The organism is Collinsella sp. OM07-12, from assembly GCF_003438275.1.
Classification (GTDB): Bacteria; Actinomycetota; Coriobacteriia; order Coriobacteriales; family Coriobacteriaceae; genus Collinsella.
The window spans coordinates 1-56,107 of record NZ_QSTQ01000014.1 but is presented as its reverse complement, the minus strand read 5'-3'; the positions used below and the strand labels follow the sequence as shown (position 1 = coordinate 56,107).

Below are 56,107 nucleotides of genomic sequence, written 5' to 3'. Positions count from 1 at the left end.
GCCGGTAAAGGCGTCGAGCGAACGCTCAAAAGCCTTCATAAGCGTAATGTCAAAGTTGATGCCCAAAATGCCGACGGGCTTGCCCTCGTCGTTGCGGATAAAGATCGTCGACGATTTGAGCAGCTTGCCATCGGTGGTTTTGGTGAGGTATGGCTCGCGGTCGTGCACGTCGGTGGTGCCCTCGTGCATGGACTCAAACACGATATGGCTGGGGCCGTCACCCAGTTTGCGCCCGCTGACGTGGCCGTTTTCGATCACTACGATGGAGTGGTCCACGTCCTCGGTTTCCAGATCGTGGACGACGACTTCGCAGTTGGGGCCAAATTGGAGCGCCAGACCGTGTGCAAGGCGCTTGTAGAACTCAATCTGTGCGGGGGTCATGGGTGCCTTCCTAAAAATTAGTTTGGGCTCACTGTGCCATAAACCCCACTTGTTCGCAAATAACGAAAGCGTCGCTGCGTTATAAGACCGCCAACATCTCAGGCGCCTCTTGCGAGCACGGCAAGGTCAACGCCGCCCGTTGGTTCCAGGCCTAAAGCCGGGTTGAGGTAAACCATGTAAAGGGGGCACTCTGCCAACCGGTGGGGTGCCCCCTTTTTGCATCGTGGGCGTGCGGGATAAGCGCTTTTAAGGCCAACGGCGGCGTCGCGCCCGTGCGTCTTGCCCTAAACGGTGAACCCGCCTCGCCGGTGCTGTTCCCTGCGAGCCTCTTTCCCGACCTTATGGGGCTTAAGGGCAAGGATGGCGGATCGTCGCTGCTTAGCGGTCGAACCGCTTTTGCTCTGCTCAAACCGTACATGGTCACGCAGATTGACGGCTGCTTGCGCGGCCTTTTGGCCGACGGCGTTCAGGCGACCGAGGGCTTTAAGTGCGCCGACGTCGACCCGCGCGGCGATGCCAGCTATATCAACCATATTTCGGACAAGGCGACGTTGGTCGGCGGCGGCAAAATCGAGCTCTTTGCGCTGGACGAGGCTCGCGAGCTGCTGGCCGGGGGTAAATCGCGTCTGGTCCGCTACACCATGGGCGGCGAGAACTCCGATACCGGCATGATCTGCGGCGGAGCCATCTGCCTGTGCTATCTGCACCTGGACGCGACCCAGACGCCGTTGTTCCAGTCGGTTGCCGACGTCTTGGCGTATCGACGTATCGGCGACTTCGTCATCGACTTTGAACCGTTTATCGCGAGCGCGCTCGAGGGCGATGTGGCCGAGTGCCATGGCGAGGAATCGCGCCACACCATTGTGGGCTGCCCCAGGCTTTCGCTGGTGGAGGAGGGGAGTAAGGTCACCTACACCAACGCGGCCTCCGAGATTCCCGCGGCGCACATCGAGACGCTCTGCCCCGAGGAGATCGCCATCTCCATCGCCGCCGAGATGATCCACCTGCGCCGCACCAAGCTCGTCCCCCGCAAGCGCTAATCGCATCCCAGGGGTAGCTAATTTGGGACGGGGCTTTTTTAGCTACCTTGTCGCAGGGTAGCTAAAAAGGCCCCGTCCCAAATTAGCTACCCTGGCACATGCGGGTCATATTTGTGCGGGGGAGTTGTGGAGTTGTGCAGGCAGACGAGGTTTTTCTGGTAATACGCTCCCGATGCGCGTATAGTACCGATTGTTTTGTCGGCTCCTGCTGCGTCGAGTCCAAACCGCGAAATGCCATGAGCGGCGCGGATGCAGCCAGGAGGCACGAGGACAACCCATCGTGGCCACGCCCCGTGCTTAAAACCCCAAGAAGGAGTGAACAATGGCAGAAGAGAAGTATGTGCCGCGTCTGAAGACCAAGTACAACAACGAGGTCAAGCAGCAGCTTCAGGACAAGTTCCAGTACGAGAACGTCATGATGATCCCCAAGTTTGAGAAGATCGTCGTGAACATGGGTGTCGGCGAGGCCGCTACCGATTCCAAGGCCATCGACGGTGCCGTGCGCGACCTGCGCGCCATCACCGGCCAGCAGCCGATGATTACCCGTGCCCGCAAGTCCATCGCTACCTTCCGCCTGCGCGCTGGTATGCCGATCGGCTGCAAGGTTACCCTGCGTGGCGACCGTATGTGGGAGTTCTTCGATCGTCTGACCTCCGTCGCGATCCCCCGTATCCGCGACTTCCGCGGCATCTCCGCCAAGAGCTTCGACGGCCGTGGTAACTTCTCCATGGGCGTCACCGAGCAGCTCATCTTCCCCGAGATCGACTTCGACTCCGTCGATCACCAGCGTGGTATGGACATCACTTTCGTGACCACCGCCAACACCGATGAGGAAGCCAAGGCCCTTCTGGACGCCTTCGGTTTCCCGTTCAAGAAATAGGTTCACCTGCCCTATAAGCGCCGTTCCCACAAGGGGGCGGCGCTTGGGGCGAACAATACTCTATGTGAGGAGGATATAAGTGGCTAAGACATCGATGATCGTCAAGTGCAATCGCAAGCAGAAGTTCTCTACTCGTGAGTACACGCGCTGCCAGCGCTGCGGCCGTCCGCACTCTGTGTACCGCAAGTTCGGCCTGTGCCGTGTCTGCTTCCGCGAGCTTGCACTCAAGGGCGAGCTTCCCGGCGTTAAGAAGGCCAGCTGGTAAGTCACTACCAGCGTTTCAAGCATCAGTTTGGAACAGGGAAAACGCGCTAGTTAGGCTTTGCCGTTAAGGGCGGCGAAGAACCAAGAGCACGTGTTCATCAAGAACGAAGGAGAATCTGTATGAACCTTACAGACCCGATCGCAGATATGCTTACGCGCATCCGTAACGCTAACTCTGTGAACAAGGCCACGGTCTCCATGCCGAGCAGCAAGAAGCTCGTCGAGATCGCTCGTGTTCTGCACGAGGAGGGCTACATCGAGGGCTACGATGTCGAGGACACCGTTCCCCAGAAGACTCTGCACATCACGCTTAAGTATGGTCCCAAGAAGGCTAAGGTCATCAACGGCATCCGCCGCATTTCCAAGCCGGGCCTGCGTAAGTACACCGGCGTTGCCGACATGCCCCGCGTCCGCGGTGGCCTTGGTACCGCCATTATTTCCACCAGCCATGGCGTCATGACCGACCGCGATGCTCGCAAGCACAACGTCGGCGGCGAGATCATCGCTTACGTCTGGTAATTCGCTCGGTAGGTAGAAGGAAAGGAGATCACCGTGTCTCGTATCGGTAATAAGCCTGTCCAGATTCCCGCCGGAGTCGAAGTGGCAGTCAACGGCAACAACGTTGTCGTCAAGGGCCCCAAGGGCCAGCTCGAGCTCGATGTCTTTGAGAAGCTCGCTATCAACGTCGAGGACAACGTCCTCACCGTTTCCCGTCCCGACGACGAGCGTGAGACCCGTGCCCGCCACGGCCTCACCCGCGCGCTCATCCACAACATGGTTGTTGGCGTTTCCGAGGGCTTCGAGAAGAAGCTCGAGCTCGCCGGCGTCGGTTACCGCGTGCAGCAGAAGGGCAAGAACCTCGAGTTCTCCCTGGGCTTCTCGCACCCCGTGATCGTCGAGGCTCCCGAGGGCATCACCTTCGAGGTTCCCGACAACACCCACGTGAACGTCAAGGGTATCAACAAGCAGCAGGTCGGTCAGATCGCCGCTGAGATCCGCGGCCATCGTCCTCCCGAGCCTTACAAGGGCAAGGGTATCCACTACGTTGGCGAGCACATCCGCCGCAAGCTGGGTAAGGCCGCCAAGTAGTCGTAACCGACTCACTCGCATAAGACCAGCACCCCGTCAGGTGCTGGCAAGATCAACCTTTTTAGGAGTTTACGTATGAACAAGCATAAGGCGAAGCTGGAAGGCCTCAAGCGTCGTCAGCGTCGTGTTCGCGGCAAGGTCTCGGGTACCGCCGAGCGTCCGCGTCTTCGCGTGACCCGTACTAACGCCAACATCTATGCCCAGATCATCGACGACAGCAAGGGCTCCAGCCTGACGCTCGTCTCTGCCTCGACCCTCGAGGCCGAGTTCAAGGGCACCCACACCTCGAACAAGGAGGCTGCGGAGAAGGTCGGTCAGCTCGTTGGCAAGCGCGCCATCGAGGCCGGCATCACCAAGGTCGCCTTCGATCGCGGTGGCCGTATCTACCATGGCCGCGTCAAGGCCCTCGCCGACGGTGCTCGTGCCGCCGGTCTCGAGTTCTAGGAGGTATGTAGCACATGGCTCGTAATCAGAAGCAGCAGCGCGAGGCCTCCGAGTTCGAGGAGCGCGTCGTTTACATCAACCGCGTGTCGAAGACCGTCAAGGGTGGTCGTCGCATGAGCCTCGTCGCTCTCGTCGTCGTTGGCGACGGCAAGGGCAACGTCGGCGTTGGCATGGGCAAGTCCGCTGAGGTGCCCCTGGCCATCTCCAAGGCGTCTCTCGATGCCAAGAAGAACATGTTCCACGTGCCGGTGACCGAGCAGGGCACCATCCCGCACGAGGTTCTCGGCCACTTTGGTGCCGGCCGCATCATCATCAAGCCCGCTGTCGAGGGTACCGGCGTTATCGCCGGCGGCGCTGTGCGTCCCCTCTTCGAGCTTGCTGGCATCAAGAACGTCCTGTCCAAGTCCCTCGGTACCGACAACGGCCTCAACATCATCAAGGCTGCCGTCGAGGGCCTCAAGGAGCTCTCCAGCCCTGAGGACGTCGCGGCTCGCCGTGGCCTGACGGTCTCCGAGATGTTCGTCGGTAAGGAGAACTAAGCATGGCTGACACCATCAAGATCAAGCAGGTCCGCAGCACCAACGGTTGCAAGCAGGACCAGGTCCGTACTGTCCGTGCCCTCGGTCTCCACAGGATCCGCGAGGTTCGCGAGATTGCTGACAACGAGTCCGTCCGCGGCATGATCTTCAAGGTCAAGCACCTTGTCGAGATTGTAGAGGAGTAGCAAATGCAGCTTCACGATCTTACTCCCGCGCCCGGTTCCACCAAGAACCGCAAGCGCGTCGGCCGTGGCAATTCTTCGGGTCACGGCACCACTTCTGGCCGCGGTCAGAAGGGCCAGGGTTCCCGCTCTGGCGGCACCAAGGGTGCCGGCTTCGAGGGTGGCCAGACTCCGCTGGCTATGCGCCTGCCCAAGCTTCCGGGCTTCCGCAACCCCCGTCGTATCGAGTACACCGCTGTTAACGTTGAGCGTCTCGAGCGTAAGTTCGAGGACGGCGCTGTGATCGACGGTGCCGCTCTTAAGGCCGCTCGCATCACTAAGAGCGAGTTCGAGCCCGTCAAGGTGCTCGGCAATGGTGAGCTCACCAAGAAGTTCACGGTCAAGGTCGACAAGGTCAGCGCTTCTGCGCAGGCCAAGATCGAGGCCGCTGGCGGAAAGGTCGAGCTGCCGTGCTAAATGGTCTTAAGAATGCTTTCCGCATCAAAGAATTGCGTGAAAAGATTCTTTTTACCATAGCTATGCTCGTCGTGTACCGCATTGGTGCGCACGTTCCTGTGCCCGGCATTCCCTTCCAGGGGATGCTGGGCCTTTTCTCGACCGATAACAATTCGGTCGCCGCAGGTGCTATGGCCCTCCTGAATCTTTTCTCTGGCGGCGCGTTGAGCTATGTGTCGGTGTTCTCCCTGGGCATCATGCCTTACATCACCAGCTCGATCATCCTCCAGATGCTCCAGGCCGTTGTGCCTTCCCTGCATGAGCTTGCCCGCGAGGGCGAGGTCGGTCAGACCAAGATTACGCAGTATTCGCGTTACCTCACCCTGGCTCTGGCAATCCTCAACTCCGTGGGTTACCTCTTCCTCTTTAAGAGCTTCGGCATCAGCTTTACTGGCGCCGGCGCTCCCGAGATCATCTTCGACCTCATGATCGTCGGCACGCTCACCGCGGGCGCCATGCTGATCATGTGGATTGGTGAGCTCATCACCCAGCGCGGTATCGGCAATGGCATGTCGCTGATCATCTTTGCGAACATCATGGCCGGTCTGCCGCAGGCGATCTTCTCCAGCACCGAGGGCAATGCCGGTGGCATCATCACCATGGTGATCATCTGCGCCATCATCTTGCTGGTTATCCCGCTGATTGTTTTCCTTGAGCGCGGCCAGCGCCGCATTCCGGTCTCCTACGCTAAGCGCGTTGTGGGTCGTCGCATGATGGGTGGCCAGACCACCTACCTGCCCATCAAGGTCAACACCGCGGGCGTCGTGCCGATCATCTTCGCTTCGGCGCTGCTGTACTTCCCGGCTCAGATTGCCGTGTTCTTCCCCGGCATCGGCTGGATTCAGGCAGTTGCCTCTGCGCTTTCGACCGGTTGGCTCAACTGGGTGCTTAATGTTGTCCTCATCGTGTTCTTCGCATACTTCTACACCTCCATGGTGTTCAACCCCGATGACACGGCAGACAGCCTTAAGAAGCAGGGCGGCTTTATTCCGGGCGTGCGTCCGGGTAGAGCTACCGCGGCCTACATCAAGAACGCGCTCAACAAGATCACGCTTCCCAGCGCTGTCTTTTTGGCGCTCATCGCCATCGTGCCTTCGATCATCTTCTCTTTCACGGGTAACCAGCTGATCCAGGCATTTGGCGGCACGTCCATCCTCATCATGGTCGGCGTCGTGCTCGACACGGTCGATAAGCTCGAAGGCCAGATCAAGATGTATGATTACGATGGATTCTTTAAATAGGCTAGAGGAGGATTGCTCATGAACCTCGTATTGCTCGGAGCTCCGGGTGCCGGTAAGGGCACCGTCGCACAGGAGCTCGTCGCCGAGTTTGGCGTCGCTCACATTTCCACGGGCGACCTACTGCGTGCTGCCGTCAAGGGCGGCACCGAGCTTGGTATTCAGGCTAAGAAGTACATGGACGCTGGCGAGCTCGTTCCCGACCAGCTCGTGATCGATCTTGTCAAGGAGCGTCTTGCCGCCGATGATGCCCAGCAGGGTTTCATCCTCGACGGCTTCCCGCGCAACACCGCCCAGGCCGTGACGCTCGATTCCGAGCTCTCCGCGATGGGTCGCGAGATCGACTGCGCCCTTCTGGTCGACGTGGCCCCCGAGGTCATTATCGATCGTCTGTCTTCGCGTCGCACCTGCCGCGCCTGCGGTTACACCGGCACCGCTGCCGATGCTACCTGCCCCAAGTGCGCCGGCGAGATGTATCAGCGCGACGACGACAAGCCCGAGACCATCAAGAACCGTCTCGACGTCTACGAGAAGTCCACGAGCCCGCTCGTCGACTACTATCGTGGCCAGGGTCTGCTCAAGTCGGTCAACGGTGACCAGGCTCGCGAGACCGTGTACGGGGATGTCAAAGAGGCCCTCGGTCTATGATCAAGATTAAGTCTGCAACGCAAATCGAGCAGATGAAGAAGGCAGGAGCGCTATCTAAGATGGCGCTCCGCCACGTTGGAGCCATGGTGCGCCCCGGCGTTTCGACTTTTGAGCTCGATCAGCTCGCGGAGCAGATTATCCGCATGCATGGCGGCACCCCTGCCTTTAAGGGATACGGCGGGTTCCCGGGGACTATTTGCGCATCGATCAACGATGCTGTGGTCCACGGTATTCCCAACCCCGACATGATCCTGCGCGATGGCGATATCATCTCCATCGATACGGGAGCCGTTGTCGACGGTTGGGTTGGCGATAACGCTTGGACGTTTTTCGTCGGCACCCCTACGCCTGAGGCCAAGGCCCTGTGCGAGGTTACGCGCGATTGCCTTAAGGCTGCCATCGAGCAGGCTGTTCCCGGTAACCATATCGGCGACGTCGGTTATGCCGTTCAGTCCCTCGCTGAGTCTCACGGTTACGGCGTGCTTCGCGACTATGTGGGCCATGGCATTGGCCGTGTGATGCACGAGGACCCCAACGTTCCTAACTATGGAAAGAAGGGGAGGGGCGTGCGCCTCCAGACCGGCATGGTCATTGCCATTGAGCCGATGGTTACGATGGGTTCCAACCATGTGAGCTCGGGCTCCGACGGTTGGATTGTTACGACCAACGATCACCTGCCCGCCGCGCACTACGAGAACACCGTCGCCATTACCAATGACGGTCCGGTGATTCTCACCACGGACGCGCAAGGTGCTTGGTGCTCCCTGCAGGGCGGAGAAATGTAAAAGTCGCCGCCCCCTGATGCCCAACCTCGCCTTTCAATTTCGAAGGCATGACCCCAAGGTCTATTCCTTCTCATTTCAAGACGATCTTGGGCATCAGGGAACGGCTTTGTTTTACATTTCAAATGTAACAAGTTCCACGTAGTTGTGGAGCCATTACGAAGATATTACGATGCGTGCATACGTATTGTAGAATACTCAATCGCTGTCGTTTTCTAGAGAAAGATGATTGCTTGTGAAGAAGGAAGACGCAATTGAGCTCGAGGGTACGGTAAAGGAACCGCTGCCCAACGCCATGTTTAAGGTCGAGCTCGAGAACGGTCATTCGGTTCTGTGCAACATTTCTGGCAAGATCCGAATGAATTACATCCGTATTCTCCCCGGTGACAGGGTTGTCGTGGAGCTTTCCCCGTACGACCTGACCCGCGGCCGCATCACCTATCGCTACAAATAGCGGCACGCATACACGCACTCCATTTCCGACTGCAGGCTTAGCTCAACCTACGGTCGGATTGTGTGTGAAGACCAGCCATAGTTTTAAACGCCTGCGGCTGGGCGAGTAGATAGTAGGGAAGTAGTTTGAGCGCTACCGAAAGGAAGAACGATGAAGGTACGTCCTTCGGTCAAGAAGATGTGCGATAAGTGCAAAATCATTAGGCGCCATGGCAAGGTCCTCGTCATTTGCGAGAACCCCCGTCATAAGCAGCGTCAGGGTTAAGAGAGGAGACTACGTTGGCCCGTATTAATGGTGTCGACCTCCCGCGTGAGAAGCGCGTTGAGATCGGTTTGACCTACATTTACGGCATCGGCCGCACCACTGCGACGAAGATTTGCGTCGAGTGCAACGTTAACGTGGATACGCGCGTTAAGGACCTCACCGAAGATGAGGTTAACGCCATCCGTGATTATATCGACAAGAACCAGATCATGGTTGAGGGCGACCTCCGCCGTGAGCGCAACCAGAACGTCAAGCGCCTTATGGACATCGGCTGCAACCGCGGCCTTCGTCACCGCAAGGGCCTCCCGGTCCGCGGCCAGCGCACCCACACTAACGCTCGTACCCGCAAGGGCCCGAAGCGTCAGATCGGTGCTAAGAAGAAGAAATAAGGAGCGCTAGATAGATGGCTACTGCTAAGAAGAACGTTCGCGCTGCCCGTCTGAAGCGCGCGGACCGTAAGAACATTTCCGTGGGCCAGGCTCACATTCGTTCTACGTTCAACAACACGATCGTTTCGATCACCGATCCCCAGGGCAACGTCATTTCCTGGAAGTCGGCTGGCCAGGTGGGCTTCAAGGGCTCCCGTAAGTCCACGCCGTTCGCTGCCCAGATGGCTGCCGAGGCTGCTGCCAAGCAGGCCATGGAGCACGGTATGAAGAAGGTTTCCGTCTTCGTCAAGGGCCCCGGCTCCGGTCGTGAGACCGCCATCCGCTCCCTCCAGGCTGCTGGCCTCGAGGTCTCGAGCATCCAGGACAAGACCCCCATTCCGCACAACGGCTGCCGCCCCAAGAAGCGTCGCCGCGTGTAACTGAAAGGATCGTATCAATATGGCAATCGACAGGACTCCTGTTCTTAAGCGCTGCCGTCAGCTCGGGATCGATCCCGCTGAGCTCGGTTACAGCAGCAAGAAGGAATCTATCCGTCAGCCCAAGCGCCGTCGCAAGGAATCTGAGTACGGCATGCAGCTGCGCGAGAAGCAGAAGGTCAAGTTCATCTATGGCGTTCTGGAGAAGCAGTTCCACGGCTACTTCAACAAGGCCCGTAAGATGAACGGCGTCACCGGTGAGAACCTCATGATTATCCTTGAGTCTCGCCTCGACAACGTCGTCTTCCGTCTTGGCTTCGCCCGCACCCGCAAAGAGGCTCGTCAGTCCGTCCGTCACGGTCACTTCACCGTGAACGGCAAGCGCGTGGACATCCCGTCCTACCGCGTCAAGGCCGGCGACGTCGTCGCTGTCGGCGAGAAGTTCCGTGACCTCCTCCCCATCAAGGAGGCCCTGATTTCCTCCGAGCGCTTTGAGGTCCCTGGCTGGCTCGAGGTCGATATCGAGAAGCTGTCTGGTAACGTGCTCGCTCTGCCGACGCGTGAGCAGATCAGCGGTGATATCAACGAGCAGCTCATCGTCGAGCTCTACTCTAAGTAGTCCATCCGGGCTGCTGAGGCTGGAGGTAATACATGTCAGAATTCATTAGGCCTCAGGTTCAGGTCGAAGAGATCAACGAGACGTCTGCTCGTGTCTCCGTCGAGCCGCTCGAGCGTGGCTACGGCGATACGCTGGGTAACTCCCTTCGTCGCGTTCTTCTGTCCTCGCTCGAGGGTGCCGCCGTCGAGGCTATTCAGATCGATGGTGCGCAGCACGAGTTCATGACCATCCCTAACATGGTCGAGGATGTCACCGACATCGTCCTGAATGTCAAGGGTCTTGTCTTCAGGGCTCTCGGCACGACCGACGAGGCGACCGCCACCATCTCGGTTGACGGCCCCTGCGAGGTCACCGGTGCGGACTTCTTTATTCCGTCCGAGTTTGAGCTGGTCAACCCCGAGCAGCACATTGCTACGCTCACCGAGGGTGGCCATCTCACCATGAGCATGCGCATCGGCTATGGCCGCGGCTATGTCTCTGGCGAGGCTAACCAGCGCGACAACGATCCCATCGGTGTGATCCACGTCGACTCGCTGTACTCGCCGGTTTCCCGTTGCGCCAAGCTCGTTGAGGCTTGCCGTGTCGGTCAGCACACCGACTACGACCGCCTTGTCCTCGAGATCGAGACCAACGGTTCCATCGCCCCGCGCGACGCCGTGGTCCAGGCTGCCAATATCATCAACCAGCATATGGCCGCCTTTATGAACCTTGCCGAGACCCCCGAGGTCGAGGAGGAGGCTTCGATCTTCGCTCCCGAGGTCACCAACGACAACGCCGAGCTGGACAAGCAGATCGAGGATCTGGACCTTTCCGTCCGTTCCTACAACTGCCTTAAGCGCGCCAGCATTCACTCGGTCCGTCAGCTCGTTGAGTTCTCGGAGAACGATCTGCTCAACATCCGTAACTTCGGTGTTAAGTCGATCGAGGAAGTGAAGGACAAGCTTGAGTCCATGGGCCTGAGCCTGAAGGCTTAATGCTTCGCATATTTGAGGAGAAACTAGACCATGCGTCACAACGTTAAGAAGGGCCTGAAGCTCGGCACCGATGCGAGCCACACCAAGGCCATGAAGAAGAGCCTTGCTAAGGCCCTCTTCGAGAACGACCGCATCAAGACCACCGAGACCCGCGCTAAGGCGCTGCGTTCGGTCGTCGACCCGATCATCACTTGGGCCAAGAAGGGCGACCTGCACTCTCGTCGTCTGGCTATCGCCAAGCTCGGCGATAAGCAGCTCGTTGCCGAGATCTTCGACAAGGCTGCTCAGGGCATGTGGCAGGACCGCAACGGCGGTTACACCCGCATCATGAAGCTCGGTAACCGCAAGGGCGACAATGCTCCCATCGTTATCATGGAGCTCGTCACCGAGCCTTGCACGCCTAAGGCCAAGAAGGCTGCTCCGGCCCCCAAGAAGGCCGCTGCTCCCAAGAAGGTCGAGGCTGTCGAGGAGACCGCTGCCGAGGAGGCTCCTGCTGAGGAGACCGCTGAGTAGACATTCCGTCTGCATAGGCTATATTCGAGGGGTACGTTCGCGTACCCCTCTTTTTTTGTCGCGATACCGTTGCTTGTTTGTTGGGAGCGCCCATGACTGCGCCGTCTGATTTCAATTCGATTCTCGAGCTTGACGCCACCCTTGTATTCCGCGTCGCCTATGACGGCTCGTCGTATAGCGGCTTTGCCGAGCAGCCGGGACAGACGACGGTTGCGGGTGAGCTGCGTCGAGCCATCGAGACGCTGCTTCGCCGCCCGATCGATCTGACATGCGCGGGGCGTACCGATGCCGGCGTGCATGCCGTGGCTCAGTACATCAGCGTGCCCGTAACGGACGCTGAGCTCGCGTGCACGCGCCGTAGGTGGCTGCGGGCTATGGATGCCCTGCTGCCCAAAGATATCGCCATAAACGAGGTCTACAAGGCCCGTAAAGGCTTTTCTGCACGTTTTGACGCGCGTTCCCGTACGTATACGTACCGTATTGCCGATCGAGATGCGCGCCCCGTGCTGTCCCGCGGTGCCGTGTGGTGGCATCGCTATCCCTTGGATGTTGAGGCAATGTCTGCTGCCTGCCCCGCACTGCTGGGCGAGCAGGACTTTAAAAGCTTTTGCAAGGTTGCCTCGGCCGTTGGCAAGCCCACGCATCGCTGCGTGATGCGTGCCGAGTTTGGCCATGAGGTTGCGTTTGGCGAGGACATCCTGACGTTCACCATCGAGGGCAATGCGTTTCTGCATTCGATGGTCCGTACGATCGTGGGCACGCTTGCCGAGATTGGTGTGCATCGCCATGAACCTGGGTGGATGCGTGAGGTCATCGATGCTTGCGACCGTACCGCTGCGGGCCCCACGGCTCCTGCCTGCGGCCTTACGTTTATGGGCGTGGATTACGATCCCGCCGAGCTTGTCGTGATCGACTAGGGGAGGGTTCGACGCGTCGTGCGTCGACACCTGTCATCTGTGGGCTGCGCGTGTGCAACATCTGTTCTTGGCGTGCAATACAACCGGTGTCTCATTGCTTTTATTGCCGGGGTGTACCATGAACGACAGTTTGATTCACTGCTGTCGAGAGGACGGATAACTTGGTTCGACGTGGCTCGCATCCGCGACTTTCGGTGATCCTTGTGGTAGAAGGTTCGCCCAGCTATGCGATGCGTGCGCTCGAGAGTATCCAGAACCAAGACCTCTATGATTTGCAGATTGTCGTTGTCTGCCGCGATGCTGCGCCCGGTGTACGCCATTCGCTTCAAGTTGCTGCCGACAGGGACATCCATATTGATTTGATTGACGTCGAGGACGCTAAGCGCGGCGCTTGTCTTCGTGCCGGTTTTGATGCCTCGCGCGGCTCTCAAATCATCGCCATGAACGCCGATGAGTGGTTTGCTCCGCACGCCCTTTCCAAGATGGTCGATATCGCGTGCGATACTGCGGCAGACATAGTCTTCCCCACGGTGTCGCTCGACCGCTATGATGCACATCGAGAGCGCCATTCGCGCGTCTTGGATGCTACTCATATTTCCATTGATAGCGAATCTTCGATGGTGGCCGGGCTGCCTCAGTTGATTTTAGGCGGCTTGGTTGCTCAAGTCTCTGGCGTGATGTACACCCGTCCGCTGTTTGAAGCATGCCTTTTGTGCGATAAGACGTTTCGCACTGTTGGGTTTATGGCGTGTGCGCTCTCGCAGGCACAGCACGTCTCCGGATGCGGCGACGCTTGTTTCCACGCGGCGGCGCCTAAGCTTACAGATGCCTTTGATCCCACCATGTATGCCAAGGTATCCGATGACACCCGAGCGCTCGACGAGCTTGCGGACTCACTCTCGGAAGCAGATAGCGGTGGTTGGCTCATGCTGGCAAGCCAGAAGTTCTACTTTGCCGGACTGGTCGCCTGCATCGAGAATTTGTGTCTGAGCCCGCATGGGGTGTCATCAATTGAACGCTCCGCCCGTATGCGTGATATGCTTGAGGCACCCCGAACTCGTCAGATGGTTGCGGCGCTTAAGGATGACCACCGCGGACTCGGTTTGTTGTTTGGGCCAATTGCAAGCGCGAAGCCTACGCGTTGCGTGATGTATACGCATTTGGCTGCTTTTCTTAACCGAACTGGTGCCAAAACTGCCTAGGGGCGCTCATTTCGAAACAAACTTGCATGGAATTGTTTCGAAATGCGTTCTTATACACAAAAGCTTTCAAATAGCGTTAAACTATTCAATCATTGATTGATTGTCTCCGCCATCTTTTGGAGCGAGGGTTTGTATGGCTAAAAAACGCAATGGGCGCCAGGATGCCATTAGAGATATTGTGCGCAATAAGGACGTCCGCACGCAGCGCGTGCTGGTCGATGAGCTCCGCGCTATGGGCTTTGATTGCACGCAGGCGACTGTCTCTCGCGATATTGCCGATATGGGGCTGCGTAAGCTCCCTGAGGGCATCTATGTTCTGGCAGAGGACCTGCACCTGCAGCGTATGGTTTCCGAGCTCGTAACGGGCGTTCTGCGCACCGATAATCTGGTTATGATCAAGGCTCAGCCTGGCACGGCTTCCGGCATCGCCGCCGCCGTTGATGCGGCAGAGTTGCCCGATGTGCTTGGCTCGCTTGCCGGCAACGATACGATTTTGGTTATTGCCCAGACGGCCGAGGACGGCGAGCGTCTCGAGGCGCTGATCAATAAGCTGAGCAATTCTCGCAAGTAGGCGTGCGGGTCGTGCGCTTGGCCCTGCGTGCGCTGACATAGTGGCTTGTAAGGGGTATCGACGTTGGTCGGTACCCCCTTTTTTGTTTGCAGGCATAAAGACCGCCCACCAGGTCGCTTTAAACTAAAAGGCCCCTGAGCAGTTTAATAAGCTGCTCGGGGGCCTTGTTGCTTATGGCCGGATGATTTCTAGCCGACCGTATCGTCAGGCGTGGGCGAGGGGTCGGGAGTGGGCGTAGGCGAGGGGTCGGGAGTGGGCGTAGGCGTAGGCGTGCCGCCATCGCCGCCGGTCGAACCACCAGTGGAGCCGCCCGTCGAGCCACCGGTCGTACCGGTGCCGCCGGTGGTGTCGCCGCCTGTGGTCTCGGTGGTCGTGGTCGTTGTGGTCGTCGTGGTGGTGGTTTCCTCTTCGTCCTTGTCTTCGTCCTCGTCGCTTTCCGTCTTCTTGGTGTTGTTGGTGCCGTAGAACTTCCAGACGTTATTGTTCTTGTACGTGGGGGCCGTTCCGGTCGGGAACTCCTCGCGCTCGGTTCCGGCCAAAACAGTGTTCATGAACTTCTTAAAGACGGGCAGGTTGGTGCTGTCGCCCAGCAGGTCCGTACCGTACTTTTGGATGGGAATCTCGCCTGCGGAATAACCGGTCCACAGGGCGCATGCCAGTTGCGGCGTGTAGCCGCAGAACCACAGGTTGGTGGTGTTGTCAGTGGTACCTGTCTTGCCGGCATAGGGCTGGTTGACGCTCAGCGCGCCGGCGGCACCCGTGCCACTGCCCTGCATGACGCCGGATAGAACGTCGGTAACCGCGGCAGCCTCGCCTTCGGTGAGCACCTGCGTGGGATTGTCGGTGTGCTGGTACAGAACCGAGCCGGTACGCGAGTCGATCTCGGTGATGGCGATCGGCTGGCGATAATGGCCGCCGTTGGCAAAAGTGGCGTAGGCCGATGCCATCTCGAGCGGCGAGATGGACCCGGTGCCGAGCGTCATGACGGGAACGTCCTCGATATTGTCCTTGGCGGGATCGATGCCGAGCTTTTTGACGAGCGACATGATCTTGTTGTTGCCGATGGCTTCTGCCACCTGAATGTAGCCGGTGTTGGATGAGTATGCCGTTGCCTGCTTAAGCGTGATGTTGCCATGGCTCTGGTTGGCATAGTTTTGCACCTTGGTCGTAGTGCCCTTGGCTGTAAGAGGCGAGTTGCAGTTGAGGGTGACGTTGGGGTTCATACCGTTTTGGATGGCAGTTGCCAGCGTAAAGGCCTTAAACGTGGAGCCCACGGGGCGCTTTGCCGTAGCGTGGTTCACGTGATTCTCGTCGGCGTTGTAGTCGTAGCCGCCCACCATGCACTTGATGTAGCCGGTCTTGGGGTCTACGACGACCATGCCCATGTCCAGGCCGTCGAGCGAAAGCGTGTCGAGCTGCTCGCGGACGGCATTCTCTGCCACCTGCTGCATCGTGGGGTCGATGGTGGTCTTGACGGTCAGGCCGCCCTTAAAGAGCACGTCGGTCGAGAACTCCTGCTCCAGCAGCTGCTTAACATAGGCGACAAAGTAGGGCTGCGAGTATATGTCGACGCCGCTGCCCGAAATCTCGGTCACGTTGAGGGTGATGGGCTCGGCCTGTGCGGCATCGTGCTCCTCCTGCGTGATGTGGCCCAGGCGCAACATGTTGTCAAGGACCTTGTTGCGACGGGACAGCGCCAGGTCGGGGTTGACCGTGGGGTCGTACTGCGAGGGCGAGTTGGGAAGGCCGATGAGCAGCGCGGCCTCGCTGAGGGTGAGGTCGGCGGCGCTCTTGGACAGATAGGTCTCGGCTGCGGCCTCGATGCCGTAGGCGCCGTGGCCGTAATAGATGGTGTTGAGGTACATCATGAGGATCTCGTCTTTGGAGTACATGTCCTCCATCTTTACGGCGATGTAGGCCTCGCGCACCTTACGCTCGATGGTCGAGTCGAACTGCTCCTCCTGCAGGATGGTGTTGCGCACCAGCTGCTGGGTGATAGTTGAGGCGCCTTCGTGCCCGCCGCCGAGGGTTGCCACCGCAGCACGCGCGATACCCCACAGGTCGATACCGCCGTGCTCGTAGAAGCGCTCGTCCTCGACGTCAACGGTGCCCTGCAGCACGTAGGGGGAGACCTCGTCCTTGGTGATGGACTTGCGGTTTTGCGTGTAGAAGCTCGCGATCTTGTTGCCGTTGCAGTCGACGATCTCGGTGGGCTCGCTCACCAGATACGCGTTGGCGTCGGTGTAGTCGGGCAGATCGGACAGCCAGCGGTTGACGTTGCCGACCATGCCGATGCCAAATGCCACGCCCGCGATAAGCAGAAAGCCCAAAAACGAGAGCAGGATTATGGGCAGGGCATGCGTCTTTGAACGGCTGCGTCCCTGTCGTTGGCGAGGACCCATATATTGACCTCCAGGTATGTCGTGCCGGACGGTGGATGTGCCGTCGGGGCAGGATGGACATAAGTTATTACACGATAAACCAAACGGGGCGCGCGAGGCCTCGTGTATGCTGGAAGACGGCATTTTTCAGAGTGAATGCATACCTTGGTAAGGAGTTTGCCGATGGCGATTCGGACGATGGGGCCGAGCGGACAATACGAGACTGGATTGGATGGTGCCGGTGCGGCGCTGCCCGAGCTGCTGGCGCCGGCGGGCGGACTCGACCAGATGCTTGCGGCCATCGCCGCGGGCGCCGATGCCATCTATGCGGGGTTGGGCGACTTTAACGCCCGTGTGAGCGCCCATGGCTTTACGGATGACGAGTTTGCGCGCGGTTGTGCCGTGGCGCATGCCCATGGCGTGCGTGTGTACGTGACGCTCAACGTGTTCGTGTTTGACGATGAGTTGTCCGACGCGGTGGCGTTGGGAGCTCATGCACTGGAGCTGGGCGCCGATGCCCTGATTGTTGCCGATGCCGGATTGGCGTGCGCGCTGCGTGCGGAGATTCCTGGCGTCGAGATTCACCTGTCCACGCAGGCGGGCGTTCATAGCGAAGGCGCCGTGCGGCTTGCCGCCGATGAGCTGGGGGTCGAGCGCGTGACGACAGCACGCGAGCTGACGGTCGACGAGATTGCCTCCTTGTGCGGTACGGGCGTGCCTATCGAGGTGTTCTGCCACGGGGCCATCTGCATTGGCTACTCGGGTGCTTGTGAGTTCTCAGCCCTGAGACGCGGGCGCTCGGCGATGCGCGGGGACTGCACACAGCCGTGCCGCCTGGCGTACGACCTAGTGGACGAGGCGGGGGAGAGCGTCGTCGCCGTTGAGGGGGACCGTCTGCTGTGTCCGCGTGATTACCTGGGCATTGCGCACCTGCCCGAGCTTGTTGCCGCCGGCGTGGCGTCGCTCAAGATCGAGGGTCGCATGAAGAATCCCGACTATGTCTTTAACGTGGTGAGGGCGTGGCGTCACGCGCTCGATATGCTGCGCGACGGCACGTGGGATGCCAATGCGGTGCCGGCGCTTGAACGAGAGCTGGGAAGGTCGTTTAACCGTGGGTTTACCGATGCGTACCTGCGAGGGCGTTCGGGCGCCGAGCTTATGAGCTTTGAGCGTGCAATCAACCAGGGCGTGCGCGTGGGGCGCTTGGTCGCTGTGGGCCACGAAGAGGTGGCCGTTGAGCTCGACGCCGCCGTGGCGGCGGGTGACACGCTCGAGATTCGGTTCTATCCGGGTGTCGACGCGCGTCCCGATGTGCCCAAGCGCTGGCCGCAGGTGCCCTGCCCGGTGAGTGCCGCGGCGGGGGAACGCGTTGTCGTGCATTGCAAGCGTAAGGTGGACACGGGCTGCGAGGTGTACCTGATTCGCAGCGCCGGCGTGTTGGATCAGACGGCGGCGGTGTTGGAGCGCATGCGGGCCGAGGCAGATGCGATTGCGCCCGTTGCGCGTGCCGTTGAGGTACTGCCCTTTGAGGACGTTGCGGTGGATGGCGGTGCGTCGACGGAGTTGGTGGAGTGCGCGGTTCCCGCTCGCATGGTTTTTGCTTGGCAGCTGATGGATGCCGACCCGCGCGGAGAACTCGATTTGTCCGACGCCGTTGTGGTGCTCGACGAGGTGTGCCGCACGGGTGACGCTGACCGGACCCGCTCACTGATGCAGCGTGCCGGGCGCGTCGTCTGCCGCAACCTGGGGCAGGTGGTGATCGCTCGCGAGCTGGGCGTGACGTTTGACGTGGCGGCGCCGGTGTTCTGTGCGAACCGGACTACGCTTGCCTGGCTACGTGGGCTCGGCGCGGGTCGGGTGTACTTGCCGGCCGAGTTGCTCGGCAATGATGCGGAGCGTATTGCCGAACTGACGGCCGAACTTGGTGTTCTGGGCCCCGTCGATGCCGACCACACCGAGCTCATGGTGTGCGAGCACTGCCTGCTGACCGCCGAGGGGGCTTGCGCCACCGATGCGGCGCAAGCCGGGGCATGTTGTCACGATTGCATGCGTCGTCGGCAGGCGCGCTATCTGGTTGAGCGGGATGGCACGCGTTTGCCAGTTGCCATCGATGCACGCGGCAGGACGAGGATTTTCCTGACATAGGTGCCGCGTCGCGCCGTTTTGGTTATCATAAGTGAGTTTATGAACTTCCAGCACCGCCGTATCCGGTGAGGGTGCTATAGCAAAAGGAGGATACCCAATGCTGTCTGTTGACGAGCAAATGCGTATCATCACCTCGGGCGCTGCGAAGATCGTCCCCGAGGCCGACCTTCGCAAGAAGCTTGAGAAGGGCGAGCCCCTCAACATCAAGCTCGGCGTCGACCCCACCAGCCCCGATCTGCACCTGGGCCATGCCGTGCCGCTGCGCAAGATGCGCCAGTTCCAGGACCTGGGCCACAACGTCACCCTTATCATCGGCAACGGCACCGCGCTGATCGGCGACCCCTCGGGCAAGAACTCCACGCGTCCGCAGCTTTCGCAGGAGCAGATCGAGGCCAACGCCGAGACCTATGTGAGCCAGGCCATGAAGATCCTGGACCCCGAGAAGACCACCATCGTGCACAACGGCGATTGGATCCTTTCGATGGATCTGGCCGGCCTGCTGCAGGTGTGCTCCAAGTTTACCGTCGCCCGCATCCTTGAGCGCGACGACTTTACCAAGCGCTACCAGTCCCAGACGCCGATCGCCCTGCACGAGTTCCTGTACCCCGTGATGCAGGCCTTCGACTCCGTTCAGATTAAGGCCGACGTGGAGATGGGCGGCACCGACCAGCTCTTTAACCTGCTCGCCGGCCGCGAGCTTATGGAGAAGATGGGCATGGAGCCGCAGATCGCGCTTACCATGCCGCTGCTCGAGGGCACCGACGGCGTGCGCAAGATGTCCAAGTCCTATGGCAACTACATCGGCCTGACCGATGCTCCCAAGGATATGTTCGGCAAGACCATGTCCATCCCCGACGAGATGATTGGCAAGTACTATCGTCTGGCCAGTTCGCTCACCCCGGCCGAGGTCGACAAGATCGATGCTGCTCTGGCCGATGGCTCTGCCGACCCCTACGAGCTCAAGCGCGCACTTGGCCGCGACCTGTGCGACACCTACCACGGCGCCGGTGCCGGCGACGAGGCTCAGGCCGAGTTCGACCGCGTGTTCAAGGAGGGGCAGCTTGCCGACTTCCCCGAGAAGCACGTTGAGCTGACCGTCAACGACGAGGGCCAGATCTACCTCGCTGGCCTGCTCAAGGACCTGGGCCTTTCGGCCAGCGCCGGCCAGGCCCGCCGCGATATCGACGGCGGCGGCGTCAAGATCAACGGCGAGGCCGTGGCTCCCAAGAGCTACAACATCGACCCCAGCGCCCTCAAGCTGGGCGACACCCTCTCCGTAGGCAAGCGCAAAGGATTTAAGTTGGTCTAACGAGTAAGTTAACCTCACAGAATGAGAGTGGATAATCTTCCGTTTTTGGCCTGTTTGTGGGCTCAAAGTGGGAGATTATCCACTCTCGTCATTTGCAGGGGGTGTATTGCTGTCCCATCGTTTGGGCATACAATGGCTATTGGTTTGCTGCGGTGAAGGTCTGTCCGCCCTGCAGCTTTTTTCTACGGTTAAAGGAGTATGTATGTCCGTTGAGGTCATGAGGTCTGTGATCGACGCTGCCGAGGGTCGCGTGCCCGTCGACACGCTGTTTACCAATGCGCAGATTGTCGACGTATATGGCCAGCGCGTGGCACCCGGTAGCGTTGCCGTCAAGGATGGCGTAATCGTCGGCGTGCTCTACGACGGTCGCGACGATGCCGCCGGCACCTACGAGGCGACCGAGGTTATCGACTGCCAGGGCCGCTATCTTGCTCCCGGCTTTATTGACGGGCACCTGCATATCGAGTCTTCGAACATCCGTCCCGCCGAGTATGCTCGCATGGCCGCGACGCGCGGTACTACCACCGCCATTGCCGACAGCCACGAGATTGCCAATGTTGCCGGTCTCGACGGCTTGCGCTTTATGATCGAGGATGGTCGCCGCGCACCCATCTCCATCAAGTACATGATGCCTTCGTGCGTGCCCGCGCTGCCCGATGAGCAGGCCGGTGCCGTTATTTCGGCCGCCGATATGCAGGCGTTTTTTGCCGAGCATCCGGGTGATGTCTTTGGCCTGGGCGAGATGATGAACCTGCCGGGCGTCTTTATGGCCGATCCCGAGACCTGTGCTCGTATCGACGCTGCCAACCAGACGCCGTCCAAGCAGGTCGACGGTCACGCCCCGCTCGTTGCCGGCAAGGATCTCAACGCCTATGCCGCGGCAGGCATCATTGCCGACCACGAGTCGACGATTCCCGAGGAGGCGCTCGACAAGCTGTCCCGCGGCATGTATGTGATGCTGCGTGAGGGCACGTGCAGCCACGACCTGGCTAATTTGTCCCCGATGCTGCTGGAGAACCCTGCCCGCGCCCGCCGCTGCTGCTTTGCGACCGACGACCGCGCTCCCTCCGATGCTCTTTCGACCGGCATGATCGACAATGCCTGCCGCGTGGCCATCGAGGCCGGCATCGACCCGGTGGTCGCTATCTCCATGGCGTCCCTTTCCACGGCTGAGGCATTTGGCCTGGACCACGGCTGTCGTGACCCGCATGAGCTCCGCGGCGCGATCGCCCCGGGCAAGCGCGCCGACCTGCTGGTGCTCAACGACCTGACGTTTGTCGCGGCTCCGCATCGCGTGTATGCCGCCGGTGCGCTCGTGGCACAGGACGGCGCCTTTGTGGGCGAGATTGCACCTGAGATGGCCGAGGTTGCGGCCCTTGCCGATGAGCTGCGCGCCTCCGTTAAGCTGCCGAAGCTTTCGCTTGACGTGTTCGATTATGCCTTTAAGCCGGGCGAGGCGGTTATTGATGTGATCCCGGGCATGGCTATCACGGGCATGGTTCGTCCCGAGACTGACGAGGGCCTGCGCCGCATTATGCTGATCGAACGTCACGGCCGCGGCGTGTCGCTGCAAGCCGAGGGCGCCGACGGTGATGGTCCTGCGGGCCTGGGTCTTGTTGGCAAGCACATCGGTCGCGGCTGGGTGCGCGGCTTTACCATCACGGGCGGCGCTATCGCCTCGACGATCGGCCACGACTCGCATAACGTGTGCGTGGTGGGCGACAACGCGGCCGATATGATGGCTGCCGTCGAGGCTGTTGGCCAGGGCGGCCACGTGCTGGTGCGCAACGGTGAGGTCGTGGCGCGTATTCCGCTGGCGCTCGGTGGTCTGATGAGCGAGGGCACGGCCGAGGATGTCGCCGCGCAGCACGACGACTTTATGGTCAAGGCGCGCGCCATGGGTATTGAGCCGCCGCTCGACCCCATCATGGGCATCATCTTCCTGCCCCTGCCGGTGATCCCGACGCTCCGCATCCGCCCCGAGGGCATGTTCGACGTCACTACCTTCACCTACGCCGACTAGTCATTGGGGACGTTCTTAAACGCCTAGCCGCCTGCGACACTCTTTGACTTGTCGCCTGACGCCGCGACCGTGAGACCTCTGGCGCGCGTGAGCTATTTGCCGGGTCTATGTAACGTTTATGACTGCGGCGTCTTATATTTGAGCTCCCTTTGGGTACGTTGGAATCGGATACACGTTCGATTCCAACAAGCCCGAAGGGAGCTTTTCTATGTTTAAACTGATTGCATCCGATATGGACGGCACGCTGCTTGACGAAAACGGCCAGGTGCCTCCCGAGACCTACGAACTAATTTTGGCGCTGCGCGAGCGTGGCGTGCATTTTGCCGCATCGTCAGGCCGCCGCTACGATCGCCTGTGCGAGTTCTTTGCGCCCGTTCGCGACAAGATGGACTTTGTCGCAGCTAACGGTGCCCAGGTCTACGCCGACGGCAAAATGGTAGACCGCGAGGTGTATTCGCACCTGGCGATTCGAAAACTCGCCCAGGCCGTCAGGACGTTTCCCAATTTGCATCTTGCGCTCTTTGACCGAGCCAAGTCCTTCCTGCTCGATGACGAGAGCAAGTTCGTGCGCGAGGTCGATAAGGACCTTCCCAATGCCGAGCGCATTTGGGAGCTGCCCGATCCCAGCGTAAATATCATCAAAGCGAGTATCTTTTGCGATGACGGTGCTGTTATGGACAGCGCTTACGTACTACAGCGCGAACTCGGTCAGCTCTTTACTTTTGCGCCTTCGGGCAACGCGTGGATCGACGCCATGCAGCCCGGTGTATCGAAGGCTTCGGGTATTGCGCAGCTCGCGGAGCATTATGACATTGGGCGCGATGAGGTTATGGCGTTTGGCGACTCGATGAACGACTACGAGATTATTCGCTTTGTCGGCACGGGTTGCGCGATGGAAAACGCGCGCCCCGCGCTCAAAGCGGTTGCCGATCGCGTCGTAGGCTGCAACCGCGACCACGCCGTTCAGCGTGAGTTCCGTCGCGTGCTGGAGAGTCTCGCTTAATCCGGCAGATGGGGACGTTCCTTTTCTGCCGGCAGTGGGGGACAGTCCTTGCAGCTTTTTGCGAAGAGTGTCCCCGACGACCAGTCATTCAAGGACTAGTCATTTAAGAACGTCCCCAACGACTAGTCGTTTAAGAACGTCTCCAATGACTAGGCGAGAGCGGCCATGATGGTGCGGGCGACACCGTCGTGGTCGTTGTCGTATTTGGTGATGGCGCCGGCTGCCTCGCGGCCCTCAGGCTCGGCGTTGATCATGGCCGTGCCGTGGCCCGCTGCCTGCAGCATGGGAATGTCGTTGATGTTGTCGCCGAACGCCCAGACGTCGGCGAGAGACTCGCCCAGATGGTCGCATAGCCACGTGAGGGCCGTTCCCTTGGTGGCGCCCTCGCCCATGACCTCGATATTCATGGCGTACGAACGCGTGACCTCGATGCCTTCGAGCGTGTCGAGCGCCGCCGCGATGGCGTCGCGATCGGCCGGGTCGTGCCAGTACATGGCGATGCGTTCGAGCGTCTCGACCTCGTCGATCTTGCTGTCGACATCCAAGTCGATCGGTGTTCGTGTGCGCTTGAGCGAAGCCGCGATGTGGGGGTCGCCGCCGCAGAATTCGTCCAGGCGCGTGTAGAGCGAGCGGGGGAGGAAGCACTGCCCGTCCGCGAAGATATCGAAGGTCACATCGTGGCCGGCGGCGATGCGGCGGATACGATGGGCAATGCCGCAATCGAGCGGTCGGCTCAAAATGCGCGTAGCACGTGAGGTGTCGGTGGGCGTACCGTCGTCGAGCTGCCAGACGCTGGCACCATTGGCGCAGACCGCGTAGTGCACGGCAGGATGGGCGAGGATGGGCTCAAAGATGCCCGACAGCGGGCGTCCCGTGCAGGGCACAAACTCAATACCGCGGCGCGCAAGCTCGTCGAGCATCGCCCAGGTGGCGTCGCTCATCTGCTTATCACTCGTCAGCAGCGTTCCATCCATATCGGAAAACACAATCATTTGATGAAGCCCTTTCTACTGGCATAAAAAGCGTGGCCGAGGGCGATGATGCCCTGGCCACGCTCGGGTTCTATAACGGTCCGCGTCCTAGCGATCGGCGAGCGGCTTGTACTCCAGCGGCTCGATCACCGGACGATAGGCCGGGCGAATAATACGGTGCGCGCAGAAGAGCTCTTCCATGCGGTGTGCCGACCAGCCGGCCATGCGGGCGACGGCGAATAGCGGCGTAAAAAGCGTCTCGGGCACGCCGAGCATCTTGTAGATAAAGCCTGTGTACAGGTCGATGTTGGCGCAGATGGGCTTGGTCATGCCGTGGTCGCGCATCACCTGCGGTGCCAGGCGCTCAATGCGCTCGATGAGCGCGAACTCCTCGCCCAAGTCCTTCTTGGCGGCAAGCGAGCGCGCGTAACGGCGGCAGACCTCGGCGCGCGGGTCGCTGAGCGTATAGACGGCGTGGCCCATGCCGTAGATGAGGCCGGTGCCGTCGAAGGCCTGCTTGTCGAGGATCTTGCCCAGGTAGGCCGCGACCTCGTCCTCGTCCTCCCAATTGGAGACATGCGCACGGATGTCCTCGTGCATGGACACGACCTTGGCGTTGGCGCCGCCGTGGCGCGGGCCCTTGAGCGAGCCGATGGCCGCGGCGTAGGCGGAATACGGGTCGGTGGCCGAGGAGGACAGCACGCGGCAGGCAAACGTGGAGTTGTTGCCGCCGCCGTGCTCTGCATGCAGCATGAGCATCACGTCGAGCAGCATGGCCTCATCGCGGGTGAACGCCATACCGCCGCGGAGCACCTGTAGGATGGTCTCGGCGGTGGAGAGGCCGGGCGTGGGGTGCGGCACGTGAACCTCGGAGCCGCGAAGCTTGGCAATCGAGGCCATGTGTGCGAAGGCGGCGATGCGCGGGAGACGTGCAAGCATGGAAATAGCCACGTCGATCTCATGCTCGGGCGTAATCACGTCGGGCTCGGCATCGAAGGCGTAGAGCAGCAGCACGGCGCGCTGGAGCACGTTCATGATGCTCGACGACACCGTGGTCATGGGGAACTCTTTGACGTATTCGTCGCTCAGATGCCTAAAGGCGCCCAAGCGCTCGCAAAAACCGTCGAGCTCCTCTTTGTTGGGCAGCGAGCCCGTGATAAGCAGATAGGCGACTTCTTCGTAGCCATAGCGATTCTCGGCCTGGGCATTGTTGACCAGATCCTCGATGCTGTAGCCGCGAAGCGTGAGCTTGCCCTGATCGGGCACGACCTTTCCGTCGACCTTGTTGTAGCCGTGCACATCCGAGATACGAGTGAGGCCCGCGACCACGCCCGAGCCGTCGGCATTGCGCAGGCCGCGCTTGACATTGTGCTCGACAAACAGGCCCTCGTCATAAGGGTCGGTCGGCAGGCCGTGGTAGAGGTTTTCGCTCTCAGGCGAAATCTGGCGGCTTGCTTCGTAATCCAGAACCAGGCGGCTCAAGTGGTCATCGAAGCGGTAATAGATTTTCTTGGCGTCGTAGGCCATGCGCGCTCCTCTCCGGGCCGCATCGGGGTGACTTGCATGGGCATGCGCGCGTCAGGCTATCCCCAGCGGCTTGTTCGCTACAGGCGGTACATAAAGTTAAAGACGTCCTCGCGCTGGATAGACACATTGACGCCCGAAAGCTCGCCGGCCTCGGCCAGGGCCTTCTGCAGCTCGGCAAAGTCGAGCTTGGACTCGGCGGTGTCGGCCAGCATGGTCATGGTGAAGATGTCCTCGATAATGGACTGCGTAATGTCGCGGATGTCGACGTTGGCCTCGCCCAGAACGCGGGTGACGCCGGCGACGATGCCGGGGCGGTTCTTGCCAAGGACGGTGATGACGATGCGGGAGGACGAGATCTCGGCCATGGGAAACCCTTTCGCGTGGTTGCGGCGCGCGCGGGGCGCTCCGCTACGGTACAGTGTTCATCATTGTACCTGTCTGGCGCCAAAAGGGGTGCGCTTACAGCGGCGTTACACGTCTGCAACATGAGCGTGAGGGGGCAGGCCGCATGGGGAAGAGCCGTCTGGCGCGCGTCCAGCTCGTGTTGGGTTGATTTCCGAACTCAGCCGAACACATCGAGCGGATAGGCCGTTCCCGCAGTCAGCCGAACGCCTCCGACCGCTGATTCCAAACTGAAAACGGGGGGCATCCCCCACTATTCGGTGGGGGATACCGCTCCGCGGCGCATGCCGCGGGCGGCGCCCCTATCGGACCACCGTGACCTCAGTTGGGATGGGCCCAGCACCGCGGCGTACTCGGTGGGGTAGAGCCGACTGATCGTCTTCACGTCGCGTATGACGATATTTCGGTCGTCCGGCTCGGTGACGCCGTAGCCGAACGCCTGGAGCGTCTCGATGGACTCCTGGATTCTCTGCTGGAACATGGGTCCCGGATCGACCCTCGGCCCGAGGTACCCGCGCCAGAGGCACGGCGAGACACGCAGCATGTTATGGATTTTGGAGATTGGCTCGATGTCGGCGTAGACGTTGAGCGTCGCCATGGCGTCCTTGTGCCCGAGGATCGATTGGAGCGCCTTGATATCGCCGCCCTGGCGGATCCACTGCGTGGCGAACGTGTGGCGCAGGCCGTGGAACGTGATCAGCTCGTCGTTGGTGCCCATGAGGCCGTTGGTCTCCGAGAACGTCTTGAACGCCCTGCGGATATAGCTCGCCGTCGCGAAGGCCGCGCCCGGCTCCGACAGGATGTAGCAGTTCCCGATCTCGACCGCCCCGGTAAGGTTGCGCGAGCGCAGCTTCCCGCGGTCGATCTCGTGGATCTCCTTCAGGAAGGGGAGCAGGCCGACCGGGTCGATGGGGATGCCCCTGGCGTCATGGGTCTTGGTGTCCTTGATGAACGAACCCATCCCCTTCGCGTACGCCACCGAGTGCCTGATCGAGATCAGGCCCGTCTCGAAATCCACATCGCACCACCGAAGGCCGCAGACCTCGCCGATTCGCATCCCCGTGTGCAGGGCGAGTACGACCGCCCCCTAATCCTCGGCGGACCAATCGAGTCCGAACTCCTTTCGGGCATCCTCTTCGCTCATGACTTCGAGAAGGTCTCCGGGTTGGCAACGAAGGGCGAGGCATAGCTGCTCGAGTGTGTTGAAGCGAATGCCGCGAATATGCCCTTTTTTTATACGGGACAGGTTCACGGGCGTGGTTCCAATCCTTTCGGCAAGTTCGTTCGAGGAAATCTTTCGCTCGGCCATGATCTTGTCGAGGCGAACAATTACGGGCATGGCGTTTCCTTACGCAATCTCGTCGGAGTCGAGGTACAGCTCTCGGGCGTACAAGAAGAGCTGGGAAAGCATGAGCAAGACGATGCCGAGAACCAGAGAGGTCCAGTCGAATGATGAAGCGATCTCTTGGGCGCCGACGGCCCCCTCGCCGCCAAACATCGAAACGGAGGTTTCGAGTGAGCCGGCGTAGAAGCTGGTGGCAGCTTGAACAACGAAGAGAATGCCGAGCACCTTCAAGCATGTCGCAGACCCTTTCTTGAAGGGGTCTCCGCTCTTGATCGTCCACACGAGAACGGCGCTGAGGATGGTCGTGGCGATACCGATGACGGCAGGGGCCAATGTCGAGATCGCAAGGGCTGGATACGCGGGGGAGTCTGCAATTACAGGGTTGTCGAGCACTTCGATTGCTGGCTTTAAGGAGAACGCCACTTGTGCGATGGCGGTGACGCAAAGGGCCGCAGAGGCTATCGCACATGCGATGCGGAAGGAATGAAGCCGGGGAGTGCGATTGTCGTAACTCATAATAACCTCCGAAGAATTTAAAAACCTCAGGTTACTTTTTAACAGTTTATGTTAAATTGATTTTGCCGGCAAGTAATCACAGCATGCTGCAACCGAAACCCCTCTAGATTGGAGAGGATTATGTTCAGTACTGTTAAGTCGTGTAAGCTCTTGGTTTTCCTCGGCCTCGCTCTTTGTCTGTTGCTGCCGGGAGCCCCCGCTTTTGCGGATACCCCGATGCCTCCTTCCCAGGAGAGCAGCCAGTGTGCCCTCGTTGAGCCCCTCGGGTATACGGACGACGTCGTCGATACCTACTGGAGCTACAGCTGTCCTCGCGGCGTGAGCGGGCACAGCATCTCGATGTTCAACATCTCTTACAAGACGATCTCCTACCGAAATGGCTATCGCCGATCCGCGCATCATAGGGAATCCCGCCTCGCTGCAATGTGTTCCTGTGGTGTTCTTGGCACAACTGATAAATGGCAATTTGTCTATAGCACCTACTAGATGCGAGGAGGGGCCGAGCATTTTGTTCGGCCCCTCTGTTCCGACTGGATGAGGTTAAGGTTGGCGATGAATATGCTCAAAATCTCGAAGGCAATCTTTAGGTCGCTCCTCTCCTCCAGGTCGCTCTGTGTTGCCGTTGTTGCGTTGATGGTTCTTTGTGCTCTGCCCGTCTTCAGGAGCGCGGCTGGCATCGACGGACGGGTTGAATACCTCGAGTCGGGAATAACCCGTGTTGAGCAGGAATTGTCAGCATCCTATGCGGATGCGCTTGTGAATGCGGGGGAGGAGGGCGTGTATACCTCTTCATCAAGCATGCCCGCGCTTCTGTACCCTCTTGCCGCGGGGCGTCTTGTCTTGGCGCCGCTCTCTCCTCTGCTTCCGTTTCTGCAGGTATCGGATGGAGCGTACTCCTTTTATGACGGATCGAAGGAGTACTTGCTATGGGCCGCAACGGCCGTTGCCGTCTCGTTCCTTGCCGCGCGTCTTAACAAACGTGAAAAACTCATCATCCAGGCACCGATGGGTGAGCTGGGCAGGCTTGTTGCATCGAGCGTATGGGCGAGTGTTTTTGCGATGCTTGCCGTCTTCGCCGTCAATCTTCCAGGGATAATCGCCGCACTTGTGAAGAATGGCCCGGGCTCGCTGTTCTATCCGATAGGCTACGTTCAATATGCGACTCCGGTTATCAAACCGGCTTGGCTGGTGTTCGCACAGACGGCCATCTTGCAATTCTTGGTGGCGGCGTTCATCTCGCTCGTCGTTCACCTTGCCGTGAAGATTGCCAATAACCCTACGCTTGGAATCGTGTTCGTATGTGCCCTGATGGGGGCGACGATGGTTCCCGGGTATTACGGAAGATCCATCGCTTTACGTGAGTTCGCCCTGTTGAATCCCCTTACGTATGCGAACACTGAGTTGACCGTCGGCGCCTATAGCCCGTACCCGACAACGCAGATAGTGAATCTGCCTGGACTTTGCTTCGAGCGTGGCGCGATTACCCTCGTATGCGCAATCGGGATCGAGGTGCTGGCAATTAGCCTGCTTTGCGTTGCTGGAAAGAGCGGCTGCGCGCGCCCGATGTCCCCGATTTGTCTTGAGAGAGGTTCCTTCACCGCATCGAGAACGACAGCCCGTTCGAGCGCTTGTACCTCCGCCGTTGCATACGTAAGAACGATGGGGAAGCTGCTCCTGCATTCTCCTGCCCTCGCCGTATGCGCGATTGCAATGTCGACGGCGATGCTGGCCCCGGCTCTGGTCGAGGTGTTTCCTGACGCTGGTGACGTTTCCGCTGTTCGGTATAGGGATGGGGAGCTCCGTTCAATAGATCGGTATCTAGAGCAGGACGTTGCGAATATGGACGTCGAGGGCAAAGCGGCCCTGGAAGGCATGCGAGATGCTCTTTCGGGTTTCGTGTACGCGCCCACGCCTGCGGAGGGGTTTCGAAGCCTTGCGACGTACGAGCGCGCTCGAGGCGAGCTGGGCGCGGCAGATGCGACCCTCCTGCAATCGATCGGAATCGAGCCGGAGACTCCTTCTCGTGCGGAGGCGCGCGCCCTTCTGCTCGAGTCGATCGCGAGCTTGCCGGACCCCAAGGTTTACGAGTTAAGTACGAAGATGCCCCCATTAATCCTCCTTTCCTATCTCCAGGCAGCGCTTCCTTCCTTGTTTTGGCTGTTGCCCGTGGTTGTCACATCGCTTGCGTGCACCTACCTGCGGTGCCGTTCCCTTCTGGTTTTCCAAGTCCCCGCAACAGCGCATGTGCGTTTTCTGACGGCTGTTGCGCTGTCTCTCCTGCTTGGCTTGGCGCTGCTTTTGGTGTCGATGGTTCCCGCTGCGGTTGTGTCCTTGATTAAGAACGGTGCGGGTGGATCGGAGTATCCCGTCGCTCTCATTCGGGCGGGAGCTTCGACAACGTCCATGGTGGGGGAGGCGGTGTTGTGCAGCATTCCGTTGCTGGTCATGGCATACGGCGTGATTTCCGTCGTCGCTGCGTTGACAGCAGCGATTAGCCGCAACCCCGTTGTCACCGGAGTGGTTTGCGCGGTTCTCTTGGTGTTGGGTTCGTTGAGCGCTCATGTTGAAAGCGCGGGCATGGGCGTCGCGCTGCTGGCTCCATTCGCCTCGTTTGATCCCGCTTCCCAGGTGGGGACGATTGGGTTCCTTGGGCGAGGGACGAACGCGATGCCTTTTGGAGAGGTCGTCGGCGCATCGGTCGCTCTGCTGGTGGTCTTGGGCGCCGTATCTCCGTTGATGGTGCGCCTGAGTGTTCCAAAGATCGAAAGGGGATGATCTCGATGATTGGCCTTCAAACGCTGACGATCTCTTATGGAAAGAAGGTACTCGTAGATTCGGTGGACGCTGAGTTTGCCCCGGGTACGGTCTACGGTCTCGTCGCTCCGAACGGGCATGGAAAGACGACGTTGCTGCGGGCGATGGCAGGTTTGCCGGGTCCTCGCGTGGACGGGAGCATCGTTCTGGATGAGGCGCAGGGCACGGGTACAAGAGAGGTCCGTTCTATGATCTTCTACGCACCTGGTGAGGGGACGCTGCTGTATCCCGGATTGCGTGCGGAAGATCACCTCAAGATGGTTTGCGATATGTGGCCACATGCTCGCGATATCGAAGTGATAGTGGAACAAACGCAGATAGGCGAGTTCGCGAAGATGAGGATCCGTACTCTGAGCCAGGGCATGAAGCAGCAGCTTACCCTGGCGATTGCGTATGCGACGGGTGCGCGGTACCTTCTATTAGATGAGCCCATGAACGCGCTCGACCCCAGCAGGGTGGACTTGCATTCAGAGATCCTCAGGAAGCTGGCCGATTCTGGTACGTGCATCATCATGTCATCCCACATCTTGGATTCGGTCGATAGGCAGTGCGATGAGATTCTGTTTTTGAAGGATGGGAGGCTCATTAGAAGCATCCCGCAAGATGATACTGCGCCGAAGTCTCGTGGATCCCATTTCGCAAAGCCTGCCGGACGCGCCGAGGGTGCGCTAAGCACGTATCGGCGACTCTACGAAAAGGGCGGGTAGAAATGCAAGTTAAAAATCTATGTGGTCAATATGATACCGTTGAACCCGCGTATCAATACCGCTCAGCCATTTGCCTCGCCCCCGTCGCACGTATCTTCATTCGGTCTGTCATTAATTAAACTAACGATGCTTTGAGAAATGTAGGTGCTTCTAAATGTACTGTCGACTTCTTCTCAAACTAATCCTAAGAGACAGGGCCGTATGGATCTCTACGCTCGTTCTTGCCGCAGCCTTCTCCGTCCCCATCGCGTTCAATTCACCCATCTTCGGCCCCTTCTTTATGAAGCAGGGCATGCAGAGCTTTGTCGACGCATTCAATACGCGCGCAACCCAAGCCAACGGCAATATGAACGAGCGAGGAATCATCACGTTATCAGGGGCAATTTTGAGAAAGGAGATGTTTTCTATCCAAGACGTCCGTTAGGAGGACACAATGAAGAAAATCGTCGAAACCGGGATCACCAGGCGAGCCGCTATCGCCGCAGCGGCGGTTGGAGGAATCTCCCTACTGATGCCAAAAGGGGTGTTAGCGGCGGAATTTCAAACACTTGATCAGAATCGAATCGACTACTTCGTTCGCCCCGACCTCACTGAAAACCAGTTTGACGCGATGCTCCGCGAACGCGCGGAGGAAGAAGCTGCGCAAATCATCGAGCAAGCCCTCGCCGGGTACGATGGCGACGCACGAGCCGGGGGACGTCCGACCTACGACACGGTATACGGCAGCGTGGTAAACAAGAGCACTGGATGGCATGACGTCGCCGGACAGCCGGCGGGCGGCGTGCAGATATCGGGAGGTGGCTCTATCTTCGTATCACCTTCCGGCGGCGGATCGGTCGGTGTGTCGGTATCCCTTCCCGGAGGAGTTGGCAGCGTGAGCGTTTCCATCCCGAAGGCAAATCGCTCCCTCAGCGTGACGGGGTACGCGGTCAACATTTCCGGATCGGGCTTCTACAAGGCGACGGCGAACGTGACCCACAAGATTCAACCCTACGTCGTCTATGAGACGACGAACGGGGTACGCAGGGTCTACGCAAAGATGGCCACCAACACGTTCTACAGCATGGCTCTCGGCAAGCGCAAAGTAGGCTGACATGAAGACCGGCTCCGCCAAAATACCCATTGCGCTGGCGTTATTGGTCGCGATAGCCGCAATCGCAGTCTCTGCCGTATCCATAAAAGATGCGAACACCTTGAAACATGGCATTTCCGAAGGGTTCCGCCTAGACGGAGTGTACCGAGACCACGAGACCGGCTTAACCCAGCTCTCCTTCCTTGGGGAAGACGAAAACAGGTGGCAAATCGTCGACAGCAATGGAAATGTGACCGACGGTTCATTTGAGACAACCGGCGATCCGAACATCTTCATGTTGGCCGACCAATCAGGAGATGATTACGGATTTGTCCACCTGGCTTACGCCTCCGCAGACGGAAACCAAGGAAGCCTTTATTTGAACACCGGAACGTCGGTGCTCGAATTTGACAAGGTAACCAGCGGCCCGGCTTTCGTCGTGCCGTAAATGCAAATCGAGTGTCATGAGAGAAGAGGGGACTGGCCTTGCCAGCCCCCTCTTCCTTTTACTGCCCAAGCGGGAATGCTCACCACTGCAGTTCGCGAACGTCAGACGCTTCCTCCGCCCGCGGCACTCGGCCAGGTACATGCTGATGATGACTTGATACGGCACCACTGTACGGGCGGACTCCGCCTTGAAGTAGTCGATGTTCTAGCCGTCGATGTTCATAGTGACGCGGCGGCGCACCTTCCCGATGTAGGGGTTCGGAACGCTGTCGGAGAAGTCGACCTCGGCGGGCATCTCCATAATCTCGTCCTTGCCATTCGTTTCGATAGCTCCAATACTGCCGTCCCTCTGTCCTCGTCGATTTTCTCGCCGAGATTATCCTGATGGTCGAGCCGCCATGCCTCTCGCAATGGCAAACCGTCAGCACCCACGATTCCAGAACGTTGAAATTTGCAACGTTCTACCAGTGCGTGGGTCGTTTTGAAGGTAATTCATGGGACCATTTGTCGGTAATCCGTGGGTCATTTTTCCTCGCGTTGTGCCGAAAAGACCGTGAACCTTTTGTGGGACACGCGGCGCCGTGGTACCATAGCCGAGTTTGTTGTCTTGGTCGGAAACCAAGACGCCTTATGCGCTGATCGGTAACCAGCGCCTGACCAATAAGGAGTCCTACCATGAAGCAGGGTATCCATCCCCAGTATGTCGAGTGCACGGTGACGTGCTCCTGCGGCAACACCTTCAAGACGCACGCTACCGTGTCCGAGATGAAGGTCGAGCTTTGCAACGAGTGCCACCCGTTCTACACCGGCCAGCAGAAGTTCGTCGACACCGGTGGACGCGTCCAGCGCTTCGCCGACAAGTTCGGTGGCGCCGCTGCCGCTCAGCTCAAGAAGGCCGAGGAGGCCAAGGCTGCCAAGGCCGCCAAGGCTGCTGAGGCCGAGGCCGCTCGCAAGGCCGCCGCTGAGGCTAAGGCTGCCGAGAAGGCTAAGCGTGCCGCTAAGTTTGCCGAGGAGGCTGCCAAGCAGGCCGCCGAGGCTCCCGCAGAGGCTCCCGTCGAGGAGGCCGCTGCCGAGGCCGAGACCACCGAGGCTGCTGAGTAAGTAGCTCGCCGCGGAAACACTCGCATTCATGGCATAAGGGCCGCGCATCCGTTTGGGTGCGCGGCCCTTTTCTTTTTATTGGTGCAAGCTAGCCCGTCCCCATTGCGCCAGGTTGGTGCGAAGGGGACGGGCTAGCTTGCACCAAATGGCAGAGAGAGGCAGCGGTTTCCCAGATAAAAGCCGCCAAAATAAACCAGTCCCTTTTTGGCAGGCTGTCGTAGTTATTACGTGGTCGAGCGTGTCGACCGCATAGGCGGCGCCTTGTTTGGCTAAAGTACAAATATCTGTGTTTAACTCGTCCAAGGTTTTATGCCACGGGCGATGGCCAAAAAGGAAAACCACATGGGATTCATGTCAAAGCTGCTGTCCTTTGGATCCGATAAGGACCTCAAGCGCTACTACAAGATCGTCGACCAGATCAACGGTCTTGAGCCCCAGTTTGAGAAGATGACCGAGGAGGAACTCCGCGGCCAGACCGATAAGTTCCGCGAGCGTTACGCCAACGGCGAGTCGCTCGACGACATGCTCCCCGAGGCCTTTGCCACCGTGCGTGAGGCTTCCAAGCGCACCATGGGTATGCGCCACTTTGACGTGCAGCTTATTGGCGCCATGGCACTGCACGAGGGCCACATCGCCGAGATGAAGACCGGCGAAGGTAAGACCCTCGTCTCCACGTTGGCTGGCTATCTCAACGCTATTGCCGGCAAGGGCGTGCACGTCGTTACTGTCAATGATTACCTTGCCAAGCGCGACTCCGAGTGGATGGGCCGCATCTATAAGTACCTGGGCATGACCGTCGGTCTGCTCCAGAACAACATGCCGCTCGAGCTCAAGCGCCCGGCCTATCAGGCCGACATCACCTACGGCACCAACTCCGAGTTCGGCTTTGATTACCTGCGTGACAACATGGTTACCCGTCCCGAGCAGCGCGTGCAACGCGGCCACAACTACGCCATCGTCGACGAGGTTGACTCCATCCTGATCGATGAGGCCCGCACCCCGCTGATCATCTCGGGCGCTGGTACCAAGTCCGCCAGTACCTACAAGGACTTCGCGCGTGCCGTGCGTGGCCTTGAGCGCGGCGAGGACGTGTCGCACGACATGCTCACCGCCACCGAGGACGTCGAGCCCACGGGCGACTATGTCATGGACGAGGCCAAGCACACCATTGCCGCCACCGAGCGTGGCCTTAAGAAAATCGAGCGCCGCCTAGGCATCGAGGACATCTACGCCGATCTCTCGGGCCAGCTGGTCAACCACCTGCAGCAGGCGCTGAAGGCCCAGTACATGTTCCACCGCGATAAGCAGTACGTGGTCACCAACGGCGAGGTCAAGATCGTCGACGAGTTCACCGGCCGCATTATGGAAGGCCGCCGTTACTCCGAGGGCCTGCACCAGGCCATCGAGGCCAAAGAGGGCGTGCTCGTGCGCGAGGAGAACCAGACGCTGGCGACCATCACCCTGCAGAACTACTTCCGCCTGTATGACAAGCTCTCCGGTATGACCGGTACGGCACTCACCGAGGACGCCGAGTTCCGCGAGATCTACAAGCTGCCCGTTGAGGTCATTCCTTCCAACAGACCCGTGCAGCGCGTGGACCACGAGGACCTGGTCTACCGCACCATTCAGGCTAAGTACAACGCCGTTGCCGACGACGTTGAGCAGCGCCACGCTAAGGGCCAGCCGGTCCTGGTGGGTACCGTCTCCATCGAGAGCTCCGAGAAGCTGTCAGCCGCCCTTACCAAGCGCGGCATCGCGCACGAGGTCCTCAACGCTAAGCACCACGAGCGCGAGGCCCATATCGTTGCGCAGGCCGGACGCTACGGCGCCGTGACCATCGCTACTAACATGGCCGGTCGTGGTACCGACATCCTGCTGGGCGGCAACCCCGACGAGCTGGTGCGCGAGCGCCTTGAGTACGAGGGCCTGACCATGGAGGACGTGACACCCGAGCAGCTCGAGCAGTTTAACGCCGAGGCCAAGGAGACCTGCAAGGCCGAGCGCGAGCGCGTGCTTGCCGCCGGCGGTCTGACCGTCATCGGCACCGAGCGCCATGAGTCCCGTCGTATCGACAACCAGCTGCGCGGCCGCTCCGGCCGTCAGGGCGATCCGGGCGAGACCCAGTTCTACCTGTCGCTCGAGGACGACCTCATGCGCCTGTTCGGTGGCGACAAGATGGACCGCGTCTCCAAGATGATGGTCACGGCCGACATGGGCGACGACATGCCCATCCAGCACAAGATCATCTCCAAGGCCGTCGAGAGCGCCCAGCACAAGGTCGAGAGCATCAACTTCTCCATGCGCAAGAGCGTCCTCGAGTACGATGACGTCATGAACAAGCAGCGCCAGGTCATCTACGCCGAGCGCAACAAGATTCTGGACGGCAAGGATCTGACCGACCACATCACCGAGGTCATGCACGACACCGTGTACCGCTGCGTGCAGGAGTTCTGCACCAAGGACAGCCACGATGGCGAGCGCGATCTCGAGGGCCTGCGCAAGTGGGTCGTGGAGCTCACCGGGCATATCGATACGCCCAAGTTCCCCGACGAGGACTTTGAGGCCCTGGCTGCCGATGTCCTGGCCTACGTCGAGAAGTGCTACAACATGAAGGCCGAGCGCCTGGGTGAGGACCTCATGCGCGAGCTCAACACCCAGGTCATGCTGCGCGTCATCGATACCCGCTGGATGAACTACCTGCAGGAGATGGACTACCTCAAGACCGGTATCGGACTGCGCGGCTTTGGTCAGCGCGACCCGCTGGTCGAGTACAAGACCGAGGCTTATGGTGCCTTCCAGATGCTCGTCGACACCATGTACGAGGATTACCTGCGCACCGTCCTGCGCATCGAGATCAAGGCCGCCCCGCACGCCGTGGAGCACAAGGAGGACCCTGCGCTCGAGGGTGCACACTTCTCCGGCCCCGCCGATGTCGATGGCGACAACGGCAACTCGGTGCTGCGCAAGCAGGCACAGGTGCAAGCCCGTACGGTCGTCCAGGGAGGCCCGGCTGCCGTCAACAACGGTGGCAAGGTGACCACCTACCGCAAGTCCGAGAGCGATGACCCTTATGTCAACGTGGGCCGCAACGACCTGTGCCCCTGCGGCAGCGGCAAGAAGTTCAAGTACTGCCACGGCAGGAATCGTTAATGGCCGAGGCTTTAGAGGTAACGCCCGCCGAGCTGGACGCGTTTGCGGACCGGCTCGGCGAGGTCGAGTCGTATCTTCATTTGGACGAGAAGCGCACGCGCGTGACCGAGCTCGAGACCAAAAGCGTGGCCCCCGGCTTTTGGGATGACGCCGACGCCGCTCGCGCCACCATGGAGGAGATCGCTCGCGCCAAGGAAGATATCGCTGCCGTGGATACCGCGCGCGGCGAGCTATCTGACGCCCGCGCGGCGCTGGAGCTTGCCGAGGAGATGGGCGACGACCCCGATGCCGCCGCATTGCGCGAGGAGGCTGCCGCTACGGCAGAACGCCTGGCCCGCGCTATCGACGAGCTCGAGCTTTCGAGCTGGTTTACCGGTGAGTTCGATCACGGCGACGCGATTGTGACCATCAAACCCGGACAGGGCGGCCTGGAGGCGCAGGACTGGACCTTCATGCTCTTCAAGATGTACATGAAGTACTGCCAGCGTCGCGGCTGGAAGGTCACCATTAACGACTGCCCCGCAGCCGAGGTCATCGGCATCGACCGTGCGACCTTTACTGTCGAGGGCAAGGACGCGTTTGGCATGCTGCGCGCCGAGGCCGGCGTCCACCGTCTGGTGCGCATTAGCCCCACCGACGACAAGAAGCGCCGCCAGACCACGTTTGCCGGCGTCGAGGTCATCCCCGTGCTGCCTGACGATATCGACATCGAGATCAGTCCCGACGATATCCGCGTGGACGTGTATCACGCGAGCGGCCCGGGCGGACAGGGCGTCAACACCACCGACTCCGCCGTACGCGTGACGCATTTTCCCAGCGGCATCGTTGTCACTTGCCAAAACGAGCGCAGCCAGATTCAAAACAAGGCCGCGTGCATGCAGATTCTCAAGGCCCGTCTGTACGAGATCGAGCTCGAGAAGCGCGCCGAGGCGCTCGACGAGATTCGTGGACCCAAGACCACGATCGGTTTTGGTAACCAGATTCGCAGCTACGTGCTCTACCCGTATCAGATGGTCAAGGACCTGCGCTCGGGTGTGGAGACCAGCAACGTCGAGGCCGTTCTCGACGATGGCGATCTGGATCCGTTTGTGATCGGCTACCATCGCTGGGCAACCGGCAACGCCGATGCGGAGGCCCCGTCTGTCTAAACCCATAGGGTTGGCTTTGGGCAGATGTGGCCAATACGGACCCTGAGCGGGGGTGGTATTTGGTCGGCGAATCGGTAAAATCGAATACAAGAAGAAGCTCAAAGCGCATCCGTTTGGGTGCGCTTTTTTGAGGGAGGCAGCATGGCATATCGTCTGGACATCAAGCGCATTCTTTCGATGAACTTCTTTCGCGATCTGCCCCAGATTATGTTGGGGTGCGCTCTGGCCGCTATTGCGACCGACCTGTTTTTGATTCCCAACGGCCTTGCTGCCGGTGGCGTTACGGGCCTTGCCACCATTATCCAGGCGGTCGGCGCCTCGCATGGCATATCGCTTCCCGTCGGTATCCAGACCATCGTGATGAATGCCTTGCTGCTGCTGGTCGTTATGCGCGAGGGCGGCATGTTCTATGTGGTGCAGACCGCGACGGGCTTTGTGCTGCTGGGCTTTTTCACCGACCTGTTCGCTCCGTTTGTGGCGCCGTTGGCACATGCCGATCTGATGCTGCCCGCTATGTGGGGCGGCATTATCACGGGCATCGGCTACGGCATGGTGCTGCGCGCCGGTGCCAACACCGGCGGCTCCGACACGATCGGCCAGATCATCTCGCGCAATACGTCGCTACCGGTGGGCTCCACCGTCATGGCGATCGATGTTGCCGTGTGCGCGCTGTCGGCCCCGGTCTTTTCGGTCGAAAACGCGCTGTATGCAGGTCTTTCGATGGTGATCAGCGGCTACGTGATCGATGCTGTGGTCGATGGCGGCAACAAGCGTCGTATGGTGCTCATCATCTCGGACAACTTCCCCGATATCGCGGCCGACATCATGTATGGCCTGGGCCGCGGCTGCACCAAGTTAAAGGCGACCGGTATGTATTCGGGCGCCGAGAAGCCGGTGATTATGGTCATCGTGAGCCGTCGAGAGCTCAACACCCTGAAGACGATCGTGCGCGAGCGCGATCCTCACGCCATTGTGACGGTTGCCGATGTTACGGAAACCTTTGGCGAGGGATTCAAGGACATTAACGCGTAGGGCAGGCTGCGCCCCATCCAAAAGACGTTCACATTGATAAACCGTTTCATCAGTGGGTCTGCCTGCTAAATTGCTCAAATAATGATAAAAAGTCTGGTAAAGCCATCAGTTTCCAGCATAATGAATGACGTACGTGCATTGCGGCTGTGTTGGGATTACCTTCTGTGCCGTGCGCATTTTGTCTAATGAGGATGAAAGGAAGGCACAATGAGCGACGAAGAGCTCAAAAAGGTTGCCAACGAGGTTAGGAAGGGCATCGTCACCGGCGTGCACGCTGCCAAGTCCGGCCATCCGGGCGGTTCGCTCGGCGCTGCCGACATCATGACCTATCTGTACTTTGAGGAAATGAACGTCGACCCGGCTGATCCCCACAAGGCCGACCGCGATCGCTTTGTGCTCTCCAAGGGCCACTGTGCTCCGGGTCTGTACGCCGTGCTCGCCGAGCGTGGGTTCTTCCCCAAGGAGGATCTCGAGACGCTGCGCCATATCGGTAGCCACCTGCAGGGCCACCCCAACATGAACGACACCCCGGGCGTCGATATGTCCACCGGCTCGCTGGGCCAGGGCATCTCCGCCGCCGTGGGCATGGCGGTTGCCGCCAAGCACTGGGGCGATGACTATCGCACCTACGCCCTGCTGGGTGATGGCGAGAGCGAGGAAGGCCAGGTCTGGGAGGCCGCCATGTTTGCCGGCAACCAGCAGCTCGATAACCTTTGCGTGATCGTTGACCACAACGGCCTGCAAATCGATGGTCCCGTCGAGGAGGTCAACGACCCCATGCCGCTGGCAGACAAGTTCCGCGCCTTTAAGTTCCACGTGGTGGAGCTTGCCGACGGCAACGATTTCGATCAGATCCGCGCCGCCTTTGCCGAGGCCCGCGCCACCAAGGGCCAGCCGACCGCCATTATCGCCGAGACCATGAAGGGCAAGGGCGTTTCCTTTATGGAGAACCAGGTGGGTTGGCACGGCAAGGCCCCCAACGATGAACAGTTTGAGCAGGCCATGGCAGAGCTCACGGCCGCCGGAGAGGAGCTCTAGGATGGCAGACGTCAAGAAAATCGCCACGCGCGTAAGCTACGGCGAGGCCCTCGTCGAGCTCGCCAACGAGCACGACGACTTTGTGGTCCTCGACGCCGACCTGGCCGCCGCCACGCAGACCGGCAAGTTTAAGGCCGCCTGCCCCGATCGTTTCTTCGATGTGGGTATCGCCGAGAGCAACCTGATGGGTGTTGCCGCCGGTATCGCGACCACCGGCCGCGTTGCCTTTGCGAGCACCTTTGCCATGTTCGCCGCCGGCCGCGCCTTTGAGCAGGTCCGCAACTCCATCGGCTATCCGCATCTCAACGTTAAGATTGGCGCCACGCATGCCGGTATCTCGGTGGGCGAGGACGGCGCCACGCACCAGTGCTGCGAGGATATCGCCCTCATGCGCGTTATCCCTGGCATGACCGTTATCGTTCCCGCCGACGACGTCGAGGCCCGCGCCGTGACGCGCGCCGCCTACGAGTGCGACGGCCCTGTGTACATGCGCTTTGCCCGTCTGGCCTCGCCGGTTATCAACGACCCCGAAACCTACAAGTTCGAGTTGGGTAAGGGTATCGTCATGCGCGAGGGCGCCGATGTCACCATCATCGCCTGTGGCCTGATGGTCGGCGAGGCCCTCGAGGCCGCCGAGCAGCTTGCTGCCGAGGGTATCGACGCCGAGGTCATCAACATGCACACCATCAAGCCCATCGACGCCGACCTGATCGTCAAGAGCGCTACCAAGACCGGCCACGTCGTGACCGTCGAGGAGCACTCCGTGATCGGTGGTCTGGGCAGCGCCGTTGCCGATGTCCTGTGCGAGCAGTGCCCGACGCCGCTCAAGAAGATTGGCGTTAACGACACCTTTGGCGAGTCCGGCCCGGGTGCAGAGCTCCTGCACAAGTACGGCCTGGACGCCGCCAACATCGTGGCGACCACCAAGGAGTTCTTGGCATAAGGCAAGGCGAGGCAAAGTATCGCTTCAGCAACCGTATGCAATCCATAGCAGGGGCGTCCTCAAAGAGGACGCCCCTGTTTTTTGTCGGCAACAAACAAATTAGGCCCGCACCAAGCAAGGGCTTTCTCCGGGAAACGGGCCCAGACCAGCAAAGTGCAATTCAGACCCTTCCAACTTTGTATATGCAGCACCGTAAGATAAACGCGGCGGCCCCTTAGTAGCCGCAGGCCGCGCGTAGGGTTACCTCCCAAATCTTTCCGCAGGACGGAGGAGCCCCGCCGCGCGTAGTGCGCAGCGGGGGCTCCGACATGTCCGAGGACGATTTGGGAGGTAACCCTACGCGCGGCCGGTGAGACCAAACCCCGCCATGCTTCTTATGTGCAGCAAAGCTAATGCTGCTAAAATACAAAGCGCTCATGTAGTTTAAACGCACGACGATAAGGAGCACCAGTGGGTAACCACTTCCGTACCTCCGGTGCGGGCGATGATGCCCCCAAGACGCAGACAGGCGTCCAGGGCAGTCGTTTCGCCACTCCGGATTCAGAGGGCCAGCCTGTTGCTCAGGCCCCCGCTCAGCCGGCAGATCAGGCACAGCCGGCATCCGATCCCTTTGCCTACAATCCCACCAGCGATGTCGCGCTTTCCGGCACGGCGGGTTTTGAGCCCGTTCAGGCCGTGACCGCTCGCGTGGAGCAGCCTCAGGCTGGCGCCGCCACGCCGCAGCCTACCATGGCCGGCATTCCCGACCCCATGGCCCCTGCGACGCCGGTTCCTCAGCCTGCGCAGTCCGGCCTCTTTGCCGCTATTCCCGACCCCACGCAGCCTGCTGCCCCGGTGGTCAAGAGCGATCAGGCAGCCGAGGTCGCAAGCCTCGATAACGCGCTCAACAATCCCGATTTTACGTCGGTGTTTGCGCCCATCGATCCGCAGGCCAGCCGCAAGAAGATGGCCAAGCAGGCCGGTGTCGAGCCCGTCATCCTTATGGAGCATGTCACCAAGATCTATCCGGCACAGCCCAACAAGCCCGCGCTCGACGATATCAACATCGAGATCTATCCGGGCGAGTTCGTCTTCCTGGTCGGTCACTCCGGCTCGGGTAAGACCACGCTGCTATCGACGCTCAACCGCGACGTCAAGCCGACGAGTGGCCGCATCCTGGTTGCCGGTCAGGACCTCATGAAGATCAAGAACCGCAAGGTTCCGTTCCTGCGCCGCCAGATTGGCGCCGTGTTCCAGGACTTTAAGCTTCTGCCGCAAAAGACCGCCTACGAAAACGTGGCGTTTGCCCTGCAGTGCATCGGCAAGCCCAAGGGCGTCATTCGCAGCCAGGTGCCCGAGGTGCTGCGTCTGGTCGGTCTTGCCGATCAGATGGACTCGCTGCCCGACCAGCTTTCCGGTGGCGAGCAGCAGCGCGTTGCCGTCGCCCGCGCTATGGTCAACCGTCCGCCGCTGCTGATCTGCGACGAGCCCACGGGTAACCTCGACCCGGCGATCTCGTTGGGCATCATGAAGCTGCTCGAGCGTATTAACCGCACCGGCACCACCGTGATCGTCGCCACGCACGACCGCGAGATGGTCGATAGCATGCACCGTCGCGTGATCGCCCTCGAGGGCGGCCACGTTATCCGCGACCAGGAGAGGGGAGGTTACGGCAACTATGGCACCAACTAACGTGGGCTACTCCTTCAAAGAGGCAATCAGCCACTTCTTCCGTAACTGGACTACCTCGCTCGGCGCCGTCATCACGATCTTCCTTTCGCTGTTTATCATCGGTCTGTTCATTATGGGCTCCGCGATGCTGAACTCCGTGATCGGCACCGTCGAGGATCAAGTTGTTATCAACGCATTCATCAGCGATGATGCCGACCAATCGGACGTCCAGGCCTTTGAGGCCGAGCTCAAGACGTGGAGTAACGTCAAGTCCGTGACCTATAAGGATAAGGACGACGCGTTGGCCGAGTATACGAGCAAGATGTCGGGCAACGCCGATGCCACCATGAGTGCGCTCGACGGCCAGAACCCGCTTCCGGCCTCGTTCGCGATTGAGATGGACGATCCGTCTCAGGTCGAAAGCACGGCCAAGAAGCTCAAGAAGAATGCCGATTTCCAGAAGATCGCGGATGACGGCGACGTCAACGCGAGCGTGCTGTACGGCCAGGAGGAAGTGAGCCGCCTGTTCCAGGTGACCAACTACATCCGCATCGCCGCCGTGGTGCTCGTTGGCCTTCTGACCTTTATCGCATTCATCTTCATCAACAACACGATTCGCCTGTCCATCACGGCGCGTCGTCGTGAGATTGCGATTATGCGTCTGGTCGGCGCCAGCAACGGCTTCATTCGTGGCCCGTTTATCACCGAGGGCGTACTGCAGGCCATTTTGGGCTCGCTGCTTTCCATCGGCGTTCTGGAGCTGCTGCGTAATCTGATGATTCCGCGTCTGCAGGAGAGCATCGGCTGGATGTCGTTTGCCCTGCCGATGCAGTACTACCTGGTGACCTATGCTGCGCTGATTCTGGTCGGCGTGATTATCGGTCTCTTTGGTTCTGCCATCGCCATGCGCCGCTACCTGCGCGTGTAGGCATGCCTGGAATTCACCCCTTCCAACGGGTCGTCTCTTATGGGGCGACCCGTTTTTTGATCCCTAGGGAACGGCAGGATTGCGGATCATCGTGGCGCTGGTCTATCTATGTGATTCGTTTTCCTCCGCCCCCAAGGACCATTTGGGTAGACTCTTGGGGTGTAAACGACCATCGATAGTTAGGAGGCGCCATGGGGCGCAATAATAAGCATAAGCGTGGAGCTCGCAATAAGCGCGGGCCGGTGCGCAGCGAACGCCGTCCGAGCCTGACCGGACGCGTGCAGCTCCATGAGCATAGCGCCTACGTTGTAACCGAAAACGGCGACTACAAGGTCATGGGTCGCGGTAAGCGCGAGATCATGGATGGAGATACCGTTGCCGTGAGCATTAAGAACAGCCCACACGGTGAACGGCGTGCCGTGATCGAAGGCGTGGTTGAGCGCGCAGCCATAAGCGTGGTGGGGACGTACCAGACCGCCGGTCCGCTTGGTGTGATCGAGCCGCTCGATTCGCGTCTGAAGGCCGACTTCTTCATTCTGCCCGAGGATACCTCGGCGGATTGTCTGGGCGTCCACCCGGGTGATGCCGTTGTCGCGCGCATTTTGACCTACCCGACGCGCCTGGAATCGGGCACCGTGACGATCGAGCGCCGCATTGGCGGAGATGACGCGCCCGATTTGGGCGTTCAATATGTGATGGCGCGTTACGGCTATACCGATAGCTATCCCGAGGCCGCGCTGGACGACGCCGAGGAACTTTCGCTCGATGTGACCGCGGCGCTTAAAGATCCGCTTCGCCGCGACCTGCGCGACCGCTTTGTCATCACGATCGACCCGGTCGACGCGCGTGACTTTGACGATGCCATTTCGCTGGAGCGCACACCCGGGGGCGGCTACAAACTGGGCGTGCATATCGCTGACGTTTCTCACTATGTGGCTTGGGACGGGCATATCGATCTTGAGGCTCGCCATCGTACGACATCGGTGTATCTGGCCGATCGCGTGCTTCCCATGCTGCCCGAACGCTTGTCCTGTGACCTGTGCTCGCTTCGCCCTGACGAGGACCGTCTGGCGTTTACCGTTGACATTGAGCTCGATGCGCAGGGCCGCGTTCGCCATTACGATCCGTACCCCAGCGTGATTCGCTCGCGTGTGCGTATGGATTATGACGGCGCCGAGGCGCTGCTGGTGCGTGCCGGCGCGGTTGAGCATTCGGTGCTGGAGGGTGCGGCCGAGGATGTTGCGGCTGCCGAGACCTCGCGCGAGGAAGCGCTTGAGCGCGGTCTTGCGTGCGAGGAGGCCGCCCGCGGCTACAACGTCGACCTCGGCGATTTCCTTGTCGCCGCCAACGAACTCGCCGAACTTCGCCGTCGCATTCGTCGCGCCCGCGGCTCAGTCGATTTTGACACGGCCGAGATCCGCGCTCTATTGGATGAGGACGGAGTACCCGTGCAGATTGTCGCGCGTGAGCGTTCGTGTGCTACGTCGCTTATCGAGGAAGCCATGCTGCTCGCCAACGAGTGCGTTGCAGAGTGGCTGGCAGACCGTGATATCGAGGCCTGCTATCGCGTGCATGAGGATCCGAGCCCCGATAGCCTGCACGGTGCCGCCGTTGCGCTGGCGCAGCTAGGCATCATCGACGATCGCCGTGCTGCCGGTATTGCCCTGGGGAGTCCCGATGAGCTACAGGCTGCAGTTGATGCTGCCGCCGGTACGGCCAACGCACCGCTCGTCAACACGCTGCTTCTGCGCAGCATGCAGCGTGCGCTGTACAAACCGCGTAACGAGGGCCACTTTGCGCTCGCCGCGCCGTGCTACTGTCACTTTACGAGTCCCATCCGTCGCTACCCCGATCTGGTGGTGCACCGCGTGCTCAAACTGCAGTTGGCATACGAACAGCTGGGTGGAAAAGACGCCTTAGTGCGTACGCCCAGGCTAATCGGAAAAGGCCGGGAGTCGCTTCCGCGCATTCTGCCGCAAATTTGCCGTGCGTGCAGCGATGCCGAGCGCGCGGCCGACGCCGCCAGCCATGCGACGCAAAAAATCAAAATTGCCCAGTACTACGAGGATCGCCTGGGCGAGCGCTATGCCGGAACGGTCTCGTGGGTCAGCAGCATGGGGCTCTTTGTGCGCTTGGACCTGACGCAGGTCGAAGGCTTGGTTTCCATCAAGAGCCTGGGCAACGAGTGGTTCGAGTTCGACGAGGACGCGCTCACGCTCACAGGTGCCGACACGGGCACCCGTTACGAGCTGGGGCAGCGTGTGATCATCGAGGTCTCGCGCGTCAATACCACGCGCGGGCACTTGGACTTTAAGCTTATCCATTAGCTAAATCCCGACTCGTGGCGGGAGAGCGGAGGGCGGTCTTTCGGGGCCGCCCTCCGCATTTGAATCGTGGCCACCTTGCCCTCTGCTCGGCCGCCCGCTTACCTGCTATTTGAGAGGTAAAACCTACCAAAATAAACCTGTCCCTTTTTGGCAGGTTTACAAGAAAGCGGGGATGAGATGGCGACGGTGTACGGTTATGCGCGGGTGAGTTCGCGCGATCAGAATCTTAATCGGCAGCTGGATGCGCTGGGCGCCTATGGCGTGGGCTCGGCGAATATTTATGCCGACCATGCGAGCGGCAAGGACTTCGATCGACCGCGTTATCGCGAGCTGCTGCACGTCCTGGGAGACGGGGACGTGCTGGTGGTGCTTTCTATCGACCGACTTGGTCGTAATTACTCCGAGATTCTTGAGGAATGGCGACGCATTACCAAGGAGCTCGGAGTTGCCATTGTGGTGTTGGACATGCCATTGCTTGACACGCGCGCCAGGGCCAGCGGCGCGCCGGATGTGACCAACACCCTGATTGCCGATATAGTGCTGCAACTGCTGAGCTACGTGGCGCAGGTGGAGCGCGAGAATATCCATCGGCGCCAGGCGGAGGGAATTGCAGCGGCGCGGGCGCGAGGGGTCCGTTTCGGTCGACCTCGCAAGCCGTGCCCTCCTCAGTTTGAGCTGGTGCGCGATAGCTATGAGGCAGGCGATATTACCCGCAGCCAGGCGGCAAAGCGCCTGGGCGTGTGCGTGGGGACGTTCGATCGCTGGATGCGCGAGGCGGGGTAGGGGTTTGCGGCACGTCCGATTGGCGCCCACGCGAGGCATTATCGGTAACAGGGCTGTTACCGATAATGCGACCTTGTTGAATTATTTTGTGTCGCGCGTATTTCCGAGCGGTCGGATTTGAGGGGCGAGCGGTAGAACGCTCGCCCTTTGTGCGCCACGATTCGGCACAATGTACCGTAAAAGCTGTTTGTATCCGGTACGAATCGTTCGTTGGTCTTTAATTCTTCTCAACGGAGGTGTTTGAGATGGCAAACGGATTGCTTTTGCGGCTTCGCGAGCGTGAGCTCAGCGCGAGCCCGGCGGAACGCAATGTCATCGCATATGTAAGCGCTCATCCGCACGAGGTGGTCGGGCTGTCCGTCCGCGGTCTTGCCGATGCCACGTTCTCCTCGCCCTCGAGCATTTTGCGCTTTTGCAAGCGCTTGGGTTTTGCGGGCTACAAGGAGTTCCAGCGCGAACTGATTGCCGAGCTGGCGCTCTTGAGTGACAAGAAAGACGTTGCCCTCGAGGACATCTCCATAGATGACAGCGTCGAACGCATCGTGGGGAAGGTGATGAAAAGCAACGTGCGCACGATCGAGGCGACGGCGCGAACGCTCGATTACACCGTCTTGGAGCGATGTGCGGCCCATCTTAAGCGGGCGCGCGCAGTCAATCTGTTCGGTATCGGTGCCTCTCGTTTGGTCGCACACGATCTGGCGCAAAAGCTCATGCGTGTCGACAAAGAGTGCCATCTGTACGACGACTGGCATGATCAGCTCTTGTGTGCCAAGAACATGCATGAGGGCGATATGGCAATCGCCTTTAGCTACTCGGGCTTGACGCAAGAGGTGCTGGACTGCACCGCCGAGGCCCAACGCCACAACTGTCCCGTTGTGGCCGTGACCAAAGTAGATGGATCATCCAAGCTTGCCACCATGGCCGATGCCGTGCTCGGCGTCGCTGCGAGTGAGCCCTTGGTCCGCAGCGGTGCCATGGCTTCGCGTATGGCCCAGCTTATGGTTGTCGATGCCCTGTACGCTGCTTACGTTGCCAGCGACTACGAACGGGCGACGCATGTCATTAAGCAAAACTACATCGAGAAACAGGAAAGATGAGGTGAATGAAATGCTCGATTTAACAAAATTCACGACCGAACAGCGTAATCAAAGGTCAATGGACCTCGATACGATGACATCGCTGCAAATCGTCACGACGATGAACGATGAGGATCTTCGTGCCGTCCAGTCGGTCACAAAAGTGCTGCCCCAGGTTGCCACAGCAATCGACTGGGCTGCTGAGGCACTCGAGCGCGGTGGGCGCGTCTTTTACATGGGCGCAGGCACCAGCGGTCGTCTGGGCGTACTCGACGCTTCGGAGTGTCCGCCCACGTTTGGCGTGTCACCCGATCTGATTGTCGGGCTCATTGCCGGAGGCGAGACGGCGTTTATCAAGGCTGTCGAAGGTGCCGAAGACAGCGAGGAGCTTGGCGCGAACGACCTGCGAGAGCGTGGACTCTCGGACAAGGATTTTGTCGTTGGCCTGGCAGCAAGCGGCCGTACTCCTTATGTGGTGGGCGGCCTTGTGTACGCCAAGGCAATTGGGTGCAAGACCATTGCAATTGCCTGCAACCAAGGGTCGAAGATCGGGGAGAGCGCAGATCTTGCCATTGAGCCCGTGCCTGGTCCCGAGGTGCTGACCGGCTCAACGAGGCTCAAGGCGGGAACGGTTCAAAAGCTCATCCTCAACATGATTTCGACCGGTGCCATGGTCAAGATCGGCAAGGTATACCAAAACCTGATGGTCGACGTGCAGCAGACGAACGAGAAGTTGGTGGTGCGCGGACAGAACATCGTGATGGAGGCGACCGGCTGCACGCGCGAGCGCGCTGTTCAGGCGCTTGTAGATGCCGACGGCCACGTAAAAACCGCTATTGTCTCGGTACTGCTGGACTGCGATGCCGAGCAGGCTGCGGTAGCTCTTGAGCGGGCGCGCGGCCATGTCCGTGCTGCGGTGAGTGGCCATGAGAAGAGCAATGCCGATGCCCAATAGGTGCGCGGCGTGAGCTGATATGACATCCAGACGAGATACCCAATACAAGGAGGAGTTATGACGAACAAAGAGCTGGCTCAAAAGCTGCTGGACCTTTTGGGCGGTAAAGACAACGTGCTCGCAAACGCGGCGTGCATGACGCGCCTGCGCGTGACCGTCAAAGACACGGGCAACGTCGACACGGAGGGTATTAAGGCACTCGACGGCGTGATGGGCCTGGTCGAGGACGACACGATGCAGATCGTGCTGGGTCCGGGCAAGGTGAATAAGGTGCTCGAGGAGTTCTCCAAGCTCACCGGCCTTGCGAAAGGCGTTGCTGACGAGAGCGTGGTTGACGCTGCGGCCACGAACAAGGCCGCGCAGAAGGCCAAGTACGAGTCCAAGCCGGTTCAGGCCTTCCTCAAGAAGATTTCCAATGTCTTCGTCGCCCTGCTTCCCGGCATCATTGCGGCTGGCCTCATCAACGGTATCTGCAACGTCATTAACGTCTCGACGGCAGGCGCGCTTGCAGGCGAGTGGTGGTACCAGGGCATTCGTTCCATGGGCTGGGCCCTGTTTGCCTATTTGCCCATCTTGGTGGGCTATAACGCGGCACGTGAGTTTGGTGGCTCCGCTGCGCTGGGCGGCATCGCCGGCATGATGTGTATCGCCAACAGTGCCATGCCCCTGCTTGCGCCTGGCGCGGCTGATCCTGCCACTGCCATTCTGCTGCCGCTCACTAATGCGCAGTACAACCCCGCAGCGGGCGGCATGATCGCGGCTCTCATCGCTGGTGCATTTTTTGCCTGGATGGAGCGTCAGATTCGCAAGGTTATGCCCAACGCACTCGACACGTTCCTGTCCCCGTTGCTGGTGCTCATCATCGGCGCCTTTGCTCTGATGCTCGTCATCCAGCCGGTTGGCGCATGGCTGACGACTGCCATCTTTAGCGTTTTGACCTTTATCTTCGAGAAGCTGGGCGTCCTGGGCGGCTATATCCTGTCGGCAGGCTTCTTGCCGCTGGTGTCCGTCGGCCTGCATCAGGCGCTCACGCCGATCCACGCTATGCTCAACGATCCCGACGGCGCTACCAAGGGTATCAATTATCTGCTGCCCATCCTTATGATGGCTGGCGGCGGCCAGGTCGGTGCCGGTCTGGCGCTGTACTTTAAGACCAAGAACGCCAAACTCAAGAAGTACGTCGCCGAGTCCATTCCCGTTGGAATCCTGGGTGTGGGCGAGCCTCTGATGTATGCTGTTACGCTGCCGCTCGTTCGCCCGTTTGTGACGGCCTGCCTGGGTGCCGGATTTGGTGGCGCGCTCGCGGCGCTGCTTCACATCGGCACGGTTTCTCAGGGCGTTTCCGGTCTGTTTGGCCTGCTGATCGTCGTTCCTGGCCAGCAGCTCGGCTACGTTGCCGCTATGCTGCTTGCCTATGCCGCCGGCTTTGTCCTGACGTGGCTCTTTGGCGTCGACGAGCAGAAGATCAACGAGTTCTTTGGCGAGTAGTTTGATATCGCGAGCCGTGTTACTCAGAACTCGCGGCGCGCGGCAGATTTCTTGATGCTATGGTTGTGCCGGCGGGGCTAACTGCTCCGCCGGCCTTTTTTAAAGGAGCGTTGAAGCGTGAAAACGGGTATTTCGATTTATCTTTCCAGTCCTCTGCAGGATATTGAGCGGACGATTGAGCGTGGTGCCGCGGCGGGTGCACGCTATGCGTTTACCTCGCTGCATATTCCCGAGGATGGGGGAGCGGCGTATGCCGATAAGGTTCGCCAGGTGCTGTCGCTGCTTTCCGCTCGCGGTATTGCGCTCATTGCCGATGTGGGGCCGCGCACATGCGATTTGCTGGGCCTTGAGCGCATGGAGGACTTGCGTGATCTGGGACTGGAGTACCTGCGCTTGGATTATGGCTTTAGTGCCCAGCGGGTCGCGGAGCTGTCCGGTGTATTTCGCATTGTGGTTAATGCATCGACGGTGAGTTCTGATGAAATCGCATCGTGGCGAGAAGCCGGTGCCGATGTGACTCGTTTTGCCGCCTGCCACAATTTTTATCCCAAGCCTTATACCGGTTTAGCTCTGGAGGACATTGCTCGGACGAATCTTCGTCTTGCGGCGCTTGGCTTCGAAATCATGGCTTTTGTGCCGGGTGATGCCAACGTTCGCGGGCCGGTATTCGAGGGACTGCCGACGGTTGAGGCGCAGCGCGGTCGCGCGTCAAAGGTTGCCCTCAACATGCTTGAGCTCGCACATGGCGCCGATTGCGACATTGTTTTGGTCGGCGACCCCGATCTTTCCGAAGCGGGTTGGGCACAGTTTGCTCAAGTTTCTGCCGGATACGTGGATTTGCAATGTGAGCTTGAGTCCGGCTATGCCTATGTACGTGGGCAGATTCATCACGACCGGCCCGATTCGAGCACCCTCATCTTTAGGTCTCAGGAGTCGCGCACGACGCTTAAGCCGGATTCCGTGCCGACGGATACCGGTGCCGGCCTGCCGCGAAAGGCGGGGTCGATCGCTGTGAGCAATAGCGGCTATGGGCGCTACGAAGGCGAGCTTGAGATTGCGCGGGTCGATCTTCCCGGTGACGAGCGCATGAACGTTGCGGGCCATATCAAGCCCGAGGCAATGGAGCTGTTGCCGTTCATCAAACGCGGATTCGGGGTACGGTTCGTTTAGCATGTGACCCGTGGGCTACAATTGCCTCATCATGCGAAGGCGCCTCGTATGGTGTGTACCTGCGTTGGCTGATCTATATTCGGAGGATTCCCATGGCAGTGCTGTTTGTTGAATATCCCAAGTGTTCGACCTGTAAAAAGGCCAAGGCATGGCTGGACGAACATGGGGTTGAGTATATCGACCGCGATATCGTTACGGACAATCCCACGGCCGATGAACTTGCGACCTGGATTGCTCGTTCGGGGCTGCCGGTGCGACGCTTCTTTAACTCGTCGGGCATGAAATATCGAGAGCTTGGTCTGAAAGCGCGCCTGGATGCAGGTATGACGGACCAGGAATGCTGCGAGCTGCTGGCGACTGACGGCATGCTGGTTAAGCGCCCGCTGCTGGTGGGCGACGACTTTGCGATCCCCGGCTTTAGGGAAGCGGCTTGGACCGAGGCGTTGCTGTAGCGGCTTCGGAAAGTGCGTCCCATTTTGAGTGCTGATTCTGGGATGTGCTTTCCGGTTGAGGGCTCTATCGGAAATGACATCCCGTTTCGAGCGCTGATTCTGGGACACGGTTTCCGGTTGAGGGCGCGACGGGAAAGTGGGGACCAGTTTGAGCTTGAAATCTGGGATGCGCTTTCTGCCGGCGGGCCTACTCCAGGGCGGGCCTGCCCCAGTCAGTCCTTCAGCTGCGCCCATTCGTGTGGGTCGTAGATCTTTACGTGCTTGTCGGGCGTGTCGCTCCAGTACTCTTCGTCCATAAAGGGCAGGTATGCCTGAATGCCGGGGCAGATAAACGGAATTCGTTGCCGCTGCAGGCGCTCGCGCTGCCGCCGCTCCAGATTCGTCTCGGATATGACGGTCGGCATGCCGGACAGCTCGACGAGGCTTGCCTGGATGCGCTTGAGGTCGGGGAGCGCCGCATACCATGACGTCCGCATGATCAAAAATGAGGTGCGGCGGTAATTTGCCTGCATCACCGTGATGGCGGGGCACAGTGTGGGATGGATTTTGTCCCGTTCGGGCCAAAGGTCATCAGTAATCTCGAGGCCTAGGGTCTCCCATAGGTAATCAAACTCTTCGTCCATGGCGCCTCGATATCTACGCGATTATTGATACTTCGATTGTGTTGCCTGGTGCTATCGTTTTCGCGTTAGTATCTGCCAACGGCTGACGGCTAACGCTCGCGGCGTTTTGCCCTTCGTGTACAGCGGTCGGCTTCACAGGTCCTTCACGGGCTGGCTAAAATCAGGCCAATTTTAAAAAAGTCAAAATTGGGGCTTGCGTCACGGCGAGACTTCCCGTATATTTCTTTCTTGCGCAAAGGCACAGCCGAGCGCAGCGGTGCAGTCATTGGGATGTCGTCTAATGGCAGGACAGCGGATTCTGGTTCCGTCAATGGGGGTTCGACTCCCTCCATCCCAGCCATTGCATTTGCTACATATGGCCCGTTCGTCTAGCGGTTTAGGACGCCGCCCTCTCAAGGCGGAGATCACCAGTTCGAATCTGGTACGGGCTACCACAAATTGAATGCCCGGGCCTCGCAAGAGACCCGGGTTTTGTGTATACACCGCATGTGTGGAATGAGCCGCGTTTCACCTGGACCGAGGAGTTGCCATGGACCTGCCCGTCAGCCTACAAGACATTACGTATGCCGAGAATTACCTGGCGCAGGGAGACCTGGCCACGGCGACGCCGCTGCTGGAGCGTTTGGTGGAGCTCGCCGAGGAGTATATCGATGCCGAGTGCAAAACGGAGGAGAACCGCCAGTACTTTAGCTTCGATAGCAAGTTTGAGCGCCTGGCCTACCGCCGCGTGGAAAAGGATCCACGCGAGCTGGTGCAGGTCGAGGTGCCCTTTGATCGCCTGTACTCCGACATGGCGTTTGCCTACATCCGTCAGCAGGATTATGTGAGCGCCCGCAATGCCTTGATGCAGGCCGTGCGCTGGGACCCCATGAACTGCAACTACCGACTGGATCTGGCCGAGCTGTTCCGTGCGCTCGAGGACAAGCAGGAATGGGCTTCGCTTTCGTTTTCGGTGCTGGAGCGTGCGAGTGACGGCAGGTGCGCCGCCCGCGCCTACGCCAACTTGGGCCAGTACTTTTTGGAGCCCGAGACCGAGAACGTCTCGGCGGCCGTGGGTTGCGCACGTCTGGCGCTGCGCTTGGCCCCTGGCGATTCACATACGACGCGCTTGCTCAGCAAGATCCATACCACCTATCCGGATGCCGCCGACGAGAGTGATGAGCATGTGATGGGCGAGCTGGCGTTGCAGGGCGTACCGACCTCGCCTTCGGCCGAGATTGCCATTTGTCTGATTATGTGTGCGACCGACGCTGCGAGCGACGGTGACAAGCAGGAGGCTACGCGCCTGACGGTCCGTGCCCGCGACCTGGTGGGCGAGGAGGCATGTGCGGCGATCATTAAGCTGGTGCGCGAAAGCGATGCCGAGCTCAACGCCGAGCGCAAGGCCAAACGCGAGGCCGCGAGCGGGAAAGCCGATGACGCCGAGGAGGCCGGCGATGCCCAGTAAGCGCGAGCGCAAGCTCATCTCCAAGAATCGTTCGGCGCATCACGAATACTTTATCGACGAGACGTTCGAATGCGGCATTGAGTTGAGCGGTACCGAGGTCAAGTCGATTCGCGAGCGCGCCTGTCAGATTACCGATACTTTTGCGCTGATTCGCGGCGGCGAGTGCTGGCTGGTGGGTTTGCACATCCATCCCTATAGTCACGGTGGCGTGTGGAACCGTGATCCCGATCGCCGGCGCCGTCTGCTGCTGCATCGCAAGGAGATTGATTTTCTTGACGGCAAACTACGCAACCGCGGTTATGCACTGGTGCCGCTCGAGCTCTACTTTAATACCGATGGTCGCGTTAAGCTGCTGTTGGGCCTGGGCCGTGGCAAAAAGCTCTACGACAAACGCGAGGACATGGCCAAACGTGACGTTCAGCGCGAAATCGATCGCGCGCTTAAGGAGCGTAATCGCTAAGAGTTGATATCCGGGCGGGGAGGGATATTCATCCATCACTGTTGTCGTACTCCCGGTCTGCTCCTCGCAAGTTGCGGTGGAATAGTTCCTGTTTGTTGGGTATCCAGGCTTAAACAGGGACTTTTCACCGCAGCTGCGTGTGTCTCATTTTTCTTACCGTTCTGACACATATGTCTCATTGGGGGTATATACATCTGCAAGGCTCAATTCCGAGTTAGGGGAGTGGTCGTTTTGGATAAAACTGCGTTCTTTACGATGCCGTGCGGGCTGTATGTGGTGAGTGCCGCGGCAGATGGGTCGCGCGCCGGCTGCATTATCAACACCGCGGTGCAGGTGACGTCCACGCCGCCGCGCATTTCGGTTGCCGTGAACAAGGAAAATGTCACGTCTAGCGTTATCTCGTCTGCCAAGGCCTTTGCGCTGACCGTGATCGATCAGACGGCCGATATGCCCTACATTGGTAACTTTGGATTCCGTACCAGCAGCAACTATGACAAATTTGCCAAGTACGAGACGCGCGAGACCGCACTGGGCATGCCCTATGTTCCCGAGCATGCGGCAGCCTTGTTTAGCTGCCGTTTGATCGACACAGTGGATGTGGGCACGCATCTACTGTTTATCGGCGAGGTCGAGGATGCCGAGCGCCTGAGCGACGAGACGCCGCTCACCTACGATTACTACCATAAGGTCCTGAAGGGCAAGACGCCGCCCAAGGCGTCTTCGTACCAAGGGTAGAAATGCGGTAAAACTTCTTGCATTATATTATTAAGAATATATACTAATTAAGCAAAGTACATCAGCAGCCACGTTCGAGAGGAGAACATCATGGCCGAGGAAAAGAAGACGTACAAGTTCGTGTGCACCGTTTGCGGTTACGAGGTAGAGGTCGACACGCCCGAACTGCCCGAGGATTACGTGTGCCCGGTGTGTGGCGTCGGTCCCGATCAGTTTGAGCTCGTCGAGGAGTAGCTCGTAGACACACGACTTGCAGCAACATATAGCTCTGTCCAAGGGCCCCGGTCGGATATCCCGGCCGGGGCCCTTTTCCTCCGTCCCCAAGGGATCACGGCTGCTATAGCCGATCCTGTCTGTTGTGAGTCCGGCCGACCTTTTGTCTTAACCTGCAACATCTAACGGCTCAAAACGGGTCTTCCTGTTACAGAACGAGACAAACCAAAACCATCATTCTCAAAATCTCAATCTATAACATTTAGGCACGTAAACCCCCTCTACTTGTTACAGATCGAGACAAAAGGTTGGGGCTGAAGAAATATCTCGTTGTGTTAGACCGCTTTGGATACTGGGACTTTTCCTATAATCTTTCTTGCTTAGATAGCAGGCGAAAGCGAAGGAGCTCCTATGGTCACCAAGGA

The 56,107-nt window shown here is 59.6% G+C and carries 58 protein-coding genes and 2 tRNA genes (1 of these 60 cut by a window edge); 51 read left to right on the top strand and 9 right to left on the bottom strand.

Features of this window, described 5'->3' with window-relative positions; all coding sequences use genetic code 11:
* Nucleotides 1–381, bottom strand: partial view of a transcriptional regulator gene (locus DXB98_RS06535; protein WP_117734355.1) — the 5' portion only. 273 nt of this gene lie to the left of the window's left edge; only the first 381 of its 654 coding nucleotides appear in the window; it begins with the start codon at nucleotides 379–381; the stop codon falls past the left edge of the window.
* A 272-nt stretch (nucleotides 382–653) separates the two neighbouring features.
* Between DXB98_RS06535 and DXB98_RS10295 the strand changes: the two genes are divergently transcribed.
* The 22 genes from DXB98_RS10295 (at nucleotide 654) to DXB98_RS06425 (ending at nucleotide 14,301) form a co-directional block, all read left to right on the top strand.
* Nucleotides 654–1,421: a hypothetical protein gene (locus DXB98_RS10295; RefSeq protein WP_199407137.1), complete on the top strand. Its 768-nt coding sequence runs from the start codon at nucleotides 654–656 to the stop codon at nucleotides 1,419–1,421.
* 322 nt (nucleotides 1,422–1,743) lie between these two features.
* Nucleotides 1,744–2,301 (top strand): 50S ribosomal protein L5, encoded by a 558-nt coding sequence (gene rplE / locus DXB98_RS06525; RefSeq protein ID WP_006235260.1) that lies wholly within the window; start codon nucleotides 1,744–1,746, stop codon nucleotides 2,299–2,301.
* Between the two features lie 79 nt (nucleotides 2,302–2,380).
* A complete protein-coding gene (locus tag DXB98_RS06520) occupies nucleotides 2,381–2,566 on the top strand; it encodes a type Z 30S ribosomal protein S14 (protein WP_022094280.1) in 186 nt (61 codons plus the stop codon).
* A 119-nt stretch (nucleotides 2,567–2,685) separates the two neighbouring features.
* Nucleotides 2,686–3,084 carry a 30S ribosomal protein S8 gene (gene rpsH, locus DXB98_RS06515; RefSeq protein WP_006235262.1) on the top strand — a complete coding sequence of 133 codons (399 nt, stop codon included), beginning with the start codon at nucleotides 2,686–2,688 and terminating at the stop codon, nucleotides 3,082–3,084.
* 33 nt (nucleotides 3,085–3,117) lie between these two features.
* A complete protein-coding gene (rplF, locus tag DXB98_RS06510; protein WP_006235263.1) occupies nucleotides 3,118–3,654 on the top strand; it encodes a 50S ribosomal protein L6 in 537 nt (178 codons plus the stop codon).
* Nucleotides 3,655–3,729: 75 nt separating this feature from the next.
* A complete protein-coding gene (gene rplR, locus DXB98_RS06505) occupies nucleotides 3,730–4,098 on the top strand; it encodes a 50S ribosomal protein L18 (protein WP_055252235.1) in 369 nt (122 codons plus the stop codon).
* 14 nt (nucleotides 4,099–4,112) lie between these two features.
* On the top strand, nucleotides 4,113–4,637 hold the full coding sequence (rpsE, locus tag DXB98_RS06500) for a 30S ribosomal protein S5 (RefSeq protein ID WP_055252236.1): 525 nt from the start codon (nucleotides 4,113–4,115) through the stop codon (nucleotides 4,635–4,637).
* A 2-nt stretch (nucleotides 4,638–4,639) separates the two neighbouring features.
* Nucleotides 4,640–4,822, top strand: a complete 183-nt coding sequence (rpmD, locus tag DXB98_RS06495) for a 50S ribosomal protein L30 (RefSeq protein ID WP_006235266.1) — start codon at nucleotides 4,640–4,642, stop codon at nucleotides 4,820–4,822.
* A 3-nt stretch (nucleotides 4,823–4,825) separates the two neighbouring features.
* Nucleotides 4,826–5,275 (top strand): 50S ribosomal protein L15, encoded by a 450-nt coding sequence (gene rplO, locus DXB98_RS06490; RefSeq protein WP_006235267.1) that lies wholly within the window; start codon nucleotides 4,826–4,828, stop codon nucleotides 5,273–5,275.
* Nucleotides 5,269–6,555, top strand: coding sequence for a preprotein translocase subunit SecY (gene secY, locus DXB98_RS06485; protein WP_117743546.1), 1,287 nt, complete (start codon nucleotides 5,269–5,271; stop codon nucleotides 6,553–6,555). Before rplO ends, secY begins: the two co-directional genes overlap by 7 nt.
* A gap of 18 nt (nucleotides 6,556–6,573) precedes the next feature.
* A complete protein-coding gene (locus DXB98_RS06480) occupies nucleotides 6,574–7,200 on the top strand; it encodes an adenylate kinase (RefSeq protein ID WP_055252238.1) in 627 nt (208 codons plus the stop codon).
* Nucleotides 7,197–7,985 (top strand): type I methionyl aminopeptidase, encoded by a 789-nt coding sequence (map, locus tag DXB98_RS06475; protein WP_117743545.1) that lies wholly within the window; start codon nucleotides 7,197–7,199, stop codon nucleotides 7,983–7,985. The genes DXB98_RS06480 and map overlap by 4 nt, the downstream gene beginning before the upstream one ends.
* 232 nt (nucleotides 7,986–8,217) lie before the next feature.
* Nucleotides 8,218–8,436: a translation initiation factor IF-1 gene (gene infA / locus DXB98_RS06470; protein ID WP_035137443.1), complete on the top strand. Its 219-nt coding sequence runs from the start codon at nucleotides 8,218–8,220 to the stop codon at nucleotides 8,434–8,436.
* A 150-nt stretch (nucleotides 8,437–8,586) separates the two neighbouring features.
* Nucleotides 8,587–8,700 (top strand): 50S ribosomal protein L36, encoded by a 114-nt coding sequence (gene rpmJ / locus DXB98_RS06465; RefSeq protein ID WP_006363204.1) that lies wholly within the window; start codon nucleotides 8,587–8,589, stop codon nucleotides 8,698–8,700.
* Nucleotides 8,701–8,714: 14 nt separating this feature from the next.
* Nucleotides 8,715–9,089, top strand: coding sequence for a 30S ribosomal protein S13 (gene rpsM, locus DXB98_RS06460; protein ID WP_022094275.1), 375 nt, complete (start codon nucleotides 8,715–8,717; stop codon nucleotides 9,087–9,089).
* Between the two features lie 14 nt (nucleotides 9,090–9,103).
* Nucleotides 9,104–9,508, top strand: a complete 405-nt coding sequence (gene rpsK, locus DXB98_RS06455; protein WP_006235274.1) for a 30S ribosomal protein S11 — start codon at nucleotides 9,104–9,106, stop codon at nucleotides 9,506–9,508.
* A gap of 19 nt (nucleotides 9,509–9,527) precedes the next feature.
* Nucleotides 9,528–10,124 (top strand): 30S ribosomal protein S4, encoded by a 597-nt coding sequence (gene rpsD, locus DXB98_RS06450; RefSeq protein ID WP_006235275.1) that lies wholly within the window; start codon nucleotides 9,528–9,530, stop codon nucleotides 10,122–10,124.
* A 32-nt stretch (nucleotides 10,125–10,156) separates the two neighbouring features.
* A complete protein-coding gene (locus tag DXB98_RS06445; RefSeq protein ID WP_117734359.1) occupies nucleotides 10,157–11,098 on the top strand; it encodes a DNA-directed RNA polymerase subunit alpha in 942 nt (313 codons plus the stop codon).
* A 30-nt stretch (nucleotides 11,099–11,128) separates the two neighbouring features.
* On the top strand, nucleotides 11,129–11,611 hold the full coding sequence (gene rplQ / locus DXB98_RS06440) for a 50S ribosomal protein L17 (protein ID WP_089573564.1): 483 nt from the start codon (nucleotides 11,129–11,131) through the stop codon (nucleotides 11,609–11,611).
* 92 nt (nucleotides 11,612–11,703) lie between these two features.
* Nucleotides 11,704–12,528 carry a tRNA pseudouridine(38-40) synthase TruA gene (gene truA / locus DXB98_RS06435; RefSeq protein ID WP_117743544.1) on the top strand — a complete coding sequence of 275 codons (825 nt, stop codon included), beginning with the start codon at nucleotides 11,704–11,706 and terminating at the stop codon, nucleotides 12,526–12,528.
* Nucleotides 12,529–12,731: 203 nt separating this feature from the next.
* On the top strand, nucleotides 12,732–13,730 hold the full coding sequence (locus tag DXB98_RS06430; RefSeq protein WP_147330304.1) for a glycosyltransferase: 999 nt from the start codon (nucleotides 12,732–12,734) through the stop codon (nucleotides 13,728–13,730).
* A 133-nt stretch (nucleotides 13,731–13,863) separates the two neighbouring features.
* The gene (locus DXB98_RS06425; RefSeq protein WP_006235280.1) at nucleotides 13,864–14,301 is read left to right on the top strand and encodes an arginine repressor; all 438 of its coding nucleotides are present in this window, start codon (nucleotides 13,864–13,866) and stop codon (nucleotides 14,299–14,301) included.
* Nucleotides 14,302–14,489: 188 nt separating this feature from the next.
* On the opposite strand, the gene DXB98_RS06420 is transcribed toward DXB98_RS06425, so the two are convergent.
* Nucleotides 14,490–16,703 carry a transglycosylase domain-containing protein gene (locus DXB98_RS06420; RefSeq protein WP_117743542.1) on the bottom strand — a complete coding sequence of 738 codons (2,214 nt, stop codon included), beginning with the start codon at nucleotides 16,701–16,703 and terminating at the stop codon, nucleotides 14,490–14,492.
* Nucleotides 16,704–16,865: 162 nt separating this feature from the next.
* On the opposite strand from DXB98_RS06420, the gene DXB98_RS06415 reads away from it, so the two are divergent.
* The 4 genes from DXB98_RS06415 to DXB98_RS06400 all read left to right on the top strand — a co-directional run bounded on the left by DXB98_RS06415 (nucleotide 16,866) and on the right by DXB98_RS06400 (nucleotide 23,162).
* Complete coding sequence (locus tag DXB98_RS06415; RefSeq protein ID WP_158553159.1) at nucleotides 16,866–18,827, top strand: U32 family peptidase; 1,962 nt, start codon at nucleotides 16,866–16,868, stop codon at nucleotides 18,825–18,827.
* A gap of 97 nt (nucleotides 18,828–18,924) precedes the next feature.
* Nucleotides 18,925–20,136: a tyrosine--tRNA ligase gene (tyrS, locus tag DXB98_RS06410; protein ID WP_117743540.1), complete on the top strand. Its 1,212-nt coding sequence runs from the start codon at nucleotides 18,925–18,927 to the stop codon at nucleotides 20,134–20,136.
* A 202-nt stretch (nucleotides 20,137–20,338) separates the two neighbouring features.
* On the top strand, nucleotides 20,339–22,159 hold the full coding sequence (locus tag DXB98_RS06405; protein WP_117743539.1) for an adenine deaminase: 1,821 nt from the start codon (nucleotides 20,339–20,341) through the stop codon (nucleotides 22,157–22,159).
* Nucleotides 22,160–22,367: 208 nt separating this feature from the next.
* A complete protein-coding gene (locus DXB98_RS06400; RefSeq protein ID WP_117743538.1) occupies nucleotides 22,368–23,162 on the top strand; it encodes a Cof-type HAD-IIB family hydrolase in 795 nt (264 codons plus the stop codon).
* Between the two features lie 149 nt (nucleotides 23,163–23,311).
* Here DXB98_RS06400 and DXB98_RS06395 read toward each other — a convergent pair whose 3' ends face one another.
* The 6 genes from DXB98_RS06395 to DXB98_RS10090 form a co-directional block, all read right to left on the bottom strand.
* Nucleotides 23,312–24,154 (bottom strand): Cof-type HAD-IIB family hydrolase, encoded by an 843-nt coding sequence (locus DXB98_RS06395; protein WP_117743537.1) that lies wholly within the window; start codon nucleotides 24,152–24,154, stop codon nucleotides 23,312–23,314.
* An 87-nt stretch (nucleotides 24,155–24,241) separates the two neighbouring features.
* The gene (locus tag DXB98_RS06390) at nucleotides 24,242–25,660 is read right to left on the bottom strand and encodes a citrate synthase (RefSeq protein WP_117743536.1); all 1,419 of its coding nucleotides are present in this window, start codon (nucleotides 25,658–25,660) and stop codon (nucleotides 24,242–24,244) included.
* A 77-nt stretch (nucleotides 25,661–25,737) separates the two neighbouring features.
* On the bottom strand, nucleotides 25,738–26,025 hold the full coding sequence (locus DXB98_RS06385) for an ACT domain-containing protein (protein ID WP_006235289.1): 288 nt from the start codon (nucleotides 26,023–26,025) through the stop codon (nucleotides 25,738–25,740).
* A gap of 290 nt (nucleotides 26,026–26,315) precedes the next feature.
* Nucleotides 26,316–27,131 carry a site-specific integrase gene (locus tag DXB98_RS06380; RefSeq protein ID WP_255413328.1) on the bottom strand — a complete coding sequence of 272 codons (816 nt, stop codon included), beginning with the start codon at nucleotides 27,129–27,131 and terminating at the stop codon, nucleotides 26,316–26,318.
* 18 nt (nucleotides 27,132–27,149) lie between these two features.
* Nucleotides 27,150–27,401 carry a helix-turn-helix transcriptional regulator gene (locus tag DXB98_RS06375; RefSeq protein ID WP_006235292.1) on the bottom strand — a complete coding sequence of 84 codons (252 nt, stop codon included), beginning with the start codon at nucleotides 27,399–27,401 and terminating at the stop codon, nucleotides 27,150–27,152.
* A gap of 9 nt (nucleotides 27,402–27,410) precedes the next feature.
* The gene (locus DXB98_RS10090) at nucleotides 27,411–27,923 is read right to left on the bottom strand and encodes a DUF2975 domain-containing protein (protein ID WP_118405657.1); all 513 of its coding nucleotides are present in this window, start codon (nucleotides 27,921–27,923) and stop codon (nucleotides 27,411–27,413) included.
* Nucleotides 27,924–28,475: 552 nt separating this feature from the next.
* Between DXB98_RS10090 and DXB98_RS06355 the strand changes: the two genes are divergently transcribed.
* The 19 genes from DXB98_RS06355 (at nucleotide 28,476) to DXB98_RS06255 (ending at nucleotide 52,204) form a co-directional block, all read left to right on the top strand.
* Nucleotides 28,476–30,698, top strand: coding sequence for a hypothetical protein (locus DXB98_RS06355; RefSeq protein WP_117743532.1), 2,223 nt, complete (start codon nucleotides 28,476–28,478; stop codon nucleotides 30,696–30,698).
* 5 nt (nucleotides 30,699–30,703) lie between these two features.
* Nucleotides 30,704–31,444, top strand: a complete 741-nt coding sequence (locus DXB98_RS06350) for an ATP-binding cassette domain-containing protein (RefSeq protein WP_158553158.1) — start codon at nucleotides 30,704–30,706, stop codon at nucleotides 31,442–31,444.
* A 433-nt stretch (nucleotides 31,445–31,877) separates the two neighbouring features.
* Complete coding sequence (locus DXB98_RS06340) at nucleotides 31,878–32,537, top strand: hypothetical protein (protein ID WP_117734374.1); 660 nt, start codon at nucleotides 31,878–31,880, stop codon at nucleotides 32,535–32,537.
* Between the two features lies 1 nt (nucleotide 32,538).
* Nucleotides 32,539–32,964: a hypothetical protein gene (locus DXB98_RS06335; RefSeq protein ID WP_117734375.1), complete on the top strand. Its 426-nt coding sequence runs from the start codon at nucleotides 32,539–32,541 to the stop codon at nucleotides 32,962–32,964.
* Between the two features lie 674 nt (nucleotides 32,965–33,638).
* A complete protein-coding gene (gene rpmE, locus DXB98_RS06325) occupies nucleotides 33,639–34,064 on the top strand; it encodes a 50S ribosomal protein L31 (protein ID WP_006235303.1) in 426 nt (141 codons plus the stop codon).
* Between the two features lie 342 nt (nucleotides 34,065–34,406).
* Nucleotides 34,407–37,214, top strand: coding sequence for a preprotein translocase subunit SecA (gene secA, locus DXB98_RS06320; RefSeq protein WP_117743529.1), 2,808 nt, complete (start codon nucleotides 34,407–34,409; stop codon nucleotides 37,212–37,214).
* Entirely contained in the window at nucleotides 37,214–38,362 is a 1,149-nt protein-coding gene (prfB, locus tag DXB98_RS06315) for a peptide chain release factor 2 (RefSeq protein WP_117743528.1), read from the top strand. The genes secA and prfB overlap by 1 nt, the downstream gene beginning before the upstream one ends.
* Nucleotides 38,363–38,503: 141 nt before the next feature.
* A complete protein-coding gene (locus DXB98_RS06310; protein WP_117743527.1) occupies nucleotides 38,504–39,394 on the top strand; it encodes a YitT family protein in 891 nt (296 codons plus the stop codon).
* A 207-nt stretch (nucleotides 39,395–39,601) separates the two neighbouring features.
* Complete coding sequence (locus DXB98_RS06305; protein WP_117734379.1) at nucleotides 39,602–40,432, top strand: transketolase; 831 nt, start codon at nucleotides 39,602–39,604, stop codon at nucleotides 40,430–40,432.
* Between the two features lies 1 nt (nucleotide 40,433).
* A complete protein-coding gene (locus DXB98_RS06300; protein WP_006235309.1) occupies nucleotides 40,434–41,375 on the top strand; it encodes a transketolase family protein in 942 nt (313 codons plus the stop codon).
* 450 nt (nucleotides 41,376–41,825) lie between these two features.
* Nucleotides 41,826–43,046 carry a cell division ATP-binding protein FtsE gene (gene ftsE / locus DXB98_RS06295; RefSeq protein WP_117734381.1) on the top strand — a complete coding sequence of 407 codons (1,221 nt, stop codon included), beginning with the start codon at nucleotides 41,826–41,828 and terminating at the stop codon, nucleotides 43,044–43,046.
* On the top strand, nucleotides 43,033–43,953 hold the full coding sequence (gene ftsX / locus DXB98_RS06290) for a permease-like cell division protein FtsX (protein WP_117743526.1): 921 nt from the start codon (nucleotides 43,033–43,035) through the stop codon (nucleotides 43,951–43,953). The genes ftsE and ftsX overlap by 14 nt, the downstream gene beginning before the upstream one ends.
* Nucleotides 43,954–44,144: 191 nt before the next feature.
* On the top strand, nucleotides 44,145–46,280 hold the full coding sequence (locus tag DXB98_RS06285) for a ribonuclease R family protein (RefSeq protein ID WP_117743525.1): 2,136 nt from the start codon (nucleotides 44,145–44,147) through the stop codon (nucleotides 46,278–46,280).
* Between the two features lie 177 nt (nucleotides 46,281–46,457).
* The gene (locus DXB98_RS06280) at nucleotides 46,458–47,063 is read left to right on the top strand and encodes a recombinase family protein (protein ID WP_117743524.1); all 606 of its coding nucleotides are present in this window, start codon (nucleotides 46,458–46,460) and stop codon (nucleotides 47,061–47,063) included.
* A 245-nt stretch (nucleotides 47,064–47,308) separates the two neighbouring features.
* Nucleotides 47,309–48,160, top strand: a complete 852-nt coding sequence (locus tag DXB98_RS06275) for a MurR/RpiR family transcriptional regulator (protein ID WP_117743523.1) — start codon at nucleotides 47,309–47,311, stop codon at nucleotides 48,158–48,160.
* 10 nt (nucleotides 48,161–48,170) lie between these two features.
* Entirely contained in the window at nucleotides 48,171–49,094 is a 924-nt protein-coding gene (murQ, locus tag DXB98_RS06270; protein ID WP_117743556.1) for an N-acetylmuramic acid 6-phosphate etherase, read from the top strand.
* 57 nt (nucleotides 49,095–49,151) lie between these two features.
* A complete protein-coding gene (locus DXB98_RS06265) occupies nucleotides 49,152–50,582 on the top strand; it encodes a PTS transporter subunit EIIC (RefSeq protein ID WP_117743522.1) in 1,431 nt (476 codons plus the stop codon).
* 117 nt (nucleotides 50,583–50,699) lie between these two features.
* On the top strand, nucleotides 50,700–51,752 hold the full coding sequence (locus DXB98_RS06260) for a MupG family TIM beta-alpha barrel fold protein (RefSeq protein ID WP_117743521.1): 1,053 nt from the start codon (nucleotides 50,700–50,702) through the stop codon (nucleotides 51,750–51,752).
* 92 nt (nucleotides 51,753–51,844) lie between these two features.
* Nucleotides 51,845–52,204, top strand: a complete 360-nt coding sequence (locus DXB98_RS06255) for an arsenate reductase family protein (protein WP_117743520.1) — start codon at nucleotides 51,845–51,847, stop codon at nucleotides 52,202–52,204.
* 212 nt (nucleotides 52,205–52,416) lie between these two features.
* On the opposite strand, the gene DXB98_RS06250 is transcribed toward DXB98_RS06255, so the two are convergent.
* Complete coding sequence (locus DXB98_RS06250; protein WP_117743519.1) at nucleotides 52,417–52,827, bottom strand: hypothetical protein; 411 nt, start codon at nucleotides 52,825–52,827, stop codon at nucleotides 52,417–52,419.
* Nucleotides 52,828–53,093: 266 nt separating this feature from the next.
* Between DXB98_RS06250 and DXB98_RS06245 the strand changes: the two genes are divergently transcribed.
* The 6 genes from DXB98_RS06245 (at nucleotide 53,094) to DXB98_RS06220 (ending at nucleotide 55,703) form a co-directional block, all read left to right on the top strand.
* A tRNA-Gln gene (locus DXB98_RS06245) sits at nucleotides 53,094–53,167 on the top strand.
* Nucleotides 53,168–53,184: 17 nt separating this feature from the next.
* Nucleotides 53,185–53,261 (top strand) — tRNA-Glu (locus DXB98_RS06240).
* Nucleotides 53,262–53,356: 95 nt separating this feature from the next.
* Nucleotides 53,357–54,274: a hypothetical protein gene (locus DXB98_RS06235; protein WP_117743518.1), complete on the top strand. Its 918-nt coding sequence runs from the start codon at nucleotides 53,357–53,359 to the stop codon at nucleotides 54,272–54,274.
* Nucleotides 54,264–54,734, top strand: a complete 471-nt coding sequence (gene smpB / locus DXB98_RS06230; RefSeq protein WP_006235325.1) for an SsrA-binding protein SmpB — start codon at nucleotides 54,264–54,266, stop codon at nucleotides 54,732–54,734. The genes DXB98_RS06235 and smpB overlap by 11 nt, the downstream gene beginning before the upstream one ends.
* A gap of 231 nt (nucleotides 54,735–54,965) precedes the next feature.
* On the top strand, nucleotides 54,966–55,469 hold the full coding sequence (locus tag DXB98_RS06225) for a flavin reductase family protein (protein ID WP_117743517.1): 504 nt from the start codon (nucleotides 54,966–54,968) through the stop codon (nucleotides 55,467–55,469).
* 90 nt (nucleotides 55,470–55,559) lie between these two features.
* Nucleotides 55,560–55,703 (top strand): rubredoxin-like domain-containing protein, encoded by a 144-nt coding sequence (locus DXB98_RS06220; RefSeq protein WP_035137395.1) that lies wholly within the window; start codon nucleotides 55,560–55,562, stop codon nucleotides 55,701–55,703.
* Nucleotides 55,704–56,107 lie beyond the last annotated feature (404 nt).

What these genes read in the sequence shown, in the direction of transcription:
- DXB98_RS06385 (WP_006235289.1), bottom strand. Translation starts at nt 26,025, where the DNA reads ATGGCCGAGATCTCGTCCTCCCGCATCGTCATCACCGTCCTTGGCAAG.
- DXB98_RS06305 (WP_117734379.1), top strand. Translation starts at nt 39,602, where the DNA reads ATGAGCGACGAAGAGCTCAAAAAGGTTGCCAACGAGGTTAGGAAGGGC.
- secA (WP_117743529.1), top strand. Translation starts at nt 34,407, where the DNA reads ATGGGATTCATGTCAAAGCTGCTGTCCTTTGGATCCGATAAGGACCTC.
- rpsD (WP_006235275.1), top strand. Translation starts at nt 9,528, where the DNA reads ATGGCAATCGACAGGACTCCTGTTCTTAAGCGCTGCCGTCAGCTCGGG.
- DXB98_RS06445 (WP_117734359.1), top strand. Translation starts at nt 10,157, where the DNA reads ATGTCAGAATTCATTAGGCCTCAGGTTCAGGTCGAAGAGATCAACGAG.
- rplE (WP_006235260.1), top strand. Translation starts at nt 1,744, where the DNA reads ATGGCAGAAGAGAAGTATGTGCCGCGTCTGAAGACCAAGTACAACAAC.
- DXB98_RS06340 (WP_117734374.1), top strand. Translation starts at nt 31,878, where the DNA reads ATGAAGAAAATCGTCGAAACCGGGATCACCAGGCGAGCCGCTATCGCC.
- DXB98_RS06280 (WP_117743524.1), top strand. Translation starts at nt 46,458, where the DNA reads ATGGCGACGGTGTACGGTTATGCGCGGGTGAGTTCGCGCGATCAGAAT.
- rplO (WP_006235267.1), top strand. Translation starts at nt 4,826, where the DNA reads ATGCAGCTTCACGATCTTACTCCCGCGCCCGGTTCCACCAAGAACCGC.
- murQ (WP_117743556.1), top strand. Translation starts at nt 48,171, where the DNA reads ATGCTCGATTTAACAAAATTCACGACCGAACAGCGTAATCAAAGGTCA.
- rpmD (WP_006235266.1), top strand. Translation starts at nt 4,640, where the DNA reads ATGGCTGACACCATCAAGATCAAGCAGGTCCGCAGCACCAACGGTTGC.
- DXB98_RS06480 (WP_055252238.1), top strand. Translation starts at nt 6,574, where the DNA reads ATGAACCTCGTATTGCTCGGAGCTCCGGGTGCCGGTAAGGGCACCGTC.
- DXB98_RS06275 (WP_117743523.1), top strand. Translation starts at nt 47,309, where the DNA reads ATGGCAAACGGATTGCTTTTGCGGCTTCGCGAGCGTGAGCTCAGCGCG.
- prfB (WP_117743528.1), top strand. Translation starts at nt 37,214, where the DNA reads ATGGCCGAGGCTTTAGAGGTAACGCCCGCCGAGCTGGACGCGTTTGCG.
- DXB98_RS10090 (WP_118405657.1), bottom strand. Translation starts at nt 27,923, where the DNA reads ATGAGTTACGACAATCGCACTCCCCGGCTTCATTCCTTCCGCATCGCA.
- DXB98_RS06265 (WP_117743522.1), top strand. Translation starts at nt 49,152, where the DNA reads ATGACGAACAAAGAGCTGGCTCAAAAGCTGCTGGACCTTTTGGGCGGT.
- DXB98_RS06405 (WP_117743539.1), top strand. Translation starts at nt 20,339, where the DNA reads ATGTCCGTTGAGGTCATGAGGTCTGTGATCGACGCTGCCGAGGGTCGC.
- truA (WP_117743544.1), top strand. Translation starts at nt 11,704, where the DNA reads ATGACTGCGCCGTCTGATTTCAATTCGATTCTCGAGCTTGACGCCACC.
- rpsK (WP_006235274.1), top strand. Translation starts at nt 9,104, where the DNA reads ATGGCTACTGCTAAGAAGAACGTTCGCGCTGCCCGTCTGAAGCGCGCG.
- DXB98_RS06300 (WP_006235309.1), top strand. Translation starts at nt 40,434, where the DNA reads ATGGCAGACGTCAAGAAAATCGCCACGCGCGTAAGCTACGGCGAGGCC.
- rpmJ (WP_006363204.1), top strand. Translation starts at nt 8,587, where the DNA reads ATGAAGGTACGTCCTTCGGTCAAGAAGATGTGCGATAAGTGCAAAATC.
- DXB98_RS06415 (WP_158553159.1), top strand. Translation starts at nt 16,866, where the DNA reads ATGGCGATTCGGACGATGGGGCCGAGCGGACAATACGAGACTGGATTG.
- DXB98_RS06425 (WP_006235280.1), top strand. Translation starts at nt 13,864, where the DNA reads ATGGCTAAAAAACGCAATGGGCGCCAGGATGCCATTAGAGATATTGTG.
- map (WP_117743545.1), top strand. Translation starts at nt 7,197, where the DNA reads ATGATCAAGATTAAGTCTGCAACGCAAATCGAGCAGATGAAGAAGGCA.
- DXB98_RS06335 (WP_117734375.1), top strand. Translation starts at nt 32,539, where the DNA reads ATGAAGACCGGCTCCGCCAAAATACCCATTGCGCTGGCGTTATTGGTC.
- DXB98_RS06255 (WP_117743520.1), top strand. Translation starts at nt 51,845, where the DNA reads ATGGCAGTGCTGTTTGTTGAATATCCCAAGTGTTCGACCTGTAAAAAG.
- rpmE (WP_006235303.1), top strand. Translation starts at nt 33,639, where the DNA reads ATGAAGCAGGGTATCCATCCCCAGTATGTCGAGTGCACGGTGACGTGC.
- DXB98_RS06350 (WP_158553158.1), top strand. Translation starts at nt 30,704, where the DNA reads ATGATTGGCCTTCAAACGCTGACGATCTCTTATGGAAAGAAGGTACTC.
- DXB98_RS06235 (WP_117743518.1), top strand. Translation starts at nt 53,357, where the DNA reads ATGGACCTGCCCGTCAGCCTACAAGACATTACGTATGCCGAGAATTAC.
- rpsH (WP_006235262.1), top strand. Translation starts at nt 2,686, where the DNA reads ATGAACCTTACAGACCCGATCGCAGATATGCTTACGCGCATCCGTAAC.
- DXB98_RS06310 (WP_117743527.1), top strand. Translation starts at nt 38,504, where the DNA reads ATGGCATATCGTCTGGACATCAAGCGCATTCTTTCGATGAACTTCTTT.
- smpB (WP_006235325.1), top strand. Translation starts at nt 54,264, where the DNA reads ATGCCCAGTAAGCGCGAGCGCAAGCTCATCTCCAAGAATCGTTCGGCG.
- rplR (WP_055252235.1), top strand. Translation starts at nt 3,730, where the DNA reads ATGAACAAGCATAAGGCGAAGCTGGAAGGCCTCAAGCGTCGTCAGCGT.
- DXB98_RS06420 (WP_117743542.1), bottom strand. Translation starts at nt 16,703, where the DNA reads ATGGGTCCTCGCCAACGACAGGGACGCAGCCGTTCAAAGACGCATGCC.
- rpsE (WP_055252236.1), top strand. Translation starts at nt 4,113, where the DNA reads ATGGCTCGTAATCAGAAGCAGCAGCGCGAGGCCTCCGAGTTCGAGGAG.
- DXB98_RS06285 (WP_117743525.1), top strand. Translation starts at nt 44,145, where the DNA reads ATGGGGCGCAATAATAAGCATAAGCGTGGAGCTCGCAATAAGCGCGGG.
- DXB98_RS06355 (WP_117743532.1), top strand. Translation starts at nt 28,476, where the DNA reads ATGAATATGCTCAAAATCTCGAAGGCAATCTTTAGGTCGCTCCTCTCC.
- DXB98_RS06375 (WP_006235292.1), bottom strand. Translation starts at nt 27,401, where the DNA reads ATGCCCGTAATTGTTCGCCTCGACAAGATCATGGCCGAGCGAAAGATT.
- DXB98_RS06250 (WP_117743519.1), bottom strand. Translation starts at nt 52,827, where the DNA reads ATGGACGAAGAGTTTGATTACCTATGGGAGACCCTAGGCCTCGAGATT.
- DXB98_RS06220 (WP_035137395.1), top strand. Translation starts at nt 55,560, where the DNA reads ATGGCCGAGGAAAAGAAGACGTACAAGTTCGTGTGCACCGTTTGCGGT.
- DXB98_RS06400 (WP_117743538.1), top strand. Translation starts at nt 22,368, where the DNA reads ATGTTTAAACTGATTGCATCCGATATGGACGGCACGCTGCTTGACGAA.
- tyrS (WP_117743540.1), top strand. Translation starts at nt 18,925, where the DNA reads ATGCTGTCTGTTGACGAGCAAATGCGTATCATCACCTCGGGCGCTGCG.
- rplQ (WP_089573564.1), top strand. Translation starts at nt 11,129, where the DNA reads ATGCGTCACAACGTTAAGAAGGGCCTGAAGCTCGGCACCGATGCGAGC.
- ftsX (WP_117743526.1), top strand. Translation starts at nt 43,033, where the DNA reads ATGGCACCAACTAACGTGGGCTACTCCTTCAAAGAGGCAATCAGCCAC.
- DXB98_RS06390 (WP_117743536.1), bottom strand. Translation starts at nt 25,660, where the DNA reads ATGGCCTACGACGCCAAGAAAATCTATTACCGCTTCGATGACCACTTG.
- DXB98_RS06395 (WP_117743537.1), bottom strand. Translation starts at nt 24,154, where the DNA reads ATGATTGTGTTTTCCGATATGGATGGAACGCTGCTGACGAGTGATAAG.